This window comes from Corynebacterium sp. HMSC070E08 (assembly GCF_001808895.1).
GTDB classification, from domain to species: Bacteria; Actinomycetota; Actinomycetes; order Mycobacteriales; family Mycobacteriaceae; genus Corynebacterium; species Corynebacterium hiratae.
Window position 1 is genome coordinate 1 of the sequence record NZ_KV794796.1, and the last position, 57,287, is coordinate 57,287.

Sequence of the window (57,287 nt, forward strand, 5' to 3'; positions counted from 1 at the left end):
CCCCGCTACGCACTCTAAAACCGGAAGAGCCAGTTTGGCCCAAGGAAATTACCCATGGAGGGATAGTCGGCGAACCACGCCGTGCGGTAGGCACCGTCCATACGCTCGCTGCGGTAGGCATCGCGGAAGGACTTGAAGTCCGGGTAGGGGTTCCCCACGGCTTGAATTCCCAGCGCGTTGCTGATGTTGTTGGCTACGGCATCGGCCCAATCTTTGTTGTCGCCATCGGTGTTGTAGTTAATGGGGAACGAGCCTTCAAAAGCACCGTACTTCTTATCGGCCTCCGCCCAGAGCTTCTTCGCCTCCTCCGGGTTATAGTCCAGGTTCTCCGAACCGGGCAGGCTGTCGTTGTAGCCGTTCAGGACCGGTGAGGTGAACTCGCGGGCCGGTGTGCGGGTGCCGTGGAAGATGGTCTCCGCGATTTCCTCGCGGTTGATAGCCATCGAGATTGCCTTGCGGCGCAGCGCGCCTTCTTCCCCACTGAAATGTGGCGTCTCCATGTGGATGGACATCTCCAGGTAAGTAGCAGCCGGCTTGGTTTCCTGGCGACCGGCCAGGTCCTGCTCATAGCTTCCGAAGGCAGAGGACGGAATGGCTTCGAGGACATCGAGGTTATTCGCCAACAGGTCCATGTACGCGGCGTTGGAGTCAGCGTAGAAGGCGAACTCAATGCCGTCGTTTTGTGCAGCACGGTCGCCCTTGTATTCCGGGTTGGGCTCGATGATCAGGTTCTGGTTGTGGGTCCATTCTTTGATCTTGTACGGGCCATTCGATACCGGGGTCTCGCCGAAAGACTTCGGGTCCTCAAGTGCGGCTGCAGGAACCGGGAAGTAAGCGTTGTAGCCCAAACGGCTTGGGAAATCGCTCTCCGGCTGCGTCAGCTCAATGGTGAAGGTGCGCTCATCAATGACCTTGAGGCCCTCCATCTCCTTGACGCCTTCCCCGTATCCCTTGATGGAGGAGAAAAAGCTCTCGTTGAGCTGCTCATTGGCCACCGCGTAGTTCCACGTATCGACAAAGGTATCTGCAGTTACGGCAGAACCATCGGAGAACTCCAGGTCCGGCTTGAGCGTGACCTTGTAGGTCTTCTCCCCTTCCTTGTCGATGGACTCCGCCATCTCGTTGTGCACGTTGCCCTCGGCGTCGTAGTACACCAACCCGGAATACAGCATGTCGACGATGCGTCCGCCGCCGTTCTCATTCGTCATCGCGGGGATGAGCCCCTGCTGCGGCTCAGTGCCTAGAACGCGAACATAGTTGGAGCCACCAGCGCTATCGGAGCTATCGCTTCCGCAGGCGGCGAGGGTAAAAGCAAGAGAGGTGGCGCCGATGACGCCGAGGAGCTTGCGCATGAGAGTCCTCCTGAAAGAGCTAAAAACAAAGTGTGCGTTATGACACCAAAATGAATTTAGCATGAGGCACCTCACACACTAGCGTCGACACAAAAAGACCCTCAGGAGAGGACTCAATCAGTCAATCCTGAGGGTTGAGTGTGAGGTGCAACAAGCGCCCGTGAAGGCTGCAGCTGCTCGTGGGACTCCACAAGGAAGGGAAATTAATACAATGCACTAGCCAGCTTCGTGCGCGCGGCCAGCACGCGCGGGTCACCAGAATCAAAGAGCCCGAAGAGCTCCAACAGACGGGTCTTGAGCTGTTCCTTATCGTCTCCAGCGGTGCGCTTCATTGCCTCGATGAGGCGCTCGAAGGCGCGGTCGGGAGCACCGGCGACAACCTCTGCGTCGGCGGCATCGAGCTGCTTGGACACGTCCTCCGGAGCGGCATCGGCGGCCGCGATGGGATCCTCGCTGCGGTTGGCCGGGTCCAGGCGCTTGAGCAGCAGCGTGGTATCGCGGGCCTGCTTGATTTCCACGTTGTCTGGCTCGGCAGCCAGGATCTCCTCGTAGGTGGCAATAGCGGAATCGAAATCACCGCGGTTGAGAGCTTCTTCCGCCAGGCTGAGGCGTGGATCCGCTACTTCCTCTGCGGGGCCCTCCCCAGCCTCCTCTTGCTCGGGCAGGCCCTTGAGCTGAGGGCCGAGCTTGTCGACGATCGCCGCTACCCACTGCTCTAGGTTCTCTCGCGGCTGCCCGCCCTCAAAATTGGTGACCGGCTGGCCGGCAGCGATGGCGACGGTGGTCGGCAGATTCTGCACGCCGAAGACCTGCGCCACCTGGGGCACGACATCAGCGTTGATATAGCCGACGATGAACTTCAGCCCACCGGCGGCCGCCATTTCCTCGAAGTCCTTCTTGAGCTGCTCAGAGGCAGGCGAGCGCGGCGAGCCAATCAGGGCGATAACCGGCACCTCCGCAGAGCGGCGCACCAAGTCATTCTCGAAGTTCTGCTCGGTGACCTCGAAGAAGGGCGCGATCCCTCCGCCGCCGGAACTAGCAGTTCCGGCATTTGTGGCTTGCGACTGGGCTTGCGCCCGTGCCTCCGCCTGTTGCTTGATCGCACCCAGGTCGAGGGCTCCTCCTACGTACGGTCCGGTCACTTATTCTCCTCCAGGTAACGGTTAACGGAATCTACTTTTTGGGTGATTTGCCCGGTCACGCCTTCGCGGATATCGGCCTTAATCACCAGGCTCGTGCGCGGCGACACGGCGCGTACGGCATCGGTGGCCTCCTTAATGACCGCGAAGACCTCGTCCCATTCACCCTCAATGATGGTGAACATGGAATTGGTCTCATTGGGCAAGCCCGAAGCACGGACAACACGCACTGCTTCGGCCACGGCCTCGGACATTTCAGCGCTTTCATCGCCCACGACAGTGGGCGCTACGGAAAAGGCAACAATCATGCCCGCCATCCTACCGCCGGTCCCAGCAGTGCCGGTGCCAGTGTCGACGGTCCTCACCGCGCCCACCGGTATCCCGTGGCCAGGCCACGATGTGCGCCACCCCGGGAGGGATGTTTTGGTTGCATCCTGGGCAGACGTAATACTTCTGGGCGGCAGCGCTGCCGACGTGCCGCATGATGAAGGGCTCGCCATTGGTCCAGCTCGGCCCCGCCACCGTCTGCGAGCCCAGGAAAGCGCTGCCATCGCGCGGCAGCGAGCGCGGTTCCTCGCGGATTCTGCGGTTGCGGCGTGGCACTAGAACAACCGCAGCTCGTTGGATTCGATGCCGCGCAGCTCCTGATAGTCCAGGACCACACAGCGAATGCCGCGGTCCTCCGCCAGTGTCCTGGCTTGGGGCTTGATTTCCTGCGCGGCGAAGACGCCATGCACGGGTGCTAGCAAATCATCGCGGTTAAGCAGCTCGAGGTAACGCGTGAGCTGCTCAACGCCATCGATGCCCCCGCGGCGTTTGACCTCCACGGCGACGAACTCGTTCTCAGCGTTCTTCGCCATAATGTCCACCGGGCCAATAGCCGTGGGGTACTCGCGGCGCACCAGAGAGTACTTCTCCCCCAACGTTTCGATGTGCTCGGCCAGCAGCTCCTGCAGGTGAGCCTCCACACCGTCCTTGACCAAGCCCGGATCTTCACCTAGCTCCATGTCGATGTCCTGGTGGATCTCAGCAATGGTGATGCGCAGCTGCTCACCCTTGGGGTTCTCCACCAGCCACAGCTTTTCCCCGGTGTCTTCGCCATCGATATCCTCAATCGCTGACTCCTCAAAGGTGCACGGCGGCGTCATCCAGTTCAAGGGCTTGTAGGCGCGATCATCCGCGTGGATGGACACCGAACCATCGGCCTTAATGAGGATGAGCCGATCCGCCATCGGAAGGTGGGCGTCGAGGCGGCCGACGTAGTCTACGGAGCATTGGGCGATGACAAGACGCATGCCCTCTACCCTATCGTTGAGCGCTACTTCTTAGGTAAACGGGTAGCCCGTTGGCGCATCTGGTGATAGTCCAGCTTTTCTTGGCGCTTCGACGGAGCCGACTCCACCCACGCGTTCAGGGCCATAATGCCCTGCGCATCGGAGGCAATCTCGTAGTCCCGCCCATCGATGCGAATCTGGATAATTTGGTGATCCGAGGGCATAAAAGAAGCCTCGTCATCGTCCATCGGGCGAGTCTTACCCAATTCGATGTCGAGGCGATTAAAGCGCTTGTTGGCGCGAGGCATGACGGAGCGAAGCTTAAAGTAATTCATATACTCGCCGTCATAGCGCACGAGACCATGACGCCAAGAATGAGAGTCCTTCGACGGTAGTTGGCGCAAAAGGATGCTCGTGCCGCGGGAGCGCACAGTGAAAAAGCGCACCGCCGCCAGGATGAGGAAAACCAGAAGGAACAGTGCACACAGACCTAAAAGAATTGTTAGCCCCTGAAGCACCTGAGAATTCATGGGTTGATTGTACCGCCGTTGGAGTAGGCAACGCTAGTCATTGCTCAGAGTTACTCGTCTCGGGGGCGGAGAAGACGAAGGAACCCCACCCCCTCTTAGCGAGGTTGTGGGGTTCCTAAGTGAGAGTGGGAAGGGCGGTCATTGCTGCCCGTCGGTTCCCTCTCCGCTCATCCGTTAGCTGTTGAAGCGGCGTACGGCGCGCAGTGCAGCTTCGCCGCGAGACCTTGTCAACTCACGCTCAGACTTCAGGTCTTCCTGTGCCTGGGCTTCATCGACCTCGCGGGCCCAAATGGCCCAATCGGCGAGGACGGTGATCTTGTTCTCGGACACGGAGAGGAAGCCACCCTGGACAGCGGCGACGCGACGGTCGCCGTCGACTGGGTGGATGGTCACAACACCATTGTCGATCAACTGACCGACCATGGGCTCATGACCAGGAAGCACGCCGATCTCACCCTCGGTGGTCTCAGCCGTCACCATGGTGGCCTTGCCGGTCCACAGCAGGCGCTCGACGGAAACCAATTCGGCGGTGATGTCAGCCATGTGCCTCTCCCTACTTCTTCTCAGTCAGCTTCTTGTACGCAGCCTCGACGTCGTCCAAGCCACCCAGGCCGTTGAAGGCCTGCTCCGGGTAGTGGTCGAATTCGCCGTTGCAGATGCGCTCGAAAGCATCGATGGTATCGGCCAGCGGCACGTAGGAGCCCGGCAGGCCGGTGAACTTCTCTGCGACGAAGAAGTTCTGGCCCAGGAAGCGCTCGATACGGCGAGCACGCTGAACGGTAATCTTGTCTTCCTCAGACAGCTCATCCATACCAAGGATGGCGATGATGTCCTGAAGCTCCTTGTTCTTCTGCAGAATACCGATGACGCGCTGTGCAACCTCGTAGTGGCGCTCGCCCACGATGGACGGCTCCAGAATACGAGAGGTAGAGGTCAGCGGGTTCACTGCCGGGTAAATACCCTTCGAAGCAATACCACGGTCCAACTCGGTGGTGGCATCGAGGTGGGCGAAGGTGGTCGCCGGAGCCGGGTCGGTGTAGTCATCGGCCGGCACGTAGACGGCCTGCAGGGAGGTAATGGACTTACCCTTGGTGGAGGTAATACGCTCCTGCAGCACACCCATCTCATCAGCCAGAGTCGGCTGGTAACCCACGGCGGAAGGCATGCGGCCCAGCAGGGTCGACACCTCAGAACCGGCCTGGGTGAAACGGAAGATGTTGTCGATGAACAGCAGCACGTCCTGGTTCTGCACATCGCGGAAGTACTCCGCCATGGTCAGGCCGGACAGAGCCACGCGCATACGGACTCCTGGCGGCTCATCCATCTGGCCGAAGACAAGCGCGGTGTCCTGGAGAACGCCCATCTCTTCCATCTCGAGGAAGAGGTCGGTGCCCTCACGGGTGCGCTCGCCGACGCCGGCGAAGACGGAGGTACCGGAGAACTCGCGTGCGATACGAGTAATCATCTCCTGGATAAGAACGGTCTTACCCACACCTGCACCACCGAAGAGGCCGATCTTGCCGCCCTTCACGTACGGGGTTAGCAGGTCGATGACCTTAATACCGGTCTCCAGAATCTCGGTCTTACCCTCCAGCTGGTCGAATGCCGGCGGCTCGCGGTGGATGCCCCACTGCTCACCGTCGCGGCCCAGACCCGGCTGGTCAAGGCAGTCACCGAGGGCGTTGAAGACGTGGCCCTTGACCACATCGCCCACCGGGACGGAAATCGGCTTGCCGGTGTCGGTCACGGCGGCACCGCGGACGAGGCCGTCGGTCGGAGCCATGGACACGGCACGGACGAGGTTGTCACCGAGGTGCTGAGCGACCTCAAGGGTGACGGTCTTTGCAACAGCCTCGAGGGAAACCTCGACGGTCAGTGCGTTGTACAGTGCCGGCAGCCCGCCACGCGGAAACTCCACGTCGACGACCGGACCGATGACACGCACCACACGGCCGGCGGTAGCCGACGACTGTGTGTTCTGCTCTTGCAGAGCTGTAGTCATAATCTAGTCACTTTCTGCGCTTTCGGCGAGCGCCCCAGCGCCACCGACGATCTCTGTGATTTCTTGGGTAATCTGCGCCTGACGGGCCTGGTTGGCCACGCGCGAGAGGTCCTTGACCAGCTCGGTAGCGTTATCAGTTGCAGACTTCATTGCGGTGCGGCGTGCGGCGGACTCGGAGGCCGAGGACTCCAAGAACATCGCAAACAAGAGGCGGGACACGTACTGCGGAAGCAGCGCTTCCATCAGGGTGTCCGCATCCGGCTCGAAGTCGTAATCAGGAGTGATCTGATTATTCGGCTCGGCGTCGGAAAGCGCGGACTCACCCATGTTGTAGTCCTCTTCCTCAATAACCGGTACCACCGGCAGCAGCTGCTGCACACGCGCGGTCTGGGTCAGCATGGACTCGAACTCGGTGTACACAACGTGGACCTGGTCGAAACCGCGAACGGTCTCGCCCTCCACGTTAATGCCCTCGCGGGTCTTGGCCTGGCCATTCGAACCGGCGACGAAGCCGTCGATAATGTGGCGGCGCACATCGTGCGTCTTTTCCCAGGTCGGATCCTGCGAGAATCCAGTCCAGCTGCCTGCGACCTCGGCCTCACGGAACTTGTAGAAGCCAACGCCCTTGTTGCCGGTCACGTAGCGGACGGTCTCGAAACCCTCGCTCTTAAGCAGGGCTTCCAGCTCGGCCGCCTTCTTGAAGATGTTGTTGTTGTAGCCACCGCACATACCGCGGTCAGAAGAGACCACGAGAATGGCGGCAACCTTAGCATCTTCGCGTTCCCGGAGCATCGGGTGATCCAGGGACGTGTGCGCCGCCAGCTTGTTAAGCACGTTGGACAGTTCACGTGCATAAGGCTGCGCCGCTTCTACCCTGGCCTGAGCCTTGGTAATGCGCGAGGTAGCAATGAGCTCCTGTGCCTTGGTGATCTTCTTGGTGGAATTGACGGACCGGATACGGTCACGCAGTTCACGAAGATTAGCCATGGTGTTCGCTCCTCCCTTCTCTTTCTAGACGGTTAATTCTTAGAGCGTGCGAAACTCTATTTGGCCGTCTTGCGGGAGACGTTGAGCTCGGTCTTATTCACATCATCCGCGGCGAGCGGGTCAACCGGCGCCTCGGTGCCGAGGTTGTTGCCCTCGGTCGTGCGGAAGGACGGAATGAAGTCCTTAGCTGCTGCAACAAGTGCATCCTTGGACTCGTCGGTCAGAGCGGTACCGCCCTGGATCTGCTCGAACACCTGCGGGGTTGCAGAGTTGAGGTGATCGTGCAGCTCCTTCTCGAAGCGGCGTACGTCCTCGACGGGAACGACGTCGAAGATGCCCTGGTCTGCGAGGAAGATGGACACCATCTGGTACTCGACAGGCTGCGGGGAGGACTCGGACTGCTTGAGCAGCTCGACGAGGCGCTCACCGCGCTCCAGCTGAGCCTTGGAAGCCGGATCCAGGTCGGATGCGAAGGCCGCGAAGGCCTGCAAGTCACGGTAGGCAGCCAGCTCGAGACGGAGGTTACCGGCAACCTTCTTCATACCCTTGGTCTGTGCGGCACCACCAACACGGGAGACGGACACACCGACGTTAATTGCCGGACGGACGCCCTGGTTGAACAGGTCGGACTCCAGGAAGACCTGGCCGTCGGTAATAGAAATAACGTTGGTCGGAATGAAGGCGGAGACGTCGTTCGCCTTGGTCTCAATGATCGGCAGTGCGGTCATGGAACCTGCACCCATGTCGTCAGAGAGCTTTGCAGCACGCTCCAGCAGACGGGAGTGGAGGTAGAAGACGTCGCCCGGGTAAGCCTCGCGGCCCGGCGGACGGCGCAGCAGAAGGGAAATCGCACGGTAGGCCTCAGCCTGCTTGGTCAGATCATCGTAAATGATCAGGACGTGGTTGCCCTGGTACATCCAGTGCTGACCCAGAGCTGCACCGGAGAACGGTGCCAGCCACTTGAAGCCGGCGGCGTCGGATGCCGGAGCAGCCACGATGGTGGTGTACTCCAGAGCGCCGTGCTGCTCCAGGGTGTGGCGCACACCAGCAATGGTGGAGCCCTTCTGGCCGATGGCGACGTAGATGCAGCGGACCTGCTTGTTCTTGTCGCCAGACTCCCAGTTAGCCTTCTGGTTCAGGATGGTGTCGATACAGACGGCGGTCTTACCCGTCTTACGGTCACCAATGATCAGCTGACGCTGACCACGACCAATCGGGGTCATCGCGTCAATAGCCTTGATGCCGGTCTGCATCGGCTCTTCCACCGGCTGACGCTGCAGCACGGACGGTGCCTGCAGCTCGAGGACGCGGTCCTCTTCAGCGGTGATCGGGCCCATGCCGTCAATCGGCTGGCCCAGGGGGTTGATAACGCGGCCGAGGAATTCCTCGCCCACAGGGATGGAGAGAACCTCGCCGGTCCTCTTGACCTCGTCGCCTTCTTTAAGCGACTCGAAGTTGCCCAAGACCACGACACCGATGGAGTTGGTGTCAAGGTTCTGTGCGACGCCAATTACGCCGCCGGGGAACTCGAGCAGCTCATTCGCCATGACGGACGGCAGGCCCGAAACCTGCGCAATACCGTCAGCTGCCGAAATGACCACGCCGACCTCCTCACGGGAGGCCTCCGCGGAGTAGCTCGAGGTGTAGTTCGCAATCGCGCTACGGATCTCGTCGGAGGAGATCGTCAGCTCCGCCATGTTCTTCCTGCTCTCGGTAGTATCTTCCAGCAATTACTTAATCGTTTCTGTCGTTTCGGCTTATGCCATCTGCGCGCGAAGGCGGGCAATCTTGCCTGCCGTCGAACCATCGATGACTTCGTCGCCGACGCGGATGGTCATACCACCGAGGAGGCTGGTGTCAACCTCAGAGTGGATGGACATCGCACGACCATAAATTTTGCCCAGCTTTTCAGCGAGTGCTGCCCGCTGGCTATCGTTCAGCTCACCCGCCGAGGTCACGCGCGCGATGGTACGGCCCTGCAGCTTGGCTGCAGTGTCCGCCAATCCGGCGAGATCATCAATCGGGTTCTGCTCCGGGCGGCCAATGGCCTGCAGCGCAAGCGCTTCAGTGACCATCGTGACCTTGCCGTAGAGCACGCTTGCCAGCAGCCCAACCTTGCGGTCGGACGTCGCAGTACGGTCTGAAAGCAGCTGGGTCAGTTCGCCTTCGCGGTCAAGCACGCGCGACAGGGAGAAGAGTTCGTCTTCCACCTGGCCCAGCTTGCCCTCAAACTCAGCGCCACGCAGCAGTGCGCGACGGCCAAGGATGATAAGGCCGCGGGCGATATCACGCGGGGTCGACCACTGTGCGGCGGCTGCCTCCTGGAGCACCTGCAGTGCTACCGGGGAAACCTTGCCGCCGAAAAGGGTCTGGACCAGGGACTTGCGCTCCTCGGAGGTGGAGGCGTCGTCGGTCAGCGCGACGCGCAGCTCGCGGTCGCCGTCGAGAACGCGGACCACCTCAAAGAGGTCCTGGCCTGCCTGGGTAGCAGTCGCCACCGAGCGGTCACCGGAGAGGAACTCATCCAGCTTGGACTCAACGGTAGCGAGTGCTTCGCGGCTAGCTGCCTTCATCGTTGCCTACTTTCCGGCCGGTGCCACAGTGTCGAGCTCGGACAGGAAGTTATCAATGGTGGAGGACTGCTTGGTGGCGTCCGAAAGTTCGCCGCCGAGCAGCTTCTCTGCCAGGTTGATGGAGTTCTGTCCGATGTCGGAACGCAGCTCAGACACGACCTGTGCGCGGGAAGCTTCAAGCTGCTTCTCGCCAGCGGTCAGAATGCGACGAGACTCTTCTTCTGCAGCTTCCTTAGCCTCTGCCTCGATCAGCTTGCCGCGCTCGCGCGCCTGCTCACGAATCTCCGCAGCCTCTGCTCGCGCGTCAGCGAGCTGAGCATTGTACTTTTCCAGAGCGGCCTTTGCTTCGGCCTGCTGAGCCTCCGCACGCTTAAGGCCACCTTCGATCCGGTCTTCACGCTCCTGCAGCATCTTGTTGTATGCCGGAAGAACGAGCTTCCAGAACACAATCAGGATGATGGTGAACGGAATGAGAGACCAGACCAAGTCGTACATCTTGGGCAGAAGGATAGAGTTGCCCGACTCGAGGGGCAGGGTTTCACTTCCTTCTGCTGCAAGGTAGTAAATGACGTTGTTCATGGGGCTCCGTTCTTAAAGTTCGATTTACTTTGTGTAAAGCGCTCTTTAGAACAGGAAGCCTGCAACGAGGCCAATCAGGGCGAGGGCCTCAACGAAGGCGATACCCAGGAACATGGTGGTACGCAGCTGGCCAGCCATCTCCGGCTGACGTGCCATGCCCTCGACGGTCTTGCCGACGAGGATACCGATGCCCAGACCCGGGCCGATGGTTGCGATGCCGTAGCCGATGGCGCCGAGGCCCTTGAGGGTGGACTCGTCAGCAGCCTGAGCAAGAATGATTTCGTTCATGATGAAAGTCGTTCCCTTTCAAAGTTTTCCCACGGATTCTTCCGCGGGGGATGTGGTGGTTTTGGGGTATTTAGTTAACCGCGAGGTTCGCGTTGTTGTTAGTGCGAATCTGCATGCAGCGACAGTTCGATGTATACCGCCGTCAGCAGGGCGAAAATGTATGCCTGCAGGAAGATGACGATAATTTCGTACAGCGTGAACAGAACCGCTGCGACCAGAGTGAGGCCACTCAGTGCAGTCCAACCGTTGAACTGGAAGAAGAAGAAGTTCGTTGCCGAGTACAACAGGACCAAAATGAGGTGGCCAGCCAGGAAGTTCGCCATCAGACGAAGTGCCAGCGTGACTGGGCGCATGACAAACGTAGAGAAAGCCTCAATCGGTACGACAAGCACGTGCAGCAACGGCGGCAGGTTAGGAATAACCACCGAGGACTTGATGAACTTGCCGAAGCCAAAGCGCTTGGCGCCGGCGTAAATCATGGCGATGTACGCGACGACAGCCAGCACGATTGGCATACCAATACGAGCGTTCGGAGAGATGTTTAGAGCTGGAACAATAGTTGCTACGTTCCAGAACAAAACACCGAAGAAGATCGTGGCCAAGATCGGAAGGAATCGACGTCCTTCCTTGCGGCCCAAGATGTCTTCTGCGATGTGAATTCGTACGAAGTCAATCGCATGCTCCGCTACGTTTTGCAATCCTTTAGGAACCAGCTTCGGGTTCCTGAAGGCGACAACAAAAAGGAGCACCAGGATGGCCGCCATGAACAGACGAACCAGCATGATGCGATCCAAAGCGAACCAACCGTTGGCGAAATCGGCGAAAAGAAGATCGACGACTTCACCATCATCGGTTACGTGCCCCGGGAAAAATTCTGGATCCAGTTCGGGTGCGTGAAACTCACCCTTCATGGCCAATGTCGTAACGCTCAGCGTTCTCTCCCGTGTTCGGGCCACACAGCTTGTCGAAGGCTATGTGGTGCGATGGACGTCTCAAGCTCTTTGCCCTGTCTACGGACTCCGTCGCACATCAGCGTAAACAGGGCAAGGATAAACCGTACTTTTTCGGGATAGCATGACGCTAACCCGCGGTAACCCGAAGAGAATGCTATCAGTTCGCCCTCAAGTTTTCGCACGTGGGGGCCCCGTTGCGGCCCTAAAGGCACAGCCTAGTGCCAGTGGGCCCTATAAAACGCCCACATTCTGCCGAAACCCCGCCAAGTGTATTTGGTCACACACCCGCGTTTTCCCACCTTGACGGGGGTAACGGGGGCTGTCGCCGTGGCCACTTAACTACACAAAAGCCACCCTCCCGGGGTCACCGGAAGCAGTGGCTCACTCTAAAAGGTCGAGACTGGCTAAGACACGTAGGTCACGTTGGATGTAATCACACCCCAGACCTCAGTGCCGAGTGTTACCGCCAGCGCCAGCAGCACGGTGACGAAAAGCGCCATCGTGTCGTAGAACTCAAGATCCTTAATCAGCAACAGCACCATAATCAGGATGACCACCTTGAGCAGCCAGCCGCCGAGCACCACCGCCATCGTTGTCGACGGCGTGGTGCGCGCGGTAAGAAGAACTGAGGCCGCGGTAAAGAGCACGAAGCCACCGCCAATGGCCGCGCCGACGAGTACGCCCCAGATCCCAGGCAACCCGCGGACACCGCCCCAGATAGCCAGGGACGCGATGGTCACGACGACAAGGCCGATGGCTCCGAGGCGGAGCGCACGCTTGAGGGGGCGCCGATGATCGTCGTACGGCGAAAGCTCTTCGGAGGTCGTTGAATCAGTCACAGCCCCATACCCTACCTCAGGAGGGATCCGTTTCCAGCACCACGCTGGTGGGACGCGGCTGGCGCCCAAGCTTGCCCTGGCGCAGCGGAATTAGGGTCACGCCAAAGGCAACGACGAGCGCGACAAGCGCTAGTACGACGGCCACGGGCGCGGGGACGATGGAAAAAGAGACCGCCCCGAAGGCCACCGCAGAGACCCATAGGTACAGCACCAACACGGTGCGGCGGTGTGTATGTCCCAGCGAGAGCAGCCGGTGGTGGATGTGGGCCTTGTCCGCGGCGAAGGGCGAGCGCCCCTGGGATACGCGCCGGATCACGGCCCAGACAAGGTCCAGGACTGGAATAAAGACGGCGGCTACCACGACGATGACGGGCGACATCAGCGCCACGATGTCCACGGTTCCATAGAGCGACATGTTGATCTTGCCCGACGCGGAGGTGGATGCAGCCGCCAGCAGCAAGCCAATGAGCATCGCCCCGCTGTCCCCCATGAAGATGCGGGAGGGTTCAAAATTATGCGGGAGGAACCCGGCGCACACGCCCACCAGCGCCGCCGCGATAATCGCCGGCGGATAGGCGGAGACCGCCCCACCCTGGTCGTGCAGCACGGTCAGCGAGAAAACCAGGATGGCACCACCTGCAATCATGCCCAGCCCGGCAGCCAGCCCATCGAGCCCGTCCACGAAGTTGATGGCGTTGATGAGCAGGACCGTAAAGAACGTAGTCAAGAGTGTTCCCTGGACCTGGTCGAGGATGACCGTGGTTCCATCACCAAAGGGCAAGAAGAGAAGAGTCCACGTCAGACCGAGACCGCTCATGATGGCCGCCGCCACCAATTGCCCGATCAGCTTGACCAGAGCACTCAGTTCCAGCAGGTCATCCACCACGCCGACGATGACAATGGCCGCGGCTGACCACAGCACAGCGTTCATCTCCGGCGTGACCGGCATAAACCCGCGAGTCAAGGCTGGAAGCTGGCCCGCGAGATAGACAGCAGCCGCAAACCCCGTAAACATGGCAACGCCACCCAACTGCGGGGTGGGTTGCGAGTGACTATCACGCAGACGAATCTCCGCCACCTGGCCGCTGCGCACCAAGACGCTGCGCACCAGTCCGGTGGTGATGTAGGTAAACGCCGCCGCGACGAAAATGATCAACGCCAGTTCGCGCAGCGGCACTCCGGTTCCAGCCACTGATGTCTCCTTAAGAGGATTGGCTACCCGGCCGGGTGCGCAAGGACTTTGCAGACACTCCGATGACCTCGCCAATCTGCTCGGCGCTCAGCGCGCCTTCGCGCAAGAGGTAGGGGCGCGGACCGGACAAGTCGATGATGGTAGACGGCTTGCCCACCTCGGCTTCTCCCCCATCCAGGTAGACCGTGACGGCCTTGCCCAGCTGCTGCTTGGCGGCAATCGCGGTGGTCGGCGGGGTTTGTCCGGAAATGTTCGCGGAGGAGACCGCCATGGGGCCGACCTCGCGGAGGAGTTCAATGGCAATGGGGTGCAACGGCATGCGCAGCATCACCGTGCCGCGGGTATCTCCCAAGTTCCAAGGCAGCGAAGGCGCTTGCGGCACCACGATGGACAGCCCACCCGGCCAGAAGGCCTCGATGAGGGTCTGCGCGGTGTCATCCAACGAAGCGACAAGCCCCTTGACGGTGTCCCAGGAGCCGACGAGCACCGGCACCGGCATGTCCGGGCCGCGGTGCTTGGTGGCCAAAAGGCTGGCCACGGCATCGTTATCGAAAGCATCGCAGCCCAGCCCGTAGAGCGTGTCGGTGGGCATCACGACGAGTCGGCCTGACTTGGCTGCTTTGACGGCAAGTGCCATGCCTTCCTCGCGCTCAGCAGCGTCCGCACAGTTATAAATCTGTCCCTGCATTGGTCTCTCCTTTAATCCCGTTCCTATCGGCTTGTCGACCAATCTTCGACCAATCTACTGTACTCTCCGCTTCGCTGTGACAAATCGTGCGGTGCCAGTGAGGTCCTTGAGCACCTCGATATCGCTGAAGCCGCCGTGCGCGCGCAGGGCTTCCTGCACTTGTTGGGAGGTCTCGTCGTCGTGCTCAATGCCCACCCGCCCGCCGGGGCGCAGCAGCGCGGCGATGGTCGGGATCATCGCGGTGATGGTCTCCATGCCGTCTGCTCCCCCAAACACCGCATCGTGCGGATCCTGGTAGACCTCTGGGTCCAGGTCCGGGGTCTCCGGAACGTAGGGTGGGTTGGTGAGCACGAGGTCAACGGTGTCGTGCAGCTCCGACAAGAGCTGGGCGTCGGTGACGTCGCCCTGCACCACGTTCACAGAACCCGCCCGGCCGCGCGCAGCGGTTGCGGCATTGCGCCGGGTGTAGGCCAGGGCGGCGTCGGCAAGCTCCACTGCCCACACCTGGGCCTGCGGCACATAGTGGGCGACGTACAGCGCCAGCGCCCCGGATCCGGCGCACAGATCCACGACGCGGGGAGATTGCGGGTCAAGTTTCGTCATCTTCCCCGAGTTAAATCTCTGAAGAGATTTAACTCCCCAGTCGGCGAGCACCTCCGTCTCCGGGCGCGGGATGAACACGCCGGGGCCCACCTCGAGTTCGAGGGCGCCGAACCACGCCACGCCCAGGATGTGCTGGAGGGGCTCGCGCGCTTCACGACGCCCCACCAACGCCCCATATGCCACGTCAAAGCCGGGCATCGGAGCCTCGTTAAGCGGGATGTCCATGTGGCCGCAGTGGATGAGGTGGGCAGCCAGCAGGCGCGCGTCCCACTCGGATGAAGGTACCCCGGCAGCGCGAAGGCGCTCCGTGGCATCACGAAGCGCCTCCCGATAGGTGTGAAAAGTCACCGAATTAAACCGTGCCTTAGCCTTAGTCCTCAGCCTCAAGGCGCTCTGCGCGTTCTTGGGCTTGCAGGGCGTCGATGAGGTCCTGCATGTCACCGTTGAGCACGGAATCCAGGTTATTGGCCTTGTATCCGATGCGGTGGTCGGTGATGCGGTTCTCCGGCCAGTTATAGGTACGGATACGCTCGGAGCGATCCATGGTGCGCACCTGGGAGGCGCGCTGCTCGCCGGCCTCGGCCTCGCGGGCCTCGCGCTCCATCTGGTCCAGGCGTGCCTGCAGCACCTGCAGGGCGCGCGCCTTGTTCTGGATCTGGGAGCGTTCCTTCTGACAGGTCACCACCAGGCCGGTCGGCAGGTGGGTAATACGCACCGCGGAGTCAGTGGTATTCACGCCCTGGCCGCCCTTACCGGAGGAACGGTACACGTCGACGCGGATGTCCTTATCATCGATGTTTACGGCTTCGACTTCTTCCGGTTCCGGGTAGACCAGCACACCAGCTGCGGAGGTCTGGATTCGGCCCTGGGACTCGGTCACCGGCACGCGCTGCACGCGGTGGACGCCGCCCTCGAACTTGAACACGCTCCACGCGCCATCGCGCGAGGGGGTCTTGGACTTGAAGGAGATGGACATGTCCTTCACACCACCGAGGTCGGACTCGTTGAGGCCTAGGACCTCCCACTGGAAGCCGACCTTATCGGCGTAGCGCTCGTACATGCGGGCCAGGTCGCCGGCGAAGAGTGCTGCCTCTTCGCCGCCGGCACCGGCCTTGATCTCCATGATGATGTCCTCGGAGTCATGCTCATCGCGCGGGGCCAGCAGGTCCGCGAGCTTTTCCTCCAGCTGGACGACGAGTGGCTCAAGGCGGTCGACCTCGGGCTGGAACTCGTGGTCCTCGTAGGCCATCTCTTTGGCATCGGCCAGGTCTTGGCGAGCCTGGACCAACTCGTCGTTCACAGCGACGATGGGTCGCAGTTCGGCGTAGCGCTTGGACAGCTTGCGGAATTGGGACTGATCACCGGCTACCTCCGGGTCAGCCATCTGCATTTCGATGCCTTGGAACTCGGAGACAATGTCATCGACGAGGGAAACCTGGTTAGACATTACTTGTAGTCCTCCTCATCCGTGTCAGCCGCCATGGGCGCGGACGAGGCCACCTGCATGAGGAACTCGCCGTTGGAGCGGGTTTTCTTGAGCTGCTTAATCAGCAGGTCAATAGCGGCGAAGGAGTCCAGGCCGGAGAGGATGCGGCGCAGCTTGGTCATGATGCGTGCTTCCTCCGGAACCAGCAGGAGCTCGTCCTTGCGGGTGCCGGACGGGTTGACATCCACGGCCGGGAAAATGCGGCGCTCGGAGATGGCGCGGTCCAGCTTGAGCTCGGCGTTGCCGGTGCCCTTGAACTCCTCGAAGATGACGGTGTCACCGGTGGAGCCGGTCTCCACCATGGCGGTGGCGATGATGGTCAGCGAGCCGCCGTTCTCGATGTTGCGGGCAGCACCCAGGAAGCGCTTCGGCGGGTACAGGGCGTTGGAGTCCACACCACCGGACAGGATGCGGCCGGATGCCGGGGAGGAGTTGTTGTAGGCGCGGCCCAGGCGGGTGATGGAGTCGAGCAGGACGACGACGTCCTTGCCCTGCTCCACCAGGCGCTTGGCGCGCTCGATGGCCAGCTCCGCCACCGAGGTGTGCTCTGACGGCGGGCGGTCGAAGGTGGAGGCGATGACCTCACCATTGACGCTGCGCTGCATGTCGGTGACCTCTTCGGGGCGCTCGTCCACGAGGACGACCATGAGGTAGCACTCCGGGTTGTTCGTGGCGATGGCGTTGGCGATGTTCTGCAGGATCGTCGTCTTACCGGCCTTCGGCGGGGAGACGATGAGCGCGCGCTGGCCCTTACCAATCGGCATGATGAGGTCGATGACGCGGGTGGTGAGGATTTTCGGGTCCGTCTCCAAGCGCAGGCGCTGGTTTGGGTACAGCGGCGTGAGCTTGGCGAAGTCCGGGCGCTCCTTCGCGGTCGACGGATCTAGGCCGTTGACGGTGTCGACCTCCACGAGCTGGTTGTACTTGCGGCGGTTGCGGCCGTTGCCGTGGGTGTGGGTCGGGCCCGAGACCTTGACCTTGCCGGTCAGGGCGTCGCCGGAACGCAGGCCCAGGCGGCGCACGAGGTTGTTGTTGACAAAGACATCGGAGCTGGCCGCGCGGTAGCCGGTAGTGCGCAGGAAGGCCACGTTGTTGTCGACGACCTCGAGGATGCCGCCCACTACCTGCACTTCATCGCCCTCGCGGATCTGCAGGTCATTGCCACCGTTGCCGCCGCCATCGCGGTCACGCCCGCGGCGGTTGCGACGGTTACGGCGATTGCGGCGGCCACCGCCGCCGTTGTTGTCATCATCGTTGCGGTGGTTATCGCGGCGGTTGTTGTTGCCGCCCCCGTTGTTGCCACCGCCGTTGTTGCCACCGTTGCCGTGGTCCCCGTTATCGGAGTTGTCGGAGTTGTTGCCGCCACGGGACTGGTTACCCTCCGACTTGGACTGCTTGTCCTCGGCGCCGTTGCCATTTCCGTTGCCGTTGTTATTGCCCTTGGCTTCTTCGCGGGCCTCGCGCTCCTGGCGGCGCGCGCGGTTACGGCGGGCGCGGCGGGCCTGGGAGCGGGACTCGTAGCGTTGCTCGTCGTGGCCGTCCTTCTGCTCGGACTCCTGAGCGCCGTCCTCGCCCTTGTGGGTGTTCTCAGGCTCCTGCTTCTCGGAGGCCTGGTCAGCAGCGCCGGCAGGGCGGGAAGCCTTGCGGGTCGCGCGGCGCGGCTGCGCGTCCTTCTTCGACTCCTTCTGTGCGGAGTCCTCTGCGGCGGGTGCGTCCTTAGCCTCGCCCTGGGCAGCGGCCTTCGCGCCGCGCGCCGGCACCTGGCCGGTGGTCAGGGCAGTAATGAGATCCCCCTTGCGCAGTCCGGAGACGCCGCGAAGTCCGCGCTCCGCAGCTAGCTTGCGCAATTCCGGCAGCTTCAGGGAGGCGAGATCCTGTGCTGCGGTCTTGTCCGTATCGCTCACGGATATCCTTTCGTCGCTTCACCAACGCGCGCCATCTTGTCTGCCGCACCTGCACTGTGCGTGGTGCTGTTCCAAGCGGGCGTTGGAAGCCAGTGTGTAATTGGGATGGTCCTCCGCCACCAGCGAGTTCACGCAACCGCGATCCCCGTGGGCGGTGGTTGTCTTGGCTCTCCCCCCTCTCCGGCCCGGCGGTACGGAACGTGAAGGACTCCTTGTTGAACTCCTGAAAGCACTTAAGGAATCGGCCGCGGGTCAAGCGCGGGGAGATATTTTAAGAAGGCGACTGCGAGCGTATCTCTCCCCTCTCACCGTCGCGCGCACCGTTGGACTGCCATGAGAGTGTCACCGCAGGTGTGTGCGCCGTGGAGGGAGCTCGGAGATGCGGGGAAAGCGTTCCCCACCAGTCGCGGATAACTATACCGCATCCTTCCCCCGCGCTCACACTGACACGGCTAAAGTAGTGCGCATGCTCTCCACAATGCAGGATATCCCGCTGTCCCTCACCCGCATCCTGGAGTACGGTTCCTCCGTCCACGGCCAAACCCAGGTCATCACCTGGCACAGCGCCAATCCCGGCAATGAACGCGAGGAAACCACTTTCGCTGATGTCGGCGCCCGCGCCGCCGCCTTCGCCCACGCCCTGCATGACACGCTCGGCATCACCGGTGACGAGCGCGTGGGCTCACTGATGTGGAACTGCGCCGAGCACCTCGAAGTGCTTTTTGGCACCGCCTGTAAGGGAGCGGTGTTCACCCCGCTCAACAAGCAGCTGATGAATGATCAGATCCGGCACATCATCAACCACGCTGAGGTCCGCGTCATCGTCGCGGATTGTCGCCTCGCCGAGCAGCTAGCCCAGGTTCTGGAAGGTGTGGACTGTGTGCGTGCGGTGGTGTTTACGGGCGTCGGCAAGCCCAGCACCGCTCTGCCGGGCAACGTTGAAATCTACAGCTACGAGCAACTGCTGGATGGGCGCTCCACCGTGTATGACTGGCCGGTTTTGGATGAGCACACCGCCGCCGCACTGTGTTACTCCACCGGCACCACTGGTGCACCAAAGGGCGTGCTCTACTCCCACCGCGCTCTGTACTTGGAAGGAATGCAGCTGCGCTCCTCCGATTCCCTGTGTGTGACCCACGGCGAGACATTCCTGTGCTGCATCCCCATCTATCACGTGCTGAGCTGGGGTGTTCCCTTTGCGGCGTGGATGACGGGCACGCCGCTGGTGCTTCCCGACGCCGACGTCTCCCCCGCCACCCTGGCCAAAATCATCGCCGCCACCTCCCCGCGCGTGGCCCATGGCGTGCCCACCATTTGGATTCAGCTCTTCGTGCACTACCTCAAGAACCCGCCTGAGCGCATGACACTGACGGAGATCTTCGCTGGCGGCTCGCCTGTTCCACCGCAGCTCATCAAGAGCTGGGAAGAGCGCTACGGCGTGGACGTGGTCCACGTGTGGGGCATGGCGGAAACCACCACGGTGGGCACGGTGGCCCGCCCGCCCTCAGGCGCCTCAGGTGAGGCTCGCTGGGCCTACCGCATTTCCCAGGGGCGCTTCCCGGCCTCCTTGGAATACCGCGTGGTCAATGACGGCCACGTGGTCAACACCACGGACCGCAACGCTGGCGAGATTCAGGTCCGCGGCAACTTGGTCACCGGTTCTTACTACCACTCGCCCGCTTCGGAGGACGGCGGTGCTGCCCACGAGTTCCGTGGCAAGGATGTCGAGGACGCGGACTCCAAGTTCACGGCCGACGGCTGGCTGCGCACCGGCGACGTCGGCTTCGTCACCGAGGATGGCTTCCTCACCGTGGAGGATCGCGCCCGCGATGTCATCCGCTCCGGCGGTGAGTGGATCTACTCCGTCCAATTGGAGAACCTCATCATGGCCAACCCGGTGGTGCTGGAATGCGCCGTCATTGGCTACCCCGACAAGCAATGGGTCGAGCGCCCGCTGGCTGTCACCGTGCTCGCCGCGGACATCAGCCCCACGATTGAGACCGCCGAGCGCCTGCGCAACGGGATGCGCTCTGAGCTTCCCTCCTGGATGCTGCCGGAGTATTGGACCTTTGTAAAATCCATCGATAAGACTTCGGTGGGCAAGTTCGACAAGAAGGACCTGCGCGCCCACTTGGCGGAAGGCGAGTACAACATCATCCGGCTGAAGGGCCCGGGCGAGGCGCAGCGCTTAGACGCCGAAGAGGGCGGCGCGGAAGACTAGCCCCACCCCGCCTACTCATTCGGCAGGCTTCGATCTAGACTTGCCAGCAATGTCCGCCCAACGATCCCAACCTTCGCCACACACCTCCGCCCCGCTGACGCTGCCATTGCCGCGCGTACGGGGCGCGGGGACTCCGCCCACGGACCTGCCGGCGCCAGGGCCCGACGGCCGCCGCGCGCTCGTGGATCGCTACGGCCGCCAAGCCCGCGACCTGCGTGTCTCCCTGACGGATCGCTGCAACCTGCGCTGCACCTACTGCATGCCCGCCGAAGGTTATGAGTGGCTGCCCACCGAACACACGCTCAGCGATGAAGAAACCATCCGTCTTATCCGCCTCGCGGTAGACAAGCTCGGCATCCAGCAGGTGCGCTTCACCGGCGGGGAGCCGCTCCTGCGCGGCTCCTTAGAGAAAATCATCGCCGCGACCAAAGCTCTGCGGACCGACGAAGGTACGGCACCCACTACTGCTCTCACCACCAACGGGCTGGGCCTAGATAAGCGCCTGCCGGGGCTGCAGCGCGCCGGGCTCGACCGCGTCAATATCTCCTTAGACACCCTCGATCCGGAGCTCTATGCCCGGCTCACCCGGCGCGACCGCCTGGCAGATGTGCTCACATCCATCGACGCCGCGCTGGCCGCCGACATGGACCCAGTCAAGATCAACGCCGTCATCATGCCGGGTGTCAACGAGTCTGCGATCCTTCCCTTGGCTCGCTTTTGCCTCGAACGCGGCGCGCAACTGCGCTTCATCGAGCAGATGCCATTGGGCCCACGGGAGGAGTGGGCGCGTTCCCGGATGGTCACCGCGGAGGATATCTTGGCGCGCTTGGCCGAAGACTTCGAGCTCACCCCGGCTAAGAAACCCCGCGGCTCCGCGCCGGCGGCACTGTGGTCCGCGGTCTCGCGCGATGGCTCCCTCCCCATAGGACACATCGGGGTGATCGCCTCCGTAACTCGGCCCTTCTGCGGGGACTGCGACCGCACGCGCCTGACCGCAGACGGCGCGGTGCGCAATTGCCTCTTCGGCAACTCGGAAACCTCCCTGCGCGACCTCATGCGCTCTGGCGCCAGCGATGCGGAGCTAGCTACCGCGTGGGCGGGTGAAATGTGGAGGAAATTACCGGGCCACGGGGTGGATGATGAAGGTTTCCTCCAGCCAGATCGCCCGATGTCCGCCATCGGTGGCTAGATTGGGTGCAATGACGAGTACCGGGACTGACTTAAGTATCGAGGAATACTTCGAGTGCCTCCACGCGCTGGTCCGCGCCTTGCCTTCGGAACGCGCTGCCTTATCGCAGGGTCGCGTGCTGGCTGAGCCCCTCGTCGCCCGCCTTCCCCTCCCGCCGCAGGATAATTCGGCCATGGATGGCTTCCTCATTCCTCAGCCTTCCTCACCAGACAGTCTCACCGTTCCCTTCACTTTGCCTGTCGTGGGTGATGTGCCTGCCGGCGCGCCGGCCCAAACCCTGCCGCCCGGCACTGCGCTGCGCATCATGACCGGTGGTCCAGTACCCGCGGGCTTTGATGGTCTGGTCATCCCCGTGGAAGACACCGATATTCCACCAGGCCCCGGGCCACTGCCTGAGACCGTCACGGTGCACCGCCTTCCCGAGCGCAACCACATCCGGCGGCGCGGCTCCCACATCGAGGCCGGGCACCAACTAGCCGGTGCCGCCACGCTGGTGGACGCCTCCCTTATCGCCGCCGCCCTCTCCGCCGGCGTCGACACCGCCGTGCTCCACCGCACCCCGCGGGTGACCGTCATTGCCACGGGTGAGGAGCTGCTCAACGGCCAGCTCCCGGATTCCAATGGTCCGATGCTCGACGCACTCCTTAGCACTACCGGCCCCGTTGACATCGCCCGCACGGTATGTGGCGATTCACCCGTTGAGCTGCGCCGCCGCTTCGACGCGGCTGCCGCTGACTCCGATCTCATCGTCACCACCGGCGGGGTATCCGCAGGAGCCTTTGACGTGGTTCGCGCGGTCGTTGAGGATGCCGTGGAGCGCGGCTCTTATTGGTTCGGACACGTCAACCAGCGCCCCGGCGCGCCGCAAGGCCACGCGCTGTGGGACGGTGTTCCCGTGGTGTGTTTGCCGGGCAACCCGGTGGCGGCGTTCGTCTCCGCGCATCTCTACCTCACCCCGCTGATGCGTTCCTTGCGTGGGCTGCCCCGCCCCACCGGAGTTTTAGACCGGCCGCACCTGACGGCCGTCGCTGGGGCTGACTTCCCGCATCCGCACCGCCCGCTTATTCAGCCGTGCTCGATTGCTCTGGACGGAAGCATCACCGCCTTCCCGCCGCCTGGACCACGCATGCGCAGCCACCACGTTGCAGCACTGCCCGGCACGCAAGGTTTCGCGCTGCTGACGAGCCCCGTCACCACAGGGGAGCAACTTACCGTCTACCCCTACTAGCTTCACGGTGCTTCACCACATCCCCCACCCCTCCGTTGTTGCCAAAGATCGCGCCTCTAAACGCCGGATCGGCCCACTCTTCGTCAGATAGGCTAGGTCCACCCAAGGAAAGGACCCGCTGTAGCCATGAAGTTCACTCACCTTAATGAGGCCGGCTCCGCCTACATGGTGGACGTCACCGATAAGAAGCCCACCGTGCGTTCCGCCACCGCCCAAGGCGAGGTGGCCTGCTCGCCGGAGGTCCTCACCGCGCTGCAGGAAGGAACCGTGCCGAAGGGCGACGTGCTTGCGGTTGCTCGAGTGGCCGGTATTGCGGCCGCCAAGAAGGTCCCGGATCTCCTACCGCTTGCCCACACCATCGGCGTGCACGGGTGCGCGGTCGACATCGAGCTGCGCGAAGACCACGTCTTCATCGAAGCCACCGTTCACACCGCCGACCGCACCGGCGTGGAAATGGAGGCGCTGACCGCGGTGAACGTTGCGGCGCTAGCTCTCATCGACATGGTGAAAGGCGTGGACCGCTCCGCTTATATCCGGCGCTGCGGCATCACAGCGAAGTCCGGCGGCCGCTCGGGTGATTGGTCCCGCGACCTGCCGGGTGAGGAAGGATAGTGAACAATGTCAGGTGTCATTATTTTGGCGGGTGGGCGCGGCACACGCATGGGTGGTGTGGACAAGGCAAGTATCATCCTCGCCGGTGAGCGCCTCATCGACCGCCTCCTGCGCCAATTGCCTTATGATGCGCCGGTGGCGGTTGTCTCGCCCTACCACTTGGGCATGCCCCAAGTATGTGAAAAGCCCCTGTTCGGCGGGCCAGCCGCAGGCATCGCCGCGGGCCACGCCGCGCTGGCTGGTGCCGCAGAGTCCACGACCGCCATCTTGGCCGTCGATGCCCCGGATTCCCCACAGATGCTGCCTGCCCTCGAACAGGCATTAGAAAGCTCCGGTGCTGATGTCGCAGTGGCCACAATCGACGGCATTATGCAGCCACTCTGCGCGCTGTGGCGCACCGAGGCCCTCACCCATGCTCTGCACGAGTTCGGCAATCCCCGCAATAAATCAGTCATGCGTCTACTGGGACTCGCGAAGAACATCACCGTGGTCGAAGGCACCGCCGCAGTACGCGATATAGATACTCTGGACGAGCTGCGTGCACGGCGCGAACGCCGAGCTACTCAACGATGAACTGGCCGTGCTGGCCCTTCTCCGCATTCGTCATGAGGTGGTTGACAAAGGAATAGGTGCCCGGCTCGTTGAAGGTCATCTCCACAAATCCTCCCTGGGCCGGTAGAAGGTCCAGCGCTTGGGAGCCCGAATCCTTCGCGCCCTTAATCAGGTAGGCGCCTTCCTTATACACGGTGTCGAATTGCTCGCCCACGACGTGGAAGCTCAACGGCAGATCCGGGCCGAGGTTCACCAGCCAGATGCGCACGGTATCGCCCACCTTGGCGCGCAGCGGGGCTAAGCCCTCGTCATATTGATTGGGATAATAGTTAAAGGCGGTGAGGTCATAGTCGCCGTCGCTGACGCGTTGCGCATCCGCACCGTCTGCTTCCTTACCGGCAGAGGCCAGGAAGACCTCGCTCGCTGTCATAACGTACTCCGCATCGACGTCTCCCAGCGCATCCTCGCCGCGCGGATCGATGATGACCGCTCCTGCCATGCCGTTGGCAATGTGCAGGCTCATGGGCATGGTTGAGCAGTGATACATCCAAATGCCTGCCCGGTGCGCCACGAATTCATAGGTCAGCGATTCGCCCGGCTGAATCGTCTTCATGTTCTTATCCGGGTTGACCTCACCGGCATGAAAATCCACCGAGTGTCCCATCGAGCCCTCATTCTTGATGGTGATGCGGAACGTATCCCCCACCTTGCCGCGCAGGGTTGGACCGGGCGCCTGCCCGTTGAAAAGCCACCGGGTTTGGCGCACTCCCGGGGCAACTTCCATCTCCTCCTCCGTCATCACCCACGTTTCCTCATGAAGGTCACCTTTGGCAGGGGCAAGGGAAGCATCAAAAGCCTCAAATCCTTCGCGAGCTGCCATGCGCTCGGCAGCCGAGGGCACCTTCGCCGGGGCACCAGCAGAGCCCGTGCTTTCCGACGCCCCCGCATGATCATGCCCACTCGAAGCGGAGTCATCGGCGTTGACCATGAACGTCATGCCCTGCATCTTGTGGCCGGCGATCGTGCAATATCCTTCGATGGACTCCTCGATGACCCCGGCATCCAGCTGCACGGTCTCGCCCGGTTCTACCCGTCCGGTCTCCTCGCGTCCGATCTTCAGGTCATGTACCTGGTCGCCGGTGTTGGTGAAGTTCACTACGAGGTGACTGCCCGCGGCCACGTCAATGGAGGACGGGACAAAGGCCATGCCGTCCACGGAGACGTCAACAGTCACGGCGTCGGCGGATGCCACCGTAGCTGGGTCTTGCCTGCCCGTGGCCGAGTTGAACACCGCCAGCCCAATGACGGCGAGAAGCGCCACGATGATAATGAGCCAGGATGCCCATTGCTTCTCAGAATGCTCCTGTTTAACGGGCGCGCTTGACATGAACTTCTCCTTGGGATGATGCGAGGGCCCACACTAGGGCCACAATATTGGCGATGAGGCCAAGCCCCATCATGATAAGCCCGGCCACGGACGCACTGACAATGCCGAGGAGGCTGAGCGCACCGCCGAGGTTGATGAGCCCCACACGCAGGAACCCTGCGAGGTGCCCACGTGCGGGACGTGCCGCCCCGGCCAGGATGGGCAGCATGTGGTGGAGCACCCCGGTCACGAGCTGCAGTAGGCCGGCACCGACGAACGCTGGCATCAGTAGCAACGTCACCGCACGTGGGTAGGCCCCTGCGACGGTAGCGGCGGCATCACCGGCGCAGAGCGCCAGCATCCACACCAGACCAGCCATCGCGGACACGCTTGCTGTGGTCTTCTCGCCGCCAAGCGCACCGGCAAGCACGGGCTGGATGATGAGCACGGCAGCGAGCACGGTGAGCAGTTGTGCCATGCCGGCGGCGCGGGTGAGCCCGGAGGCGTCGGCAAGCATGGCCACCGCCAGCCCCACGCAATGCACGGTCAAAGCCCGGCTGCACCGCGCCCGGGCAACCGCTGAAATGGGGGTTCGGGTCAACGTGGGCAGCAGTGTACTGACCGTGCCCAGGATGGTCAGCAAGGCAAACCCCCACACCATCCCGCGTGAGTGCGCGGCCACCAGCAGCGAGTAATTCCCTACCCCGTGCGCAGCCAGAATCACCAGGACTACTGAGAAGATCATGAAGCAGGCCGCCGCCAGATAAAAAGGCACGGTCACGGCAAAAGAACCAGACAAAGAGCCCCGGAGCGTGGTCCACAGCGCCCACAGGTGCCACGCAACGGCAGCGATGACCAGTGTGGAGCCACTATCCGAGAGCACGCCCCAGTCGTAGCCTGCGCGATCAACGAGGAGTAGAACCAACCCCACCTGGACCAGCGCCACCCGCGCGCCCACCCCTCGGAAACCAACGGCCGGGGTGCGGGTCAGTGCCTCCGTGAAGTGGGTGCTGAAAACCAGAATGGCGGTGGTCAGCGCGCCGAGGGTGAATGGGTGGATAAGGTCCCACCACACCACGGGTGCTCCCCAAAAATTCGCCACTGCGATTCCCACGCCCACCGCGATCCACACGGCGACCAAGCTAAAGGCAATGGTGTGCCAGCGCCGGCGAGCAGCCAAGGAGACATCACGCAGAGACATATCCGACATTTTTATTTGCACGGATATAATCGTAGTAAATTAGTTGCACGGGCAGCAACGCCCGATCCCCCAGAACTCGAAAGGGAGAACCCCAATGAACTTGCCGCTTGTTGATGCCTCCAAAGGCCCTTCCATCCCCACCCTCAACGCCTCCGAGATTCCCCATGCTGTGCGCCACGGCGCCATCCACGGAGCGCTGGGCACCCTCAACGTGGGCGAATCCATGATCCTCATAGCGCCACACGACCCGCTTCCACTGCTCAAAGAGGTGGACCAGCGGGAGGAGTCCTTCACACGTGAGTACCTCAAGAAGGAACTAAAGGAAGTCCATATTAAATTCACGCGAACCGCGTAGAGCTCCCGTAATGTACCAAACATGCGCCTTCTCAAAGCTGCCGTCCCCGTCCTTGCCGCCGCGTTGACTGTCGCTGGCTGCACCTCCAACTCCGATGAACCGTTGCAGGTTTTCGCCGCGTCCTCCACGCGAGTGCTCAACGACGACCTCTCCAGCGCCTCCGAGACGCCCCTCGCGTTCAACAACGGCGGCTCTTCTGCCCTGGTACAGCAGATCAATGAAGGCGCTCCCGCGGATCTGCTGCTCACTGCCTCCCGCGAGACCATGGATAATGCAACTGCTCAGGGCACCGTCGACACCCCCGTGGCCTTAGCCAGCAACGTCATGGTCATGGTAGTGCCGAAGGGAAATCCTTTAGGTCTGCGCTCCGCGGCGGACTTGGATTCCTCCGCACGCCTCGTGCTCTGCGACCCAAGCGTGCCCTGCGGTGCCATCTCCACGCGCATCATGGAGGCCAACAACTGGGACCTACACGCCTCCTCCTTGGAGGGCCAGGTAGCTGACGTCCTAGGCAAGGTCGCCTCAGGTGAGGCGGACGCAGGGTGGGTCTACTCCACTGATGCCGCCGCCAACGAGGATGTCGAAGCCATCCCGCTCGACCACGCGGAAGACTTCCGTAACGAGATCATGGGCGCGGTGGTGTCTGATTCACCCCGCCACGAAGAAGCCCAAGAAGTCCTCAACCTCCTCGAGTCGGATTTTGATAGCACCTGGGAAAAGTACGGTTTCACCCCGGTGAACTAAGTGTCACCCACGTTTTTGCGCGAGCAGCGCCCGCGGACAACCTGGCCGGTCATCGCCGCCGGCACGCTCGCCGCTATTTACATCCTTGCCCCTGTCCTCGCCCTGGGCCTGCGGGTGCCTTGGGGACAGCTCTCAGACACGCTGAACGCACCGACGACCCATGACCTCCTCCGGGTCAGTCTGTCCGCAGCGGTATTGTCAACCTTGCTATCCACGTTCCTAGGCACCTGCCTGGCTCTGTGGCTCCAGCAGCTGCGCCGCGTATCTCACCTTGTGCGGCTGGTGGTCTACCTCCCTTTGGCCATGCCTCCCGTGGTGGGCGGCTTGGCACTCACCGCACTGCTCGGGCGCCGCGGACTCCTTGGCCCGTTTTTAGAGCAAGCCGGGCTGCACGTGTCTTTCGCCTTCCCAGGTGTTGTGGCAGCGCATCTCTTTGTCACCCTGCCCTTCGTGGTGGTGGCGGTGGATTCTGCGCTGCGGCAGCTCGATCCTGAGGTCGTGGCCAGCGCCCGGGGCATCGGCCTGAGCTCAGGGACCATCCTTCGGCGCATCATCCTCCCCGCTATCCTTCCTGCCGTGCTTACTGGCGGTGCGCTCGCATTCGCACGCTCACTGGGCGAATTCGGAACGACGATCACCTTCGCCGGTTCCCTGCCCGGTTCTACCCGAACCATGCCGAGCGGTATCTATCTTGAGCGTGAGGTCAGCGCGGACAATGCCTATGCTCTGTCGGCCGTGTTAATCGGGATAGCCATCCTCACCCTCACCGCAGCCGGAATGCCTCTGCTACTGCGGCGCCGCCGCGAGCAGGCTGTACGCGCTTTGAAACCGATGGACCCAGATGCACTCCGCGCGGCGACTGCCCCGCTGGCGCCACCCCACGAGCTTTCCGTAACGGTCGACAACACCACCACAACTTTCCGTGGCGGGCGCGTAACCGCGGTGGTTGGCCCCAACGGCGCCGGCAAGACCACGCTGATGCGCTTTATTAGCGGGCGCTTGCAAGGAGCCCAGACTAACGCCGAGCGCGTGGTCATGCTCTCCCAAGACCCCGGGCTACCACCCACTGCCACCGTGGCTCAAGCGTTGACCATGGTGACCAAGGACGCACGACGCACCCAGGAGCTTCTGAGCGCAGCCGGATTGCAGAAGCTCGGGCATGTCTCCGAGCTTTCCGGCGGGCAAGCCGCGCAGGTCGCCCTCCTGCGCGCGCTTGCCGCTCGTCCAGAGGTATTGATTGTGGACGAGCCCTTTGCCGCTATGGACGTCGAATCCGCCGCCCGGTGGCGCCACCTTCTGCGTATCTCAGCCGCTGATCGCACCACGGTCATTGTCACCCACAGCCGTGTGGACCTCGAAACTCTGGCAGACGATATCGCTGTAATGGAAGCTGGCGACATTGTCTCCCAGGGCCCTGCAGACCGACTACTGGAGCAACCTACCACCCGCTTCATGGCAGAACTAGCGGGCGTTAATGTACTGCGCGGTTCCTTCAGAGGAGACACGTTTGCTCCAGACCGCAACGGCGAACACTGGGCGGCCTTCCCTCAAACCGCGCTGTGCTTCGACCCCATTGGCGCGCAGGGCGCCACCAGTTTGAGTGCCACCATTGTGGCTGATTTGGGAAGCACTACCCTCGTTGATATTGACGGCCAACGGGTCACGGTGGGCCAGCCAGCGCGTAGAAACGCTCCCGGCCAGGTGGTGCCCGTGGCCCTCGACGCCAGCGCCCTCACGGTCTACACCCGTACTTAATCCAGTGTATTTACCCATGTCGTGAGGGAGATCTCGGTATATGTACTGACCGCAATAGTAGAAAAACAGCGGTCTGGATGTAGGATCCTCGTAGCGTTAATCAAGGAGCTACAGTCCATGTCCACATTTTCTACACAAAGTCCTCGCTCATCGACCGAGCTCTTTCCCGACACGATGAAGCTCTCCCCCAAGCAGCGCGAAGTCCTCTCGGTTTTGCAGAAGTTCCCGCAAGGAGCACGGGCCGCAGAAGTTGCTAAGAAAATGGGCATGCACGTTAACACCGCGCGCGGGCATCTGGATGAACTCGTCAACGCTGGCGCGGTGCGAGTAGTCACCGCCCCAGCGCAGGGGCGCGGGCGCCCCTCCCTGATCTTCCAAGTGCGGGTGCCGGACAACCGTTCGGTCGCGGAGGAGTACGTCACGCTGATCAGTGTGTTGATTAAAGCCCTGGCGGCTAAGGAGCAGCTCAATGATTATGCCTCAGAGCAGGCGCGGGAGCTTGGCCGCGAGTGGGCGAAGACCGCTGCCAGCAGCCATGGTGCTGAGGCGCTCGGTTCGCTTCATCGGATGATGCGCGAAATGGGCTTTGACCCAGTAACCTCAGCCGAGCAATTCGACCAGGAGGGCCGCACCGATGTGGAGCTGCACGCCTGCCCGTTTGTGACCGCCGGAGTAGAGCCCTCCCCCTTCGTCTGCGCCATCCACGATGGCTACTTGGAGCAGGCGGCGGCCGATTCCGGCGGGCGGCTGAGCCTGAAACTTATCCCCAAGTCCGGCAACGGTGTGTGCCGGATCAGCGTGGAAAAGCCCAGCTAGCTAGCCTAACCACGCTCGACGGAGACCGGCCCGGCGACCTCCAGCTCCAGTACGCGCAGGTTCTGCTCGCGGGCATCGTCGAGGATCGCTTCCTCTATGGGCTCGGTGTGCAGGACCATGACGGTGGGGCCAGCGCCCGACAGGTAGGCGGCATAGCCGCGATTGCGCAGGCGGTTGACCCACTCCGCGGTCACCGGCAGGACATCAGCGCGATAAGGCTGGTGCAGGCGGTCGCGGGTGCCCTCCCACAGCAGGTCCGGGTAAGCGGTCAGCGCCGCCACGTTCACCGCGGTGCGGGAGACGTTGAAGGCGGCGTCGGCATGCGTGACGTGCGAGGGCAGCACGCGGCGCACTGCCTGCGTCGAGGCATGGAAGTCCGGGACCAAGGCCGTGGCCTTGATGCTTGGGTGAACCTCTAAGGTGGCGGCGCGGTACTCCGGAAGCGAGCGGCCGTCGACAGGCACGGTGGTCCAGGAGACCACCGCATTGCCCAGCACGGAGGCCGCGGCGTTATCCGGGTGGCCTTCGAAGGCCGAAGACAACTGCACAACCTGCTCCTCGGAGAGCGGGAACCCAGCCAGGCCGTTGCCCGCGGCCACGCCGGCCACCGCGGCAGACGCTGAGGAGCCCAAGCCGCGGGACTGCGGGATGTTATTCGTGCACACCACGCGCAGGCCGGTGACTTCGACATCGGCGGCCTTGAGTGCGGAGCGGATGGCCTTGACCACAAGGTGGGAGCCGTCGCGCGGCAGCTCTTCGGCGCCCTCGCCGAAGATTTCTACCTCCAAGCCGGAGCGGGTGACCTCGACCTCCACGGTGTCGTAAAGGCTCAGCGCGATGCCGAGGGTGTCGTAGCCCGGGCCCAGGTTGGCCGAGGAGGCCGGGACCTGAACCGTGACCTTGGTGCCTACTTCGATATCGATACTCATTGTTGTACCTAAAACCCTTAGACGCCGAGGCGGATGACGGAGTGGACAGCCTTGACCTCATCGAGCTCGCCGAGGGCAGCGACGATATCCTCAAGCACCGCTTCCTTCGCCGCGTGGGTGACCACGATGAGGCGAGCGGTGGCATCGCCGTCTTCCTGGCGCACGGTGCGCAGGGAGACCCCATGGCGGGCAAAGACACCGGAAATGGCGGAGAGCACGCCGGTGCGGTCTTCAACTTCCATGTCGACGTGATAACGAGTTTCCACTTCTCCGAACTCCGCAATAGGTAGGTTGGCGTAGGTGTTCTCCCCCGGCGCACGGCCGCCGTGGACAATGTTGCGTGCCGCACCGATGACATCACCCAGCACAGCGGATGCCGTGGGGTTACCGCCGGCACCATTGCCGTAGAACATCAGAGAGCCAGCGGCCTCCGCTTCAACGAAGATGGCGTTGTAGGACTGGCTGACCGAAGCCAGCGGGTGCTCCTTCGGAACCAGCGTCGGGTGCACGCGGGCATTAACGGATTCCGCACCGGTCTCCTCATCGACGAGGCGCTCGCAGATGGCGAGCAGCTTGATGGAGTAGCCAGCCTGGTTGGCAGCCTTGATGTCATCCGCGGTGATCTTGGAAATACCCTCGCAGTAGACATCGTCGAAGGTCAGGCGGGTGTAGAAGCCCAGGGAAGCCAGGATGGCGGCCTTGGAGGCAGCGTCGTGGCCCTCCACGTCAGCGGTGGGATCGGCCTCGGCGTAGCCCAGGCGGGTGGCCTCAGCCAGTGCGTCCTCATAGGAGGCACCAGTGGACTCCATGGCGTCCAGGATGAAGTTCGTGGTGCCGTTGACGATTCCGGAGATGCGCTGGATCTTGTCGCCGGCCAGGGAACGGCGCAGCATGCCGACCACCGGGATGGCAGCGGCCACGGCGGCCTCGAAATAAAGGTCGACGTCAGCGCGGTCGGCGGCCTCAGCGAGCTCATCCGCATGCGCGGCCACGAGAGCCTTGTTGGCGGTAACCACGGACTTGCCGGCGTTGAGGGCCGCGAGGACGAGCTCGCGCGGGAAATCAATGCCGCCGATGACCTCGACGACGAGGTCGATATCATCGCGCAGGACAAGTGCCTTGGCGTCGTCGGTCAGTAGCTCCGCCGGCACGCCCGGGCGCAGCTTGTTCTTGTTGTGCACGGCGACGCCGCGGATCTCCACGGGGCCGCCAATGCGGTGCGCAAAAGCGTTAGCGTTTTCCTGCACGAGGCGGAAAACCTCGGCGCCCACGGTGCCAAATCCAAGCAGCGCGATTCCTACGGGTTCGCCTTCGGGTTTCTTGCTACGGTTCGTCATCGTCATGGTGTCCCCTTGTTGAAATTGCGAATGATTGTTACGTGCTAGCCCATCACTATACAGAACGAGCTGTCTATTTCTACGCGAAGTGGCCGGCACAACGCGCGACCGGCCATATCTTTGTGAATAAAATGCGGTGAGCTGTGGCAACGCCGCGCTAGTCGACGTCCAACGCCAACAAGTCCTCCACCGTTTCCCGGCGCAGCATGAGCGAGGCTTTGCCGTCACGCACGGAGACGACCGCCGGGCGCAAAGCACCGTTATAGCGCGAGGCCATCATGTACTGATAGGCACCGGTGGTGGCGAAAGCGAGGAGATCCCCGGTAGTGATATCCGAGGGGAAACGGCGCTCGTTGACCAGAATGTCGCCGGACTCGCAGTGGAAGCCCACGATGCGCGAATCTACGGGCTCGCCCTGGGTGCGGCGGTTGACCACGCGCACGTCGTACTCCGAGCCATAGAGCGCCGGCCGGATGTTATCGGACATGCCACCGTCCACGGAGAGGTAGCGGCGCATCGGCAGATCCGCCTTGCCGGTCTCCACATCCTTGACCGTGCCCACGCGGTAGACGGTGACCGCGGAGGCCCCCACCAGCGAGCGGCCGGGCTCCACCAACACGAAAGGCGGCTTGATGCCGAGCTCAGTAGCGGTGCGCTCCACGGCGTCGAGCAGGTCCTTGGCCAGCGTGGCGACGTCGAGGGCTTCCTCGTATTCCATGTAGGGAATGCCGAAGCCGCCGCCCAAGTCCAACTCCTCGAGGGCAACGCCGAGCTCGGAGTGAATGCGCTTGTACAGGCTCAGCACGCGCTCGGCTGCCAGCTTGAAACCATCGGCATTAAACACCGAGGAGCCCACGTGGCAGTGCAATCCCACGAGCTTAAGGTTCGCGGATTCCAGCACCGTGCGAGCCACCTCGAAGGCAGCGCCGGTGGACAGGGAGATGCCGAACTTTTGGTCCTCGTGAGCCGTGGCGATGAATTCGTGCGTGTGGGCATCCACGCCAGGCTTCACGCGAATCATCACCGGCTGCACGCGGCCGGCGGCCGCAGCAATGCTGTTGAGGCGCGAGAGCTCCTCCGCGTTATCCAGCACCACATGGCCAATCCGCTCGTTAACGCACAGCTCGAGGTACTCGTCTTCCTTGTTATTGCCATGCGCGGTCATGCGCTCGGGCGGGAAGTCCGCGGCGAGCGCTAGCTTGGCCTCATTGAGGGAGGCGACGTCGAGGCACAGGCCCTCCTCGTCTACCCAGCGCACGATGCGCTTGGTGATGAAAGCCTTGGAGGCGTAGTGCACGTGGTCAGGGCCGCCGAAGGCCTGGGCCATGTCCCGGCAGCGCGAGCGGAAGTCCTGTTCATCGAAAACAAAGAGCGGGGTGCCGTATTCTTCGGCCAGCTCGGTCAGGGAAACGCCACCAATCGAGACCACGCCATCGGAGTCACGCGCTGCGTTGCGCGGCCACACGTGGGCCGGAAGAGAATTGAAATCAGTCATCGATACCTTTTCTTACATCTTCTCCGGTGCGCTAACCCCGACCATGGTCAAGGCATTGGCCATGACCTGGCGGGTGGCGCTGGCCAGGGCGAGGCGTGCGGAGTGAATCGGCTCGGTCTCTTCACCAGCCTTCGGCAGCACTTGGCACTGGTCATAGAAGCGGTGGAACACGGCGGCAAGCTCCTCGGCGTAACGCGCGATGCGGTGCGGTTCACGCAGCGTAGCGGCGGTGGCCACAACCTCGGGGAACTCGCCTAGGGTGCGGATGAGGTCGCCTTCCTTCTCGTGGGTGAGGAGGTCGAGGGGGCCGTCGGCAAGCGCGGCGGTGTCGAAGCCCAGCTCTGCTGCCTTGCGCAGGATGGAGCAAATACGGGCGTGGCCATACTGCACGTAGTAGACCGGGTTATCCGCCGACTGGGAAGCCCACAGGCCCAAGTCGATGTCCAGGCTGGAATCCACGGAGGAGCGCACCAGGGAGTAACGCGCGCCGTCGACGCCGATAGCCTCGACAAGGTCATCAAGGGTGATGACGGTGCCGGCACGCTTGGACATCTTGACCGCCTGGCCATCGCGGACCAGGTTGACCATCTGGCCGATGAGGACCTCGACGGCCTCCGGGTCATAACCCAAAGCCTGGGCCGAGGCTCGCAGGCGGGCGATGTAGCCGTGGTGATCCGCGCCCAGCATGTAGATGGCTAGGTCGTGCCCACGGTCGAACTTATCGGCCACGTAGGCGATATCGCCGGCGATGTAGGCCGCGTTGCCATCGGACTTGATGACCACGCGGTCCTTGTCATCACCGTATTCGGTGGACTTCAGCCACCATGCACCCTCAGCTTCGTAGAGCTTGCCGTTGTCCTTGAGCTTCTGGATGGCCTTCTCCACGGCGCCAGACTCGAAGAGGGAGTTTTCGTGGAAGTAGACGTCGAAGTCCACACCGAACTCGTGGAGGGACTCCTTAATCTGGGCGAACATCATCTCCACGCCCGCCGAGCGGAAGGCTTCCTGCACCTCGGCATCGCTGCCCTCGAGGGCGTCCGGGTTCTGCGCGAGGACTCCCTGTGCGATCTCCTTGATGTAATCGCCGCCGTAGCCGTCCTCCGGGGTGGGCTCGCCCTTAGCTGCGGCCACCAGCGAACGCGCAAAGCGGTCGATCTGTCCGCCGTGATCGTTGAAGTAGTACTCGCGGGTCACCTCCGCACCAGAGGCTTCGAGCACGCGGCCCAGCGAGTCGCCCACAGCGGCCCAGCGGGTACCGCCCAGGTGGATCGGGCCAGTCGGGTTCGCGGAGACGAACTCCAGGTTGATCTTCTTGCCCTGGTAGGTGGAGTTGCTACCAAAGTCCGCACCGGCGCTAAGGACTTGGGCCACGATGGCGCCCTGGGCAGCAGCAGCGAGGCGAATGTTGAGGAATCCCGGGCCCGCGATGGATGCTTCATCGATGGCGTCATTGCCGGCGAGGGCATCCGCCAGCCACTGCGCCAGCTCGCGGGGCTGGGTGCCGGCCTTCTTGGCCACCTGGAGTGCCAGGTTGGTGGCGTAATCGCCGTGCTCCGGGTTGCGCGGGCGCTCCACGCTCACGGTCTCCGGCAGGACGGAGGAGTCCAGCTCATGCTCGGTGAGCACGGCGGCGGCAGTGTTCTTGATCAGGACGGAAAGATCTTCAGGATTCATAGGGCCAAAGTCTATCGTCTCCGCCGCTTGGAGGCGCTACCAGGTCTCAGACGTTAGCAAGGTCACTCACCCCCATCGGGTGAACAATGCAGCACAGCGAAGCGCCAAGTTCTACCCTAAAAGGCGTTATCTGAATCGATTCAATCTTTCGCCCTCTCGCTCGGCCGAAACATGCGGTGCCGCATCCTGGGGATCTCCACGAGGACGCCAGCGGGAGCCAACTGGAATTGAGATTTATGTCAACCTTCAACATCACCACCGACGCCATTGCTGGCAACGTGGGGCTTACCGCGCTGGTGTCCACGCTGCCGCTCATCGCGTTCTTCATCATGCTCTTGGGCCTCAAGGCCCGCGCCCATACCTCGGGTGCGGTAGCGCTTCTCGTGGCACTCCTCATCGCAGTCTTTGGCATGGACATGCCCACCGGCATGGCCCTGTCCTCCGCGGTGCGCGGCGGACTCTTTGGCCTCTTCCCCATCGTCTGGGTGATCATCACCGCCATCTGGTTCTACGAAGTGACCGTGGCTTCCGGACGATTCAATGACCTGCGCAAGACCTTTGACTTGCTGGGCGATGGCGATATCCGCATCCAGGCCATCCTCATCGCCTTCTGCTTCGGTGGCCTGCTGGAGGCCCTCGCCGGCTTCGGCGCTCCCGTCGCGATTACGGCGACCATGATCCTGGCCTTGGGTGTTAAGCCGCTCAAGGCGGCCACCACGGTGCTCATTGCCAACACCGCGCCCGTGGCCTTCGGCGCGGTGGGCATCCCAGTCACCACCGCGGGCTCGGTCGGCGGGCGCACCGCCGAGCAGACCGCTGACATCGCCGCGTTGATTTCCCTCCAGGTCCTGCTCATTGCCGCCGTCGTGCCTTTCTTCATCCTCTTTATCCTTGACGGCATGCGCGGTGTTAAGGAGGCCGGCCCCGCCGCGGCCGTCATCGGCATCTCCTTCGCCATTGCCCAGTGGGCCGCGGCTACCTTCTTCGCCTACCAGCTCACCAACGTCGTGGCCTGCATCGTCTCCCTCGGCGCGGGCTTCATCTTCCTGCGTGTGTGGAAGCCCAAGGGTGTCGACAGCCTGCGCGAGCGCATGGAGCTGCCCGCCCAGGAGGAGGTCACGGATCTCAACGGCAGCCGCATTTGGATGGCCCTGCTGCCCTATGCCGTAGTCACCGCTGTCTTCGCCATCGCCACCGCATGGCCGGCCATCTTCGGCTTCCTCCAGGTCAACGTTGCCTGGCCGCTTCTCGACGGCACCGTCTTCGACGCCGAAGGCCACGCCATGGACACCGCCTTCACGTTCAACGTGCTGGGCAACCCGGGAACCCTACTGCTGATTTCCGGCATCATCGTGGCCCTTATCTACATGACCTTCAACGAGAACGGCCGCTACAAGCTGGACGCCTCCGCGCCGCTGACCAAGTTCGGCGAGGTTGTCTCCCGCATGAAGTTCTCCGCGCTGACCATCATCCTGGTCCTCGCACTGGCCTACACCATGAACTACTCCGGCCAAACCATCTCCATCGGCCAGTTCGTGGCTTCTGTCGGCGGCATCTTCGCGCTCTTCTCCCCCGTCCTGGGCTGGATCGGCACCGCCGTCACCGGCTCGGATACCTCCGCCAACGCACTCTTTGCCAACCTGCAGGTCACCGCCGCCGAGCGCATCGGCGTCAATCCGGACCTCATGCTGGCCGCCAATACCTCCGGTGGCGTTGTGGGCAAGATGATCTCCCCGCAGTCACTGGCCATCGCCGCCACCGCCGTGCAGATGGAGGGCGAGGAATCCCGCATCTTCAAGGCGGTCGTGGGCTACTCCGTCGCCTTCCTCGCCGTCGTGTGCGTCATCGTCTTCCTCATGACCAACGTGCTGGGCTTCTTGGTCCCCTAAAAGGGTTTAGCCATAAAGTTCTACACCACTAACTACCCCCAGATTCGGGCGTCTTCATCGCCCAGTCTGGGGGTTGTCTCATATCGGCCGCGACCGCTGCGAGCATCACCGCACGTTAGCAATTTCACAACATTAGTGTTGCGATAAAAAGCCAGGTAGGAGGGATAATCCCGTCTCGATAATGTGAGTTTTGGGCGGTAGGCTCAAAGATACAAACTCGAAAAATGCCCAGTGCGGCTGTCCTGGTAGCGCGCATCCGAGTGCAACTCCGCTGTGCCCAGCACGGGACAAGCCACATGGAGGCAGATTAAGGAGCGCTCACGAATGCGAATAGCATTGTTTTCCACCTGCATCGGTGATTCACTCTTCCCCGATGCCCACAAGGCCACAGCCCTCATCCTCTCCCGCCTGGGCTATGACGTCGTCTTCCCAGAGGAGCAGACCTGCTGCGGCCAGATGCACATCAACACCGGCTACCAGGAGCAGACCTTGGGCATGATCCGCACCTATGCGGACGCCTTCGCGGACCCCTCCATCGACTACGTCGTCTCCGCCTCCGGCTCCTGCGTGGGTGCCGTGCGTGAGCAGCACGAGATGATCGCTGATCGTTTCGGCACTTCCGCCGATGTGGACGGCGCTAAGAAGGCCGCCGGCAAAACCCTGGATCTGCCGGAGTTTCTTGTCGACGTCGCCGGGGTCACCAACGTCGGCGCTTTCTTCCCGCACCGCGTGACCTACCACCCCTCCTGCCACGGCTTGCGCTTCCTCAAGTTGGGTGACCGCCCCTACCAGCTGCTGAAGGAGGTCGAGGGAATCGACCTCGCCCCGCTGCCAAATGCAGAAGAATGCTGTGGTTTCGGCGGCACCTTCGCGCTCAAGAACGCCGAGGTTTCCGCGGCAATGGTCGGTGATAAGACCCGCCACATCCGCGAAACTGAGGCCGAGTACGTCACCGGCGGTGACTCCTCCTGCCTGATGAACATCGGCGGTGCTCTGGCTCGCCAGCGCTCCGGCGTGCGTGCTATCCACTTGGCGGAAATCCTCGCCTCCACCAAGGAACACCCGTGGACTCCTACCTCTGCGGCCTACTCCAAGGAGAAGATGCTCTAATGACTTCCTTCCTCGACACCACTCCTCCGCGCGCTCCTGAAGGCTACGGCAACCTGCGCGGCTCGAAGGCCTTCGTGCCGCTAGCTCACGTGGGCCTCAACAACGCCACCCAGCGCCGCAATCTGCACCACGCCACCACCACCATTCGTGACAAGCGCCAGCACGCCGTGGATGAAACCCCGGACTGGGAGCAGCTTCGCGACGCCGGCTCCGCACTCAAAGATGACGTCGCCGTGCGCATGGGCGAACTGTTGGTTCAGTTCGAAGAGCAGGTGACCAAGCGCGGCGGCATCGTCCACTGGGCACGCGACGCCAAGGAAGCCAACGAGATCATCGAGGGCCTTATCCGCGAGACCGGTGAGACCGAGGTGGTCAAGATCAAGTCCATGGCCACCCAGGAAATCGCTCTCAACGAGCACCTGGAAGAGGCCGGCATCCACGCCCAGGAAACTGACTTGGCGGAGCTCATCGTCCAGCTCGGCGACGACAAGCCCTCCCACATTCTGGTCCCGGCCATCCACCGCAACCGCGCGGAGATTCGTGACATCTTTGTCAACAAGATGCCGAATACCGATGACTCCCTCAAGGCCGAGCCGGCGGAACTGGCTGAGGCATCCCGTCAGTTCCTGCGCGAGCAGTTCATGAAGGCCAAGGTCGCCATCTCCGGCGCTAACTTCGGTGTGGCAGAAACCGGCACCATCAACATCGTGGAGTCCGAGGGCAATGGCCGCATGTGCCTGACCCTGCCGGAGACCCTCATTACCGTGATGGGTATTGAGAAGCTGGTCCCGACCTTCCAGGATCTCGAGGTCTTCCTGCAGCTGCTGCCGCGCTCCTCCACCGCGGAGCGCATGAACCCGTACACCTCCATGTGGTCGGGTGTTACCGAGGGCGACGGCCCGCAGAACTTCCACATCGTGCTGCTGGATAACGGCCGCACCGCTGCTCTGTCTTCCCCCGTCGGCCACGAGGCGCTCAAATGCATCCGTTGCTCTGCTTGCCTGAACGTCTGCCCGGTCTACGAGCGCGCCGGCGGCCACGCCTATGGCTCCGTTTACCCGGGCCCGATTGGTATCTCCCTGACGCCGCAGCTGACTGGCATGAAGGACCACAACGATCCGTCGGCAAGCTTGCCCTATGCCTGCTCCCTGTGCGGCCGTTGCGACGAGGTATGCCCGGTGCGCATCCCGCTCTCCCAGGTCATTCTGGAAAACCGCTACCAGAAGGTCACCCACGCCACCCCGCCGGTCGAAGAGAAACTCTTCCAGGTAGTTGAGCTGGTGTGGAAGAACCCGAAGATCTGGAACCAGATCACCCACATGGTGGCGCTCGGCCGTGTCCTCGGCGGTTTCAACGGAGTCATCGACAAGCTGCCGCTGTTCATGTCTGGGTGGTCCGACGTACGCGACACCGCCGTTCCGCCGAAGAAGTCCTTCCGCCAATGGTTCGACACTGACGAAGCTCAAGAACTCCTCGCCCAAGCCAAGAAGGAGGGCATCAAGTGACCACCGCCAAAGAGGAAATCCTCAACCGCATTTCCGCCGCCCAGAAGCAGGCCGGCCTGCCGGACCACGTAGACATTCCGCGCGAGTACCAGAAGGAAGGCACGCTCAACGAGGATGAGCTGCGTGAGATGCTGGTGGACCGCCTCGAAGACTACAAGGCTGATGTGCACGTCACCGATGAGTCTGGGTTGAACTCCACCCTCGTGGACATCCTTAAAGAGCGCGGTTGCTCGAACGTCGTCTACGCACCCGCCATGGACGCTGGGCTTCTCGACGGCTTCGAAGGCACCACCACCCCAGACGACAACGCCAAGGACCCGCGCGAGCTCGACGCTGTCGATGCCGTGGTGACCGAATCCCACGTCACCTCCGCGCAGACCGGCACCATTGTGCTTGAGTCCAATGAGACCTGTGGCCGTCGCGCGCTGACCCTGGTGCCGGACCGTCACGTGTGTATCGTGCGCAAGGACCAGATCGTCTACGGTGTCCCGGAGATGGTTTCCCGTATGAACCCGGAGCGCCCGGCAACGTGGATCTCTGGCCCTTCCGCTACCTCGGATATCGAGCTCTCCCGCGTGGAGGGTGTCCACGGCCCGCGCGATCTTATTGTGGTGATTGTTAAGTAGTGTGACGTTCGGGGGCACCCGCCCCTTCCGAACACTCGGCTCACATCACCCCCGGCGCATAGGATAAGGCACGTACTTATTAACGATTTTAGGAGCCTTATTCTATGCGTCTTTCTCGCGTTTTAGGCTCGGTGCTGGGGCCCGTAGCTGTTGCTGCCGGCCTGGTTGCCGCGCCCGCTGTTGCTCACGCCGATCAACCCACCATCAACTGGGGCCCGTGCCCGGAAGGGGTCACCGAAGAGCGCGCTGAGTGCGGTCACGTGACCGTTCCGACCTATCACGATGCCCCGGAGAAAGGCACCATCGACGTCGGCCTCATCCGCCTCAAGGCCACCGGAAACCGTCAGGGCACCCTGTTTACCAACCCGGGTGGCCCGGGCGGCGACGCGTATGGCTGGGTGAGCTTCGCCGCGTGGCCGGAGGAAGTCAAACAGAGCTACGACATCATCGGTGTGCAGCCGCGTGGCCTGCGCGAGTCGGGAGAGGTGAACTGCACGGCCAGTGAGCTGGGCGCCAATCCCCTTGCGGAGATCACGCAGATCGGCGCGATTACCCGCAATGACTGCGAGAAGAACACCCCCGGCTACACGGACTCCCTGACGACGGAAAACACCGCAAAGGACTGGGAGGTTGTCCGCCAGGCACTCGGCGAGGAGAAAATCAACATCGCCGGTCTCTCCTACGGCACCTTCCTGGGCTCCACCTACGCCACGCTCTACCCACAGCACACCGACAAGGTCGTGCTGGATTCCGGTATGAATCCGAAGATGGCGTGGAACCAGATCTTCGCTTCCCAGCAGGCAGGCTACGAGAATGCGCTGCATGACTTCTTTGCGTACGTGGCCAAGAATGACGCCACCTACCACGCCGGAAAGACCCCGCTGAAGGCCTACGAGCGCTGGTCCCAGATTGTTGCCGCCGAGGCAGGCGTGCGCCCCACCGTGCTTCCACCTAACGCCCAGATTGGTGACCTGCCCCCAGGACTGGAGTTCGCCGGCCAGCCAGGTGCCAACATTATGACTGCTACCGGTGAGCTGCGTGTGCAGGCGGAGCACCTCGCCGGCAAGGTACGCAACCCGCAGGCTGTCCAAGCTTCCTCGCCGACGCTGTCCGCGACCCGTGAGCTTCTCCCCCGCCCAGAGTCCTGGGACACGCTGGCTAAGCACATTGGCGGCATCGAGCCAATCAACTTTGAGGAGCAGGCTGCACAGCAGCAGGCCCAGCAGGATCCGCAGCAGGCTCAGCAGGACGTTCTCAATGCCGTGAGCATGCAAAACATCATCATGTGCAATGAGAACACCGCGCCGACGGATCCCACCCTCATTCCGGCGTTCCTCTGGTCGAACTTCGTCACGATTGACCCCTTCACTCTGTTCAACTCGATGTACGCCTCCGGCGCGGGTTGCGGTGGCCGCGCACCGGTCAACACCCCGATTGCCGTCTCCGGCCAGAACCTGCAGACCAAGCCGCTGCAGCTGCAGGCCACCGGTGACCCGCAGACCCCGTACGCTTTCTACCGCGGTCTCTCGGATCCGATGCAGTCCCGCGTGGTGACCGTCCACGGCCCGGGTCACGGCCACTTCGCGATGGGCAACAAGGCCGTCGACCAGATCGTGGTTGATTACCTGCGCACCGGTGAGGTCCACACCGCGGATGCGCCGGGCTTCTTTGACCAGCCCCAGGCGCAGGAGCAGCCCGCCCAGTAACACAGGCTGCGAAACAATGAAGGGGCGACTTACCTAGCCGCCCCTTCCTCCCGCCACACCCCCATCGGCGTGAGGCCAATTACTGCGCTTCAGTCTTTATAGGCTAGAATCGCATCGTTGGCATTTCGCCAGCAATGCCCTTGTAGCTCAGCGGATTAGAGCATCGGTTTCCGGTACCGAAGGTCGCAGGTTCGATCCCTGTCAGGGGCACTTTTTCATGCCCAAACCTCTCTCCCATCAGGCCGCACCGCGGCCCGCAATTTTAATGATGCCGCGAGTGCGGAAAGCCTTTCGCACTCTGCCATTCTGCATTCCCCCAGACCTGAAACCCGCAACCTGCAGGTGGGCGTCGCCCAGCGCTTGACGGCACCAAGCCACTCACTTGGAGGTTTCGGGTTCGAGGTCTGGGGATATGGAACTAACGCAAGCGCGCCTTAATATCCGCAACCACTTCTTCCGGATTCTTCGCCGAAGCGATGAGAGAGCTACTGCCCTGCTCGATGCGCACGGTCGGCCCAGAGACGATGTAGGCCGGAGCGCCGTCGACAACACGCGGGCCCGCGCCTTCCTTGATCCCAGTCTCAGGCCCGACGCGGGCACCAGTGATATCGCTGAGTGGAATTCTCTTCGTGAAGATACCCAGGATGGAAACCGCAACCTCGTCGTCACTCACGACGATCTTCACTCGCATCATGATGCAGGCCACAGTTGCAGCGATGACCAGGGTGCCGAAGAGGATGGCTGCCCACGTGGAATCGATCATCGTGGGTACCACCGCGGCCACGACGGCAAGGCCAACGACGATTCCGGACCACAGGAGCGGGCCGTTGAGATAGCGAACGTAGATGCGAGAGTCCATCGAGTTCAGGCTATCAGACAGCTTCGCCCTTCGCGCTCACCGAAGCTGCGGGCGGCGGCTGATAAGGGCTCTCGGTGAGCGCGAAGGGCGAAGAAGCGATGACTCGGCAACTAACTCTCAGGCTCAACACTGCTCCAGTTGCCAAAGATCTGGCCAGATCTTGCGAGAGAGCGATGGTTTTGGCAACTAGGGCAGTTGCGCGGCCCGGGCATGGTTCTGCGCATGAGTGAAATCCTTCCCAAACCGCAATGACTTTGGGCTCAAAGGAACAGGTTGAGTGTTGCGGCAGGTGAGAAGAATGAAGCCCCAGCAGGAAACACTGCTGGGGCTTTAAGTCAAGCTACTCCCCGCTGGGCGGCAGCGTGAGGAGCGAACCAGTTACTGGGTGATGTACTGGTTGACGATCGGCTGGGTGATGTCCAGAGTGCCGTGCTCGACGTAGTACATGCCGAGCATCAAAGCGCCCAGCATCACCACGGAAAGAAGCATGGAGGGAATCCACTCAACGAAGACGGAAACCCAGCCATCAGCCTTGTCACGGGCAGCTGCTTCGCGCTGCTCCTGAGCCAAATCGCGCTCGACGATCATGTTTAGTCCTTTCACTTAGCTCCCTGTGCCTGAGAAGTTTTCGCGGAAACCGTCTCGTGGTGGCGTGTGGGATGCTCGCCCATTAACACAGAGTATCTTAGCAGTTTATGCAGAGCTGACCGTAGTTAAACGCAGATATTTCGGCCGCTATCCGCCTTTAGTATGACACCGACTGTGGGCTAGACCCCAGGGTCTTCATTGTTGTTGAGCGCTTCGACGAAGTCCTCACGATCCTGAAACATGCGCTCGATGTCATCCTCCGTGCCGATAATCCACAACTGGGAGGCATCATCGTAGGTCAGGGCCTCGTCCGGGTGCTGTTCGAGGGCGTTCTCGAGTGCGGCGGTTTGCTCCTCGCTGAGCTCTTCCAGGTCCTCGGCGGGGCCTACCTGAGCGCTGAGTTCCTTCAGCGGCGTGATGCCGTACGTGGTGTATTGGCGCTCTGGGTGCTCGAACAATTCTTGTCCCATCATGATGTGGACAGGTCACCTCCTGGTGCGTAAACGGACGGGGCCTACTCTACCCCGGTGGGCGCAGCTAGTGGTCACGAGTGCCCAGACGCTCGTCCGGCACGAAGCCGTCATAGCCCGGAAGGTTTTTCTCCGAGAGCACGCCTTCACAAAAGCGCAGAAGCGCCGGAACATCGGCGGGATCCAGATGGTCAAAGACCATGCGGCGCACGGACTCAACATGCTCCGGTACCGCCGCCTCAAGTCGCTCTCGGCCGGCCCGCGTCATGACGACCTCCACGCCGCGGGCATCGCCCGCGCACTTTTCTTTGCGTACGAGCCCACGCTTTTCCATGCGGGTGATCTGGTGGGAAGCGCGCGAGCGGTCCCACTCCAATTCTGTGCACAGCTCGCGCAGGCGCAGGGTGTGCTCGGGTGCCTCCGAAAGCGAAACAAGCACCGAATACTCGGCCGCCGAGATATCACTGCAGGCCAAGAGAGTTTCCTCCATGCCGCGATTAATCTTGCGAATGCTGGCCAGGAGTTGGCGCCACAACTCCTGCTCGCTGCCGGTGAGCCATCGAATATCCGCTGTCATGGCACTTACCCTACACTCCGGCTCTTAAGCATTCCTAAGCCTCTCCATGTCAAGGTCTATGCGCCCCGGTACCCAGGAATAGCGCTGCGGCATACAGGTGAGCACGATGACCTGTGTTGTCTTCCCTGCCTTAGTAAGCAGCGCAGCCATGAGCTGGAGGCGCTGCGAGTCGGTGGAGCCCAGCGCGTCATCGATCACGACGGGCACCGGTTCACTGGACACCAGCTGGGCGATGGCAAAGCGCGTCAAGATGCTCAACTGCTCCTTCGCGCCGCCGGAGAGCGCGTCGAAGGCCACGGTTTCGCCGTTGCGGCTCCGCGCCTGCACCTTGAGCTCCTCGGAAAGCTCGAAGTCCACGTCACCGCCGAACACGGTGCGGGCTAGGCCATTGAGCGCGGTGACGAAAGGCGCGGCATAACGCTGACGGGCGGCGTCGCGATGGCGCAGCATGAGCGAACGCAGGTAGCGCGCGGCCTCCGCGCGGCGCTCGATGGCAGCGTGGCGCTCACGAGCAACGTCGAGTTCGGCAGCGGCTTTCTCCTCATTTTCGGCTGCGCCCGAGTGCATATCGATAAGCCCGCGGAACTCACGCATATCCCCCACCGCCGCATTGACCGCTGTCTTCAGGGAATCAACGTGCGTATGCGCTCCCCGCGCCAACTGCTCCGCGGTGTCGACATCGACGGCGGATATCTCCTCCAGCGCTTTCTTCTCAGCAGCGTGCGCGGTTCGTGCTGCTTCGATAGCGGCGGTCACGCCGTCATCCGATAACTGGGCACGCGCCGACTCCACTGCCGCGGCCTTGGCATCGCGCTGCGCGGTGGCCTCCTCCGCACGGACCATAGCCACCTCCAGTGCCGCGCCCGCCTTGTTCTCGCGGTAGGGCGCCAGGGCGCGATCAAGCTCATCCAGCTTCCTGCGCAACTCCTCTTCCTCACGCTCCACCACAGTCAGCTCCCGCGGCTTCGCGTCGTCCTCAGTAGTCCCGCCGGCCTCCTCGGCGTCCTCAGCATCGGCCGCGCCCGCCTCAAAGCGCGCACGCAGCTCACCGAGGTCCTCCCCGCCCAGCGCAGCATGAAGCTCGCGGGCAGCAGTATCCGTGGCGGAGGCCAGCTCCGCGTGCTTTTCGTGGGTGGCGCGGGCGGACTCAAGGTCTTCGCACCCGGCATCCTCCAGCAGGCGTGCGAGCTCCACGCGGGCCTTCTCCACGCCTTCCTCACCGCTATCACCTGCGCCGGCTGCATAGCGGGCGGTGATATCACCGACCTTCAGCGTGGTGCCCTCGCGCAGTTCGACTGCCAGTTCTTGACCGTTCTCCAGCGCACGTTCCTCGCCATCGACGACAAAGGAGCCCTTGCCGGAAAAGTAGAGCTTGGACGCCGCGGCCGCCCGCAGGCGCTCCTGGACGGTGACCTCGCGAGCCGCGTCCTCCAAGGCCTGAAGGTTCGGTACGTCGGGAGTCGCCGCCAGCTCACGGCGGCGGGCTGCCAAAGTCTCTTCCAGCTTGTTCAGTGTTTCGAGTCGGGTGCCCAGAGCCTCACGTTCAGCGCGCTGCTGCTCGCGGCGGGCGCGCTGGCGTTCCTCGCGCACGGCCTCATAGCGCTTGTGGACCTCGGCACGCTCTTCCTCTAGTTTCGTGCGGACGGCGGCTTCTTCCTCGGCGCGCTCGCGGGCTTGAATAACCGCGGCGGCGGCACGCTCAGCAGCCTCGACAGCTGCGGCATGCTCAGCAACCACAGCTTTACGGCGCTGCGCTTCCTCCTCCGCGCGCGTCACGGCCTCCGCTGCCCGAGCCACCGCCGCCTCCTGCGCGGTGACCTTCTCCTGGGCGGCCCGAGCAGCGAGCAGCTCACCGTCACGGCGCTCGCATTCTTCCGCGGCCACCGGCAGAGCGGATTCAGCATCCTTCTTCTTCAGCTCGGCGGCTTCATAGCGCTCCACCACGCCGTCGAGCTCCCGCAGCGAGGCCTCGGTGGCAGCGTGCTTCTCCTCAGCATCCGCTAGCGCGGCGATGGCGGACTTATAGTCTCCTGCCGGCTTGTCTGTCTTCGCGGTGAAGTACTCCTTGTACTCCGCCTCGATGCGTGTGAGCAGCTCGGAGTCTTCCGCCGCGGCACTCGCCCCGGTTTCCTCCTCCAGCGCTGCGGTCAGGGAAGGAATGCCCACCGCGGCGATGCCTTGGTGGGGGTCGTCCTGGCGGACGAAGAGGACGTCGAGAAGCGCGCGGTCCACGTGCTCACTGAGGATGCGCTCCAACTCCCCATCGGCCTCAGCACCGGTCCACTGGCCCGGGCGCGGGGAGAAAACATGCAGCTCCGAGGTGCGCTTTTTCACCCACCGCTTGCGAATGCGGAAACGGTAGGGCCCCACGGTTGCCTCCAGCGTGACCTCAGGTCCCACATCGCGGCCGGCAGGCTGCAGCGCCCTCACCGGCTTGGAATTTGCCGTGTGCTTTTCCGTGAGCACGAAATCGATGGCCTCCACCAGCGTGGACTTTCCAGCTTCGTTCGGCCCACCGATGACCACCACCCCGGTCTCCGGGAGGTCCTTGACCTCCAGGTGCTCCACGCCCCGGACGTTGTTTAGTTCAACAGAATGCAGCTGCATCATGGTTTAGGCTCCCTTCGCGCTGAGGCGGAACAGCAGGTTGGCGGCGTCGCGGGCAGTGGGATTATCTAGGTCCTCGAGCAGCTCCGCTAGCGCATTGGCGGCATAACCACTCAAGCTCAGTTCGCTGAGCTCTTCTTCCGAGGGCGCCAGATGCAGGTCCATGGTTCTCTCGCGCGGCTTGAGGGAGGCAAAAACCTCCTCCATCTCCGCCAGGCCTTGCTCCAGACGGGCCTGCGCGCTCAAACCCACGGTGCCGCGCAGGCTGTACTTGACTGCGGTGCGAATCTTCTCCGGCACCGCGTCCAGCTGTTCCAGGAAGCCCTCGACATCCTCCATGGAGTCGATGTCCGCATCAATCGCCCGGAAGTCCCAACGGCCAACGCGGTGCTTGACGACGTCCACCCGATCCCCCTCAACGGTCACCACCAAGGCGTTGCCCGAATCGCGCTCCCTATCGTCGAAAGCGGTGGTCTCTGGGCTGCCCGAGAACCACACTTTGCCGGAGCGGCCCAAGGATTCAGTGGAGTGCGTATCCCCCAGCGCCAAGTAATCGATAACCCCCTTATCCAGACACTCCTCCACGAAGGCGAGGTCGATCGTATCCGCATCCGAGTCCTCGCCTTCGCCCGCGCGGGATTCCACCTGGCCGTGGCCCACCGCGATGCGAACCGCACCCTCCTCGGCAGGCGGCAGCGGCTCCAGCGCGCGGCGCACGAGGTCATAGTTGGCCCGCTTGGACAGGTAAGGAGCACCGACGATCTCCACGCCCGGGCGCACCGCAATCGGCTCCGAATCAGCAATCACGTGCACGTTATCCGCAAAGGAGTTGAAGAAGATGGAATCCGCCACGAGAGGGTCATGGTTGCCGGGCAACAGGTAGACCGGAACCGGCAGGCGCTTGAACATATCCTTCGCCCGCAGCAGCGTGGACCTGCTCAAGGAGTTGTGTTCAAACACGTCACCGGCCACGACGATGAACTCGGCACCCGTCTTGGTGGCCAGCTCCCCCAGGCGCAACACCGCCGCCTCGCGGTCATCATCAAAACGCGATTGCGCCGCGGGACTTAAAAACCAGCGGGTCATGCCCAGCTGGAAATCGGAGGTGTGGATGAACGTGACCGCGGCCATGCAAACTCCCTACAACGTGGTCCAGGGCTGGGCGTGTGAGCCCCTCCCCTGATGGTGGCAATGTCTAGTGCGTCAGATGATAGTAAAGGTCCTCGACATCGGAGACCGCCCGAAGCAAATCTATGTTCGTATGACTGACAGATCTCATGGCCTTGCGCAGCAATTCCGGGTCGGAATCATCCACCGCAGGAGCAGTCTTGGGCTCCGGCAACGGCGGCAGCTCGCGCCCCTCCCAGAACAAAGCATTGCGTTCCTCGGCCGAGATTTCAGCGGCCGCAGAAGCGGAAAACGAGTCCTCCGAGGCCGCCTTGGCCTGCTCCATGACCGCTTGCTCGAGCCGCGCGAAGTCGAGTCCGCGCAGGGCAAAAATCACGGAAGGATCGGCATCCATCCGGGCCGCGAGGCGGTCTGCCACCGCCACGACGTGCTTGCACACGTACTCCGGGTCGGGGCAGGTACAGGAAAAGCGGAGGTCGTCGGGGTACTCGGCGATGAGGATGTCGAGGGAGGCGTCGGCAAGCATGCCCTCCCTGGCCTTCGCCACGGAGTTGGGCGTGCGCGCGAACATCTCCGACAGCCGCCCGATGTCCTCGTTATTGCGGTAGGGCACCTGGATAAGCACCGCGAAAGGTTCGTTCTGAGAGCCCGCGACCTTTCCGTGCACCGCACCATTGCGCACATCAAGACCCACGACGTGGCCCTCCGTGGCGTACTGGCGCCCGCGGCGAATTCGGCCGGAATCCGTTTGCTGGTTGACAAAGTTGAGCAGGCGCGTGGCCGCCGGCTGCATGGTGCGCACGCGGTCGACGCGGTTGACCTCCTCCGGAGTGCTCACGCGCTTGCGGGTGCCGAAGTTGGCGTAGATGACGTTGTTGTCCTCAGGACTCTTTGGTGCCATTTACTTCTCCTGTTCCCTGTAGCTCATGAGGTCCGCCAGCTGCTCGGGGCTCAGTTCGGTGAGCCAGCCCTCGCCTTCGCCCACGACGGCACCGGCCAGCTGCGTCTTACCGTCGAGGATGTCCTGGATGGATTCCTCCAAAGTACCGGCGGTAATCATCTTGTAGACCTGTACGTTGCGCTGCTGGCCGATGCGGAAGGCGCGGTCCGTGGCCTGGTTTTCCACCGCCGGATTCCACCAGCGGTCCATGTGCACGACAATCGACGCCGCCGTGAGGTTCAACCCGGTACCACCCGCCTTGAGCGAGAGCAGCATGACGGGTGCGCCATCATCGGCCTGGAATTCCTCCACCATCTGGTCGCGCCGGTTCTTGCTCACCCCGCCGTGGAGGAAGGGAATCTCGCAGCCCAGCTGCTCAGACAGGTAGGGCTGGAGGACGTCACCGAAAGCCTTGTACTGGGTAAAGACCAGCACGCGCTCCGAGGATTCGATGGCTTGGTCGATGATCCGCATGAGTTCTTCCACCTTGCCGGAGCGGTGCTTGCCCTTGATGGTGACAGCGCTGCCATCGGCCAAGAAGTGCGCTGGGTGGTTGCAAATCTGCTTGATGCGGGTCAGCGATGCCAAGATGAGGCCGCGGCGCGAGATCCCCTCCTTCTTCTTTGCCAAGGCCTGCTCCACGTCATTGACCAGAGCCTTATAGAGGGCTGCCTGCTCATCGGTCATGCGCACGGTGATAATCTGCTCGGACTTCTCCGGCAGGTCATCGATGATATTCGGATCCGTTTTGAGGCGGCGCAAGATGAACGGGCCGGTGAGCAGGCGCAGGCGCTCCGCCATGACATCGCTTCCTTCGCGCTCGATGGCCTTGGCAAAGTGGTTGCGGAAGAAGGAAGCTGAGCCCAGGATCCCGGGGTTGCAGTAGTCCAGGATGGAGCGCATTTCCGACAGCCGGTTCTCAATCGGCGTGCCGGTCAGCGCCACGCGGTGCCGCGAGGGGATGGCGCGCACGGCCTTGGAGGAGCGCGTGGAGGCGTTCTTGATCGCTTGGGCCTCATCGAGGACCACGCGGTCCCACTCCACCTTGCTCAAGGTCAGGAAGTCACGGCTGACCGTGCCATAGGAGGTGATGACGATATCGGCGTTCTGCGCCGCCGTGACCAGCTCCTCGCCCTTTAGGCGCCCGGTGCCATGTTGCACCATGACCTTAAAGTCCGGCACGAAGCGCTTGGCTTCCCTAGCCCAGTTGCCCACCACGGAGGTCGGGGCAACCACTAGGGTGGGCTTCCACGCCTCCGCTTCCCCCTCAGTCTCATGGGCAGCCTTCTCTACCGCCAGCAGGGACAACAGCTGCAGCGTCTTGCCCAAACCCATGTCATCCGCCAGCACCGCGCCGATGTTGTTGCGGGACATCCAATACAGCCAGTCGACGCCCCGGCGCTGGTACTCGCGCAGCTCGGCATGGACCGTATCGGGGATCTCCACGCGGTCGGGCGCAGTACTATCCAGCCCGCCAAGCAGCGAGGTGTGCCACTCGGAGCCAGTGAAGGCAACGGGGTCCTCCGCCATCGACTTCAAGGCCATCTCGCGCAGGTCCGCCAGCGTGACCGCTTCTTCTTGTTCACCCTCGTTGAATTCCTTGCGGCGGCGTTCCACCTCGGCCACAAGTTCTTCCCAGCCGGGTTGTTCCAGCTGGCGGGCCATCTCGGCGGTCGCGGCGAGCTGCTCGAGCTCCTTTAGGGCGCGCTGGCGGGCGGTATCGGCCAACTCGCGCATGTATTGCGAGATCTTGTTCAAAGCCTGTGTATCCGCCATCACCCACTCGCCGCGCAGGCGAATCAGGCCGGACTTGGAGGAGATGAGCTCGTGCATTTCGGCGTCGGTAAGCTGCGTATCCCCCACCGAAAGTTTCCAGTCATAGCTGAACAGCTTCTCCATGCCGATGTGCGCCTTGGTGGCGGCATCGGCTGGATCACGTACCTCTGTGGTTTCCAGCTTGGCCTTGGTCTCCATGTGGGACCAGGCCTTGGGTAGCAGCACGGTAAAGCCGGCTTTGCGCAGGGCGGCGGCGTCGTGAGTGACAAAGTCCACGAGCTGTTCCGTGGTCAGGTAGACGTCCCAATCGCCCGCATTTCGGCTCGCCGGCGCGGAATTGTACTTCAGCCGCGGAGCCACATCGAAGGCATGGCGGCGGGCTTCACGCAGCTTCTCGACGCTCCCCCGGTCCAACTGGTCTTGGCGCACCGGCATTGGCGAATCGGTACCGGAGCGAACTAGCAGGCGGATCGGCCACGCTGCGTCCTCAACGGAGACATTATCATTTGGTGGCTCCTCCACGAGGAACACGAGCTGCAGATCGACGGAGGTAATGGAGTCCTTCCACTCGTTGAGTCCGCGCAGCAACTGCGCGCGTCCCTTCTTCACCGGCGAAGTTCTCAACAGCGCCTGGGCGAAGTCATGCCAGGGTGCTGCGCGCGGGGCGTCGATCTGCGGGCGCAGCTGGGTATAGGCAATCCAGTGCGTGAGCTCATCGGCCAAATCATCAGAGAGAGCCCGGTTATTAATGGAGAGGATGCCGGGCGCGGAGGCTAGCATCTCCGCCAGCCAGCTGCGCTCGCCCAAACCGGAGGCCAGTTGCCACATGGGGTACCACTCACCGGCTTGATAGGACAGGCGGATGGTCACCCGGCCAGCGCGAACAAACCGGAAGAGGCCACGATAAGCACGGATGAGCCACAGGAGATCCGGCGCGATGGTCGCGCGCTGCTCTGGGGTGGCCGCTTGGCTATCGGTGTCGAGGTATTCCAGCTTGGCCAATGTTTCTACCGCTTCATCTGGGGCGAACATAGCCATGGGCACCATGAGGGAAACATCTTTGCCCTTCGGCGTACGCAGGGAGACTCGCGCGCGGTTGCGGAAGGTCTTCTTGCTCAGGATGCTATCGACCACATCCGGGAAGGTTCCCCCTGGGACTGCTGAGGGCATGATGATTTTGTGCCCTTCGACCTGTTCGATCCATAGACTCAGGCCGGAGACGGGCAGCCAGAGGCCATGCAGCAGGTAAGAAGCCATAGGGGCCAGTCTAGCAGCACGCCTTTTGGGGACGGGGTCGCAGAAAGTTCCCGAATCCTGCCTAAATAGACAATCGTTATAGTCTCGTTACATAACGACGTAACACCAGTAAGACCGTACAATAAGCTGTGACCAAGGTAACCAAATACTGGTCAACCAGCCAATTTTCAGTTGGGTAGGAGCTTGTGCCTCGTTAGCGTGGTTAGGTCCTATTTTTTAATCTCAATCTCAAGGAGAGATCAGTGCAAGACTCCACTTGGTATGTCGTTGCGATGATCATCTACCTGCTTGCCATGGCCGCTATCGGCTTCTGGAGCTACAAGCAGACGGATGAGTACGACGACTACGTTCTCGCCGGCCGCGGCCTCCACCCGTTCGTAGCCGCCCTATCCGCCGGCGCTTCCGATATGTCGGGTTGGCTGCTCATGGGCCTGCCTGGCGCTTTGTTCCTGACCGGTATGTCCGAGCTGTGGATGGCGATCGGCCTCCTCATCGGTGCTTGGGCCAACTGGAAGTGGGTCGCGCCGCGTCTGCGCTCCTACTCCGAAATTGCCGGCAACTCCATTACCGTGCCCTCCTTCTTTGAAAACCGCCTGCACGATAAGTCGCGCCTGCTGCGCATCATCGCGGCGGCCATCATTATCTTCTTCTTCACCTTCTACGTCTCCTCCGGCATGGTGGCCGGCGGCCGTTACTTCGAGTCCAGCTTCGGCGGCGACTACATGGTCGGCATGCTCGTCGTGGCAGCCGTGACGGTCTTCTACACCTTCGTCGGTGGCTTCCTGGCGGTGTCCTACACCGATACCGTTCAAGGCCTGCTGATGTTCGCCTCGCTCATCATCGTGCCGATCATGGTGCTCTTCTCCTTGGATAACCCGGGTGAGATCTTCAGCTTCGCCGCTGAGAACCCCTACGCCACCGGTGGCGTGATTGAGAACCCCAATTACTTCTCCCTGTTCTCCGGTGTATCCGCTGCCGTCATCATCGGCAACCTGGCCTGGGGCCTGGGCTACTTTGGCCAGCCGCACATCATCGTGCGCTTCATGGCGCTGCGCAAGCCTTCCGACGCCCGCGCAGGCCGCTTCTACGGTGTGAGCTGGATGGGCATCTCCCTGATCGGAGCCATCTTCGTCGCGCTCTCCGGCACGGTCTTCTTCACTGAGACCAACCACTCCATCACCGACCAGGAGAACTACGAGACCATCTTCCTGGACATGGCTCAGGTCATGTTCCACCCGCTCTTTGCTGGTCTGGTTCTGACCGCCGTTCTGGCAGCCATCATGTCCACGATGTCCTCCCAGATGCTGGTGGTCTCCACCTCCCTCATTGAGGACCTCTACCTCATCTTCGCTAAGAAGAAGCCAAGCCAGAACGTCCTGATCAACCTGTCCCGTACTGCCGTCGTGGCCATCGCCATCGTCGCCGCTGTGCTGGCAATCAACCCGTCGGATTCGATTCTGGGTCTGGTCGGCTTCGCCTGGGCCGGCTTCGGCTCCGCCTTCGGCCCGCTGGTGCTGCTGTCGCTGTACTGGAAGCGCCTCAACTCCACCGGCGCCATCGCCGGCATGATCACCGGTGCCGTCGTGGCCATCGGCTGGGGCATGAGCCCGCTGGGCGATACCCTTTACGAGTTGGTTCCGGGCTTCATCTCCGCTCTGCTCGTATCCGTCGGTGTTTCCCTTGCTACCAAGGCTCCGGATGAGAAGGTCATCCAGGAATTCGAGGAGGCTACCCGCTTGGCCAAGCTCGTTGAAGAAAACGATGACTTGGACTTCGAGGAGGCCGCGGAGAAGGTTCAGAAGTAGCCTTCGGCCCCTCCCCCCTCCTACTTTTAAACCCCTCGTCGAGCTAGTTCATCACTAAGCTCCGGCGAGGGGTTTGTCTTGTGAACTGAGGTGCCCGAGACACCTTCCTTTTAAGACAGCGCTGCCTCAATAGCCTTGACGGATTCCGTAATATGCGGGACGGTACCAGCCACGTGGGAGCGGGCATCATTCGGAATAAAGGTCACGTTTGCACCGCGCGAAGTCCACTGCTCAACCAGCTGCTCAGCGGTGGAGAAAGGAATCACGTCATCGCCGCGGCCATGCGTAACCACCACCGGAATCGACGGCGCATCGTAACCAATGTGCTGGTCCGCCAGAATTCGGTCATAGGGCGCAGTAGCAATGAATTGGTCAACGCTCTTGCCCTCATTGCTGATCTGTTCAATGGTGGTTCCTGAAAAGCCAGCCAGCCCCAGGGTGCAGGTGTTGGTGGCGCGCTTGAGAATTGCAGCCCCCTTCTCATTGAGATGAGCGTACAGGTCTTCGCCATAGGAGTTACTCAAGCCCAACAACGCATAGGACTCAAAAAGGAAGTACAGCGTGCCGTCGAGAGCCGGCGGCAGCAACGTCAGATCCGCGGGTGCAGCACCAATCGTTGCTAGCTTGACGTTAAGCTCAGGCGCGTAGTCATCATAGAGTTCCGCTGCTGATGCCGCTGCCCCACCTCCCTGCGAATAGCCGTTAATGAACACGGGGTTGTCACCACTAATATCCCAGCCGTTCAGCTGCTGTGCCGCACGCGCACTATCCAAGACTGCATGCCCCTGGGAGATTCGGTCCATGTAAGTGTGCATTCCTGGGGTACCAAGACCTTCATAGTCTGTCACCACCACCGCATATCCCTTCTTCAAGTATTGCTCGAAGAAGAACTGCTCATAATCCCCCACGCCTTCAGCAATCTTGCGCGACGGCGCACAGCGGTCTGCCACACCCTGGGTACCAGGGGCGAATGCTACAACCGGGCGTGGTCCCGGCTTCGTCCATGCTGCTTTGGGCTCAATAACAATGCCGCTGACTGCCGTTTTCTCTCCCGTGCGGTTGGTAGAGGAATACAGGATGCGCTGGGCCTTGTAGGGGCCGATATTTGTAATTCCGAGGGTATTCGCCGGGTTGCGAACAGGCGCGGAACGGAAAAGCTGGCCGGGGGTGGATGACTCCAGATCTACAGCATCGTGGTAGAAGGCCGAGTATTCATCACCGACCGGACTGTTACCACCAGGTGCTGGTGCTGTGGAGTAATTCTTTAACTCTTCGGCGGCATCCTTAATGTCACCGGATTCGTTGGGGCTCTCCGTTGCTATGGGGTCTTTGAGGGCTTCCTCGGCGAGTGCAGATTCCGGCAGTTCCGGCGCGACGTCCTGTGCAAAGGCAAGAGGGCTTGCTGCAGCAACGAGACATGCCGCAGCAAGAATGGGGAGCGGAGATTTCACTGCGTTTCCTTTCCTTTAGCAGTGATAGCGGGATCAGTAATTTTGACATTCTTAATCTATTACCAAGCTAATTATTAAAACTATTCTTATTTTGTCAAGTTTTGTTGACATCGCACCCCACCTCACTGCGTGCTTGGTGGCTCCCCTCCGAGCCCTTGAGGAACCCCTCCACGCTACGCACAGTCTAAAAGTGCATGAACCTGCGCGCGGCCTATATCGGTTTCCTCTCCATAGCCACGGTGGCCTACGGCGGCTACCATCTTCTTCCCGGCCCGGACCTAGGTGTGGCTACCGTGCCTGCGCGTGTGGAGGTCTCTGGCTACGACCGCGATGACTTCGGCGGCTGGGCGCCGGGCACCCGCGATAACGTCAAAGCAGCGCAGACCATCGACGGCACCCTCTTCGATCCTTATGCCCGCGCACCTGCGGCGGAGCGCGTCGAAGTCGACCACGTCTTTCCGCTCTCAGCAGCCTGGGATCTCGGCGCGTCAACCTGGCCGCGGGAAAAGAAGATGGCGTTCGCCAACGATCCGCTCAACCTTGTTGCCACCGCCCGCAACTTGAACCAAGCCAAGTCCGATTCCCTGCCGGCGGACTGGCTTCCGCCCGCCAACCGCTGCGACTATTCCCTGCGCCTTGCTGCGGTGGCGCGCAAGTACCAACTCCCGCTTCCCTCCCGCGACTATGCGGTCATGCGCCACCAGTGCCGATTCGATTTCATCTCCCAGCACCGTTAGACTTTCGCTGGGAAAAGCCCCGTACAGAAAGGTAAAGCGCACTCCCCATGACAAGCTTGCTCATCTTCCTTCACGCCTTCGCTGCCATCTTGTTGGTCGGTACCGTGTGTATCTCCACCTCCGCCTTCCCTGCCCAGCTGGCAAAGGCTGGCGCCGGTGATGCTTCGGCCGCTGGTGCCGCCGGCATCCTCAACAAGATCACCTCGACCTATGGCTACATTTCCGCCATCGTTCCGGTCATCGGCCTGGCTGTTTTCCTTACTGACCTGGCTGCCTACAAGTCTCAGGTCCAGTTCCACATTGCCCTTCTGCTCTCCGTCATCGCCTGGGTCATTCTGCTCGTCGTGGTTATCCCGAAGCAGAACCAGGCCATGGCTGCGATTGCCAGCCCGG

The 57,287-nt window shown here is 62.2% G+C and carries 52 protein-coding genes and 1 tRNA gene (1 of these 53 running past the window's edge); 18 read left to right on the top strand and 35 right to left on the bottom strand.

Annotation, left to right across the window (positions count from 1 at the left end; translation table 11 throughout):
• Positions 1 to 14: 14 nt before the first annotated feature.
• The 20 genes from HMPREF2526_RS10520 to rho form a co-directional block, all read right to left on the bottom strand.
• Positions 15 to 1,352, bottom strand: a complete 1,338-nt coding sequence (locus tag HMPREF2526_RS10520) for a peptide ABC transporter substrate-binding protein (protein WP_246819890.1) — start codon at positions 1,350 to 1,352, stop codon at positions 15 to 17.
• Between the two features lie 203 nt (positions 1,353 to 1,555).
• Complete coding sequence (locus HMPREF2526_RS10525; protein WP_070547237.1) at positions 1,556 to 2,494, bottom strand: tetratricopeptide repeat protein; 939 nt, start codon at positions 2,492 to 2,494, stop codon at positions 1,556 to 1,558.
• On the bottom strand, positions 2,491 to 2,799 hold the full coding sequence (locus tag HMPREF2526_RS10530; protein ID WP_049155059.1) for a thiamine-binding protein: 309 nt from the start codon (positions 2,797 to 2,799) through the stop codon (positions 2,491 to 2,493). Before HMPREF2526_RS10530 ends, HMPREF2526_RS10525 begins: the two co-directional genes overlap by 4 nt.
• A gap of 10 nt (positions 2,800 to 2,809) precedes the next feature.
• The gene (locus tag HMPREF2526_RS13680) at positions 2,810 to 3,094 is read right to left on the bottom strand and encodes a hypothetical protein (RefSeq protein ID WP_080975079.1); all 285 of its coding nucleotides are present in this window, start codon (positions 3,092 to 3,094) and stop codon (positions 2,810 to 2,812) included.
• Positions 3,094 to 3,786, bottom strand: a complete 693-nt coding sequence (nucS, locus tag HMPREF2526_RS10540; protein WP_070547239.1) for an endonuclease NucS — start codon at positions 3,784 to 3,786, stop codon at positions 3,094 to 3,096. Before nucS ends, HMPREF2526_RS13680 begins: the two co-directional genes overlap by 1 nt.
• 23 nt (positions 3,787 to 3,809) lie before the next feature.
• Entirely contained in the window at positions 3,810 to 4,295 is a 486-nt protein-coding gene (locus HMPREF2526_RS10545) for a DUF2550 domain-containing protein (RefSeq protein ID WP_070547240.1), read from the bottom strand.
• A 174-nt stretch (positions 4,296 to 4,469) separates the two neighbouring features.
• On the bottom strand, positions 4,470 to 4,838 hold the full coding sequence (locus tag HMPREF2526_RS10550) for a F0F1 ATP synthase subunit epsilon (RefSeq protein ID WP_049155064.1): 369 nt from the start codon (positions 4,836 to 4,838) through the stop codon (positions 4,470 to 4,472).
• A 10-nt stretch (positions 4,839 to 4,848) separates the two neighbouring features.
• On the bottom strand, positions 4,849 to 6,297 hold the full coding sequence (gene atpD / locus HMPREF2526_RS10555; RefSeq protein ID WP_070528745.1) for a F0F1 ATP synthase subunit beta: 1,449 nt from the start codon (positions 6,295 to 6,297) through the stop codon (positions 4,849 to 4,851).
• Between the two features lie 3 nt (positions 6,298 to 6,300).
• On the bottom strand, positions 6,301 to 7,284 hold the full coding sequence (locus HMPREF2526_RS10560; RefSeq protein WP_010187068.1) for a F0F1 ATP synthase subunit gamma: 984 nt from the start codon (positions 7,282 to 7,284) through the stop codon (positions 6,301 to 6,303).
• Between the two features lie 56 nt (positions 7,285 to 7,340).
• The gene (gene atpA, locus HMPREF2526_RS10565; protein ID WP_070528750.1) at positions 7,341 to 8,981 is read right to left on the bottom strand and encodes a F0F1 ATP synthase subunit alpha; all 1,641 of its coding nucleotides are present in this window, start codon (positions 8,979 to 8,981) and stop codon (positions 7,341 to 7,343) included.
• Between the two features lie 60 nt (positions 8,982 to 9,041).
• The gene (locus HMPREF2526_RS10570; protein ID WP_010187070.1) at positions 9,042 to 9,857 is read right to left on the bottom strand and encodes a F0F1 ATP synthase subunit delta; all 816 of its coding nucleotides are present in this window, start codon (positions 9,855 to 9,857) and stop codon (positions 9,042 to 9,044) included.
• Between the two features lie 6 nt (positions 9,858 to 9,863).
• Positions 9,864 to 10,436 (bottom strand): F0F1 ATP synthase subunit B, encoded by a 573-nt coding sequence (locus HMPREF2526_RS10575; RefSeq protein WP_070547241.1) that lies wholly within the window; start codon positions 10,434 to 10,436, stop codon positions 9,864 to 9,866.
• 45 nt (positions 10,437 to 10,481) lie between these two features.
• Positions 10,482 to 10,724: an ATP synthase F0 subunit C gene (locus HMPREF2526_RS10580; protein WP_010187073.1), complete on the bottom strand. Its 243-nt coding sequence runs from the start codon at positions 10,722 to 10,724 to the stop codon at positions 10,482 to 10,484.
• Positions 10,725 to 10,822: 98 nt separating this feature from the next.
• Positions 10,823 to 11,635 (bottom strand): F0F1 ATP synthase subunit A, encoded by an 813-nt coding sequence (gene atpB / locus HMPREF2526_RS10585; RefSeq protein ID WP_049155068.1) that lies wholly within the window; start codon positions 11,633 to 11,635, stop codon positions 10,823 to 10,825.
• A gap of 446 nt (positions 11,636 to 12,081) precedes the next feature.
• Complete coding sequence (locus tag HMPREF2526_RS10590) at positions 12,082 to 12,516, bottom strand: Cg1360 family ATP-synthase-associated protein (protein ID WP_049155069.1); 435 nt, start codon at positions 12,514 to 12,516, stop codon at positions 12,082 to 12,084.
• Between the two features lie 16 nt (positions 12,517 to 12,532).
• Positions 12,533 to 13,708 carry an MraY family glycosyltransferase gene (locus tag HMPREF2526_RS10595; RefSeq protein WP_049155071.1) on the bottom strand — a complete coding sequence of 392 codons (1,176 nt, stop codon included), beginning with the start codon at positions 13,706 to 13,708 and terminating at the stop codon, positions 12,533 to 12,535.
• A 10-nt stretch (positions 13,709 to 13,718) separates the two neighbouring features.
• Positions 13,719 to 14,396 (bottom strand): L-threonylcarbamoyladenylate synthase, encoded by a 678-nt coding sequence (locus HMPREF2526_RS10600; protein WP_049155072.1) that lies wholly within the window; start codon positions 14,394 to 14,396, stop codon positions 13,719 to 13,721.
• Positions 14,397 to 14,450: 54 nt separating this feature from the next.
• The gene (prmC, locus tag HMPREF2526_RS10605; RefSeq protein ID WP_070547242.1) at positions 14,451 to 15,347 is read right to left on the bottom strand and encodes a peptide chain release factor N(5)-glutamine methyltransferase; all 897 of its coding nucleotides are present in this window, start codon (positions 15,345 to 15,347) and stop codon (positions 14,451 to 14,453) included.
• Positions 15,348 to 15,369: 22 nt separating this feature from the next.
• On the bottom strand, positions 15,370 to 16,446 hold the full coding sequence (prfA, locus tag HMPREF2526_RS10610) for a peptide chain release factor 1 (protein WP_049155076.1): 1,077 nt from the start codon (positions 16,444 to 16,446) through the stop codon (positions 15,370 to 15,372).
• Entirely contained in the window at positions 16,446 to 18,389 is a 1,944-nt protein-coding gene (gene rho, locus HMPREF2526_RS10615; protein WP_070511570.1) for a transcription termination factor Rho, read from the bottom strand. Before rho ends, prfA begins: the two co-directional genes overlap by 1 nt.
• Before the next feature lie 466 nt (positions 18,390 to 18,855).
• Here rho and HMPREF2526_RS10620 point away from each other — a divergent pair, with 466 nt between their 5' ends.
• The 5 genes from HMPREF2526_RS10620 to HMPREF2526_RS10640 all read left to right on the top strand — a co-directional run bounded on the left by HMPREF2526_RS10620 (position 18,856) and on the right by HMPREF2526_RS10640 (position 24,212).
• Positions 18,856 to 20,610: a long-chain fatty-acid--CoA ligase gene (locus HMPREF2526_RS10620; RefSeq protein ID WP_070547243.1), complete on the top strand. Its 1,755-nt coding sequence runs from the start codon at positions 18,856 to 18,858 to the stop codon at positions 20,608 to 20,610.
• A 49-nt stretch (positions 20,611 to 20,659) separates the two neighbouring features.
• The gene (moaA, locus tag HMPREF2526_RS10625; RefSeq protein WP_049155079.1) at positions 20,660 to 21,799 is read left to right on the top strand and encodes a GTP 3',8-cyclase MoaA; all 1,140 of its coding nucleotides are present in this window, start codon (positions 20,660 to 20,662) and stop codon (positions 21,797 to 21,799) included.
• A gap of 10 nt (positions 21,800 to 21,809) precedes the next feature.
• Positions 21,810 to 23,027: a molybdopterin molybdotransferase MoeA gene (locus tag HMPREF2526_RS10630; RefSeq protein WP_049155082.1), complete on the top strand. Its 1,218-nt coding sequence runs from the start codon at positions 21,810 to 21,812 to the stop codon at positions 23,025 to 23,027.
• Between the two features lie 126 nt (positions 23,028 to 23,153).
• Complete coding sequence (gene moaC, locus HMPREF2526_RS10635) at positions 23,154 to 23,639, top strand: cyclic pyranopterin monophosphate synthase MoaC (RefSeq protein WP_049155083.1); 486 nt, start codon at positions 23,154 to 23,156, stop codon at positions 23,637 to 23,639.
• 6 nt (positions 23,640 to 23,645) lie between these two features.
• On the top strand, positions 23,646 to 24,212 hold the full coding sequence (locus HMPREF2526_RS10640) for a molybdenum cofactor guanylyltransferase (RefSeq protein WP_010187098.1): 567 nt from the start codon (positions 23,646 to 23,648) through the stop codon (positions 24,210 to 24,212).
• On the opposite strand, the gene HMPREF2526_RS10645 is transcribed toward HMPREF2526_RS10640, so the two are convergent.
• Positions 24,199 to 25,578, bottom strand: a complete 1,380-nt coding sequence (locus tag HMPREF2526_RS10645; RefSeq protein WP_070547244.1) for a multicopper oxidase domain-containing protein — start codon at positions 25,576 to 25,578, stop codon at positions 24,199 to 24,201. The two genes, HMPREF2526_RS10640 and HMPREF2526_RS10645, sit on opposite strands and share 14 nt — an antisense overlap.
• Positions 25,559 to 26,758: a beta-carotene 15,15'-monooxygenase gene (locus tag HMPREF2526_RS10650; RefSeq protein WP_070547245.1), complete on the bottom strand. Its 1,200-nt coding sequence runs from the start codon at positions 26,756 to 26,758 to the stop codon at positions 25,559 to 25,561. The genes HMPREF2526_RS10645 and HMPREF2526_RS10650 overlap by 20 nt, the downstream gene beginning before the upstream one ends.
• 94 nt (positions 26,759 to 26,852) lie before the next feature.
• Between HMPREF2526_RS10650 and HMPREF2526_RS10655 the strand changes: the two genes are divergently transcribed.
• From HMPREF2526_RS10655 to HMPREF2526_RS10670, 4 genes are all read left to right on the top strand, one after another.
• Complete coding sequence (locus HMPREF2526_RS10655) at positions 26,853 to 27,113, top strand: DUF2249 domain-containing protein (RefSeq protein ID WP_070547246.1); 261 nt, start codon at positions 26,853 to 26,855, stop codon at positions 27,111 to 27,113.
• 21 nt (positions 27,114 to 27,134) lie between these two features.
• The gene (gene modA, locus HMPREF2526_RS10660; protein ID WP_070547247.1) at positions 27,135 to 27,857 is read left to right on the top strand and encodes a molybdate ABC transporter substrate-binding protein; all 723 of its coding nucleotides are present in this window, start codon (positions 27,135 to 27,137) and stop codon (positions 27,855 to 27,857) included.
• Positions 27,858 to 29,612: an ATP-binding cassette domain-containing protein gene (locus tag HMPREF2526_RS10665; protein WP_070547248.1), complete on the top strand. Its 1,755-nt coding sequence runs from the start codon at positions 27,858 to 27,860 to the stop codon at positions 29,610 to 29,612.
• A 117-nt stretch (positions 29,613 to 29,729) separates the two neighbouring features.
• Positions 29,730 to 30,428 (top strand): helix-turn-helix transcriptional regulator, encoded by a 699-nt coding sequence (locus HMPREF2526_RS10670; protein ID WP_049155094.1) that lies wholly within the window; start codon positions 29,730 to 29,732, stop codon positions 30,426 to 30,428.
• Positions 30,429 to 30,433: 5 nt separating this feature from the next.
• Here HMPREF2526_RS10670 and thrB read toward each other — a convergent pair whose 3' ends face one another.
• From thrB to argS, 4 genes are all read right to left on the bottom strand, one after another.
• Positions 30,434 to 31,357, bottom strand: coding sequence for a homoserine kinase (gene thrB / locus HMPREF2526_RS10675; RefSeq protein WP_010187115.1), 924 nt, complete (start codon positions 31,355 to 31,357; stop codon positions 30,434 to 30,436).
• 17 nt (positions 31,358 to 31,374) lie between these two features.
• Positions 31,375 to 32,700, bottom strand: coding sequence for a homoserine dehydrogenase (locus HMPREF2526_RS10680; protein ID WP_049155096.1), 1,326 nt, complete (start codon positions 32,698 to 32,700; stop codon positions 31,375 to 31,377).
• A 151-nt stretch (positions 32,701 to 32,851) separates the two neighbouring features.
• Positions 32,852 to 34,189: a diaminopimelate decarboxylase gene (gene lysA, locus HMPREF2526_RS10685; protein WP_070547249.1), complete on the bottom strand. Its 1,338-nt coding sequence runs from the start codon at positions 34,187 to 34,189 to the stop codon at positions 32,852 to 32,854.
• A gap of 12 nt (positions 34,190 to 34,201) precedes the next feature.
• Entirely contained in the window at positions 34,202 to 35,863 is a 1,662-nt protein-coding gene (argS, locus tag HMPREF2526_RS10690; protein WP_070547250.1) for an arginine--tRNA ligase, read from the bottom strand.
• A 236-nt stretch (positions 35,864 to 36,099) separates the two neighbouring features.
• On the opposite strand from argS, the gene HMPREF2526_RS10695 reads away from it, so the two are divergent.
• From HMPREF2526_RS10695 to HMPREF2526_RS10720, 6 genes are all read left to right on the top strand, one after another.
• Entirely contained in the window at positions 36,100 to 37,752 is a 1,653-nt protein-coding gene (locus tag HMPREF2526_RS10695; protein WP_070515557.1) for an L-lactate permease, read from the top strand.
• A gap of 324 nt (positions 37,753 to 38,076) precedes the next feature.
• Positions 38,077 to 38,862 carry a (Fe-S)-binding protein gene (locus HMPREF2526_RS10700; protein ID WP_010187137.1) on the top strand — a complete coding sequence of 262 codons (786 nt, stop codon included), beginning with the start codon at positions 38,077 to 38,079 and terminating at the stop codon, positions 38,860 to 38,862.
• Positions 38,862 to 40,367, top strand: coding sequence for a LutB/LldF family L-lactate oxidation iron-sulfur protein (locus HMPREF2526_RS10705; protein ID WP_070547251.1), 1,506 nt, complete (start codon positions 38,862 to 38,864; stop codon positions 40,365 to 40,367). The genes HMPREF2526_RS10700 and HMPREF2526_RS10705 overlap by 1 nt, the downstream gene beginning before the upstream one ends.
• Entirely contained in the window at positions 40,364 to 40,993 is a 630-nt protein-coding gene (locus HMPREF2526_RS10710) for a LutC/YkgG family protein (protein WP_070547252.1), read from the top strand. The genes HMPREF2526_RS10705 and HMPREF2526_RS10710 overlap by 4 nt, the downstream gene beginning before the upstream one ends.
• A 104-nt stretch (positions 40,994 to 41,097) precedes the next feature.
• Positions 41,098 to 42,699: an alpha/beta fold hydrolase gene (locus tag HMPREF2526_RS10715; RefSeq protein ID WP_070547253.1), complete on the top strand. Its 1,602-nt coding sequence runs from the start codon at positions 41,098 to 41,100 to the stop codon at positions 42,697 to 42,699.
• A 136-nt stretch (positions 42,700 to 42,835) separates the two neighbouring features.
• Positions 42,836 to 42,909: transfer RNA gene (locus tag HMPREF2526_RS10720), tRNA-Arg, on the top strand.
• Positions 42,910 to 43,117: 208 nt separating this feature from the next.
• On the opposite strand, the gene HMPREF2526_RS10725 is transcribed toward HMPREF2526_RS10720, so the two are convergent.
• The 8 genes from HMPREF2526_RS10725 to HMPREF2526_RS10760 form a co-directional block, all read right to left on the bottom strand.
• On the bottom strand, positions 43,118 to 43,558 hold the full coding sequence (locus tag HMPREF2526_RS10725; RefSeq protein ID WP_070547254.1) for a hypothetical protein: 441 nt from the start codon (positions 43,556 to 43,558) through the stop codon (positions 43,118 to 43,120).
• Positions 43,559 to 43,936: 378 nt separating this feature from the next.
• On the bottom strand, positions 43,937 to 44,146 hold the full coding sequence (locus HMPREF2526_RS10730; protein WP_046648910.1) for a hypothetical protein: 210 nt from the start codon (positions 44,144 to 44,146) through the stop codon (positions 43,937 to 43,939).
• Positions 44,147 to 44,325: 179 nt separating this feature from the next.
• The gene (locus HMPREF2526_RS10735; protein ID WP_046648909.1) at positions 44,326 to 44,619 is read right to left on the bottom strand and encodes a hypothetical protein; all 294 of its coding nucleotides are present in this window, start codon (positions 44,617 to 44,619) and stop codon (positions 44,326 to 44,328) included.
• A 64-nt stretch (positions 44,620 to 44,683) separates the two neighbouring features.
• Positions 44,684 to 45,193, bottom strand: coding sequence for a MarR family winged helix-turn-helix transcriptional regulator (locus HMPREF2526_RS10740; RefSeq protein WP_046648908.1), 510 nt, complete (start codon positions 45,191 to 45,193; stop codon positions 44,684 to 44,686).
• Positions 45,194 to 45,217: 24 nt separating this feature from the next.
• Positions 45,218 to 47,803, bottom strand: coding sequence for an AAA family ATPase (locus HMPREF2526_RS10745; protein WP_070547255.1), 2,586 nt, complete (start codon positions 47,801 to 47,803; stop codon positions 45,218 to 45,220).
• Positions 47,804 to 47,806: 3 nt separating this feature from the next.
• A complete protein-coding gene (locus HMPREF2526_RS10750) occupies positions 47,807 to 48,931 on the bottom strand; it encodes a metallophosphoesterase family protein (RefSeq protein WP_070547256.1) in 1,125 nt (374 codons plus the stop codon).
• A 64-nt stretch (positions 48,932 to 48,995) separates the two neighbouring features.
• Positions 48,996 to 49,829, bottom strand: a complete 834-nt coding sequence (locus tag HMPREF2526_RS10755; RefSeq protein ID WP_049155122.1) for an SWIM zinc finger family protein — start codon at positions 49,827 to 49,829, stop codon at positions 48,996 to 48,998.
• On the bottom strand, positions 49,830 to 52,901 hold the full coding sequence (locus HMPREF2526_RS10760) for a DEAD/DEAH box helicase (protein WP_070547257.1): 3,072 nt from the start codon (positions 52,899 to 52,901) through the stop codon (positions 49,830 to 49,832). It lies immediately after the preceding gene.
• A gap of 242 nt (positions 52,902 to 53,143) precedes the next feature.
• On the opposite strand from HMPREF2526_RS10760, the gene putP reads away from it, so the two are divergent.
• Positions 53,144 to 54,706 (top strand): sodium/proline symporter PutP, encoded by a 1,563-nt coding sequence (putP, locus tag HMPREF2526_RS10765; RefSeq protein ID WP_070547258.1) that lies wholly within the window; start codon positions 53,144 to 53,146, stop codon positions 54,704 to 54,706.
• A 110-nt stretch (positions 54,707 to 54,816) separates the two neighbouring features.
• Here the strand turns inward: putP and HMPREF2526_RS10770 are convergent, their stop codons facing one another.
• On the bottom strand, positions 54,817 to 56,157 hold the full coding sequence (locus HMPREF2526_RS10770; protein ID WP_070547259.1) for a lipase family protein: 1,341 nt from the start codon (positions 56,155 to 56,157) through the stop codon (positions 54,817 to 54,819).
• A gap of 194 nt (positions 56,158 to 56,351) precedes the next feature.
• Between HMPREF2526_RS10770 and HMPREF2526_RS10775 the strand changes: the two genes are divergently transcribed.
• Both HMPREF2526_RS10775 and HMPREF2526_RS10780 read left to right on the top strand, forming a co-directional pair.
• Positions 56,352 to 56,894 carry an HNH endonuclease family protein gene (locus HMPREF2526_RS10775; RefSeq protein ID WP_070547260.1) on the top strand — a complete coding sequence of 181 codons (543 nt, stop codon included), beginning with the start codon at positions 56,352 to 56,354 and terminating at the stop codon, positions 56,892 to 56,894.
• A 47-nt stretch (positions 56,895 to 56,941) separates the two neighbouring features.
• Positions 56,942 to 57,287 carry the 5' portion of a hypothetical protein gene (locus tag HMPREF2526_RS10780; RefSeq protein ID WP_046648900.1) on the top strand. Its footprint extends 98 nt past the window's final position, so only the first 346 of its 444 coding nucleotides appear in the window; it begins with the start codon at positions 56,942 to 56,944; its stop codon lies beyond the right edge, outside the window.

Coding starts and splice junctions, on each gene's coding strand:
- HMPREF2526_RS10520 (WP_246819890.1), bottom strand. CDS start 1,352: ATGCGCAAGCTCCTCGGCGTCATCGGCGCCACCTCTCTTGCTTTTACC.
- HMPREF2526_RS10530 (WP_049155059.1), bottom strand. CDS start 2,799: ATGATTGTTGCCTTTTCCGTAGCGCCCACTGTCGTGGGCGATGAAAGC.
- nucS (WP_070547239.1), bottom strand. CDS start 3,786: ATGCGTCTTGTCATCGCCCAATGCTCCGTAGACTACGTCGGCCGCCTC.
- HMPREF2526_RS10545 (WP_070547240.1), bottom strand. CDS start 4,295: ATGAATTCTCAGGTGCTTCAGGGGCTAACAATTCTTTTAGGTCTGTGT.
- HMPREF2526_RS10550 (WP_049155064.1), bottom strand. CDS start 4,838: ATGGCTGACATCACCGCCGAATTGGTTTCCGTCGAGCGCCTGCTGTGG.
- atpD (WP_070528745.1), bottom strand. CDS start 6,297: ATGACTACAGCTCTGCAAGAGCAGAACACACAGTCGTCGGCTACCGCC.
- HMPREF2526_RS10560 (WP_010187068.1), bottom strand. CDS start 7,284: ATGGCTAATCTTCGTGAACTGCGTGACCGTATCCGGTCCGTCAATTCC.
- atpA (WP_070528750.1), bottom strand. CDS start 8,981: ATGGCGGAGCTGACGATCTCCTCCGACGAGATCCGTAGCGCGATTGCG.
- HMPREF2526_RS10570 (WP_010187070.1), bottom strand. CDS start 9,857: ATGAAGGCAGCTAGCCGCGAAGCACTCGCTACCGTTGAGTCCAAGCTG.
- HMPREF2526_RS10575 (WP_070547241.1), bottom strand. CDS start 10,436: ATGAACAACGTCATTTACTACCTTGCAGCAGAAGGAAGTGAAACCCTG.
- HMPREF2526_RS10580 (WP_010187073.1), bottom strand. CDS start 10,724: ATGAACGAAATCATTCTTGCTCAGGCTGCTGACGAGTCCACCCTCAAG.
- atpB (WP_049155068.1), bottom strand. CDS start 11,635: ATGAAGGGTGAGTTTCACGCACCCGAACTGGATCCAGAATTTTTCCCG.
- HMPREF2526_RS10600 (WP_049155072.1), bottom strand. CDS start 14,396: ATGCAGGGACAGATTTATAACTGTGCGGACGCTGCTGAGCGCGAGGAA.
- prfA (WP_049155076.1), bottom strand. CDS start 16,446: ATGTCTAACCAGGTTTCCCTCGTCGATGACATTGTCTCCGAGTTCCAA.
- HMPREF2526_RS10620 (WP_070547243.1), top strand. CDS start 18,856: ATGCTCTCCACAATGCAGGATATCCCGCTGTCCCTCACCCGCATCCTG.
- moaA (WP_049155079.1), top strand. CDS start 20,660: ATGTCCGCCCAACGATCCCAACCTTCGCCACACACCTCCGCCCCGCTG.
- HMPREF2526_RS10630 (WP_049155082.1), top strand. CDS start 21,810: ATGACGAGTACCGGGACTGACTTAAGTATCGAGGAATACTTCGAGTGC.
- moaC (WP_049155083.1), top strand. CDS start 23,154: ATGAAGTTCACTCACCTTAATGAGGCCGGCTCCGCCTACATGGTGGAC.
- HMPREF2526_RS10640 (WP_010187098.1), top strand. CDS start 23,646: ATGTCAGGTGTCATTATTTTGGCGGGTGGGCGCGGCACACGCATGGGT.
- HMPREF2526_RS10645 (WP_070547244.1), bottom strand. CDS start 25,578: ATGTCAAGCGCGCCCGTTAAACAGGAGCATTCTGAGAAGCAATGGGCA.
- HMPREF2526_RS10650 (WP_070547245.1), bottom strand. CDS start 26,758: ATGTCTCTGCGTGATGTCTCCTTGGCTGCTCGCCGGCGCTGGCACACC.
- HMPREF2526_RS10655 (WP_070547246.1), top strand. CDS start 26,853: ATGAACTTGCCGCTTGTTGATGCCTCCAAAGGCCCTTCCATCCCCACC.
- modA (WP_070547247.1), top strand. CDS start 27,135: ATGCGCCTTCTCAAAGCTGCCGTCCCCGTCCTTGCCGCCGCGTTGACT.
- HMPREF2526_RS10670 (WP_049155094.1), top strand. CDS start 29,730: ATGTCCACATTTTCTACACAAAGTCCTCGCTCATCGACCGAGCTCTTT.
- thrB (WP_010187115.1), bottom strand. CDS start 31,357: ATGAGTATCGATATCGAAGTAGGCACCAAGGTCACGGTTCAGGTCCCG.
- HMPREF2526_RS10680 (WP_049155096.1), bottom strand. CDS start 32,700: ATGACGATGACGAACCGTAGCAAGAAACCCGAAGGCGAACCCGTAGGA.
- lysA (WP_070547249.1), bottom strand. CDS start 34,189: ATGACTGATTTCAATTCTCTTCCGGCCCACGTGTGGCCGCGCAACGCA.
- argS (WP_070547250.1), bottom strand. CDS start 35,863: ATGAATCCTGAAGATCTTTCCGTCCTGATCAAGAACACTGCCGCCGCC.
- HMPREF2526_RS10695 (WP_070515557.1), top strand. CDS start 36,100: ATGTCAACCTTCAACATCACCACCGACGCCATTGCTGGCAACGTGGGG.
- HMPREF2526_RS10700 (WP_010187137.1), top strand. CDS start 38,077: ATGCGAATAGCATTGTTTTCCACCTGCATCGGTGATTCACTCTTCCCC.
- HMPREF2526_RS10705 (WP_070547251.1), top strand. CDS start 38,862: ATGACTTCCTTCCTCGACACCACTCCTCCGCGCGCTCCTGAAGGCTAC.
- HMPREF2526_RS10715 (WP_070547253.1), top strand. CDS start 41,098: ATGCGTCTTTCTCGCGTTTTAGGCTCGGTGCTGGGGCCCGTAGCTGTT.
- HMPREF2526_RS10725 (WP_070547254.1), bottom strand. CDS start 43,558: ATGGACTCTCGCATCTACGTTCGCTATCTCAACGGCCCGCTCCTGTGG.
- HMPREF2526_RS10730 (WP_046648910.1), bottom strand. CDS start 44,146: ATGATCGTCGAGCGCGATTTGGCTCAGGAGCAGCGCGAAGCAGCTGCC.
- HMPREF2526_RS10735 (WP_046648909.1), bottom strand. CDS start 44,619: ATGATGGGACAAGAATTGTTCGAGCACCCAGAGCGCCAATACACCACG.
- HMPREF2526_RS10740 (WP_046648908.1), bottom strand. CDS start 45,193: ATGACAGCGGATATTCGATGGCTCACCGGCAGCGAGCAGGAGTTGTGG.
- HMPREF2526_RS10745 (WP_070547255.1), bottom strand. CDS start 47,803: ATGATGCAGCTGCATTCTGTTGAACTAAACAACGTCCGGGGCGTGGAG.
- HMPREF2526_RS10750 (WP_070547256.1), bottom strand. CDS start 48,931: ATGGCCGCGGTCACGTTCATCCACACCTCCGATTTCCAGCTGGGCATG.
- HMPREF2526_RS10755 (WP_049155122.1), bottom strand. CDS start 49,829: ATGGCACCAAAGAGTCCTGAGGACAACAACGTCATCTACGCCAACTTC.
- HMPREF2526_RS10760 (WP_070547257.1), bottom strand. CDS start 52,901: ATGGCTTCTTACCTGCTGCATGGCCTCTGGCTGCCCGTCTCCGGCCTG.
- HMPREF2526_RS10775 (WP_070547260.1), top strand. CDS start 56,352: ATGAACCTGCGCGCGGCCTATATCGGTTTCCTCTCCATAGCCACGGTG.